General features: G+C 36.3%; 47 protein-coding genes (2 of these 47 running past the window's edge). 32 read left to right on the forward strand and 15 right to left on the reverse strand.

Going from position 1 to position 57,671, the window contains the following annotated elements; translation table 11 throughout:
• The 3 genes in view from ACL9RH_RS13600 to ACL9RH_RS13610 are tightly spaced (at most 18 nt apart) and all read left to right on the forward strand, a layout consistent with a single transcriptional unit that may run on beyond the window.
• On the forward strand, nucleotides 1-3,207 hold the 3' portion of the coding sequence (locus ACL9RH_RS13600; protein WP_422693912.1) for a DUF5977 domain-containing protein. It extends 438 nt beyond the left edge of the window; only the last 3,207 of its 3,645 coding nucleotides appear in the window; the start codon falls outside the window, past its left edge; it ends in the stop codon at nucleotides 3,205-3,207.
• Between the two features lies 1 nt (nucleotide 3,208).
• Complete coding sequence (locus tag ACL9RH_RS13605) at nucleotides 3,209-6,862, forward strand: DUF6443 domain-containing protein (RefSeq protein ID WP_422693913.1); 3,654 nt, start codon at nucleotides 3,209-3,211, stop codon at nucleotides 6,860-6,862.
• 18 nt (nucleotides 6,863-6,880) lie between these two features.
• Nucleotides 6,881-7,255 (forward strand): hypothetical protein, encoded by a 375-nt coding sequence (locus ACL9RH_RS13610; RefSeq protein WP_422693914.1) that lies wholly within the window; start codon nucleotides 6,881-6,883, stop codon nucleotides 7,253-7,255.
• Between the two features lie 621 nt (nucleotides 7,256-7,876).
• On the opposite strand, the gene ACL9RH_RS13615 is transcribed toward ACL9RH_RS13610, so the two are convergent.
• The 3 genes from ACL9RH_RS13615 to katG form a co-directional block, all read right to left on the reverse strand.
• A complete protein-coding gene (locus tag ACL9RH_RS13615; RefSeq protein WP_422693915.1) occupies nucleotides 7,877-8,998 on the reverse strand; it encodes a MutS-related protein in 1,122 nt (373 codons plus the stop codon).
• Nucleotides 8,999-9,455: 457 nt separating this feature from the next.
• Nucleotides 9,456-10,070, reverse strand: coding sequence for a hypothetical protein (locus ACL9RH_RS13620; protein ID WP_422693916.1), 615 nt, complete (start codon nucleotides 10,068-10,070; stop codon nucleotides 9,456-9,458).
• 389 nt (nucleotides 10,071-10,459) lie between these two features.
• Nucleotides 10,460-12,736, reverse strand: a complete 2,277-nt coding sequence (gene katG, locus ACL9RH_RS13625; protein WP_422693917.1) for a catalase/peroxidase HPI — start codon at nucleotides 12,734-12,736, stop codon at nucleotides 10,460-10,462.
• Between the two features lie 416 nt (nucleotides 12,737-13,152).
• On the opposite strand from katG, the gene ACL9RH_RS13630 reads away from it, so the two are divergent.
• Both ACL9RH_RS13630 and ACL9RH_RS13635 read left to right on the forward strand, forming a co-directional pair.
• On the forward strand, nucleotides 13,153-13,620 hold the full coding sequence (locus tag ACL9RH_RS13630) for a heme-binding domain-containing protein (protein ID WP_422693918.1): 468 nt from the start codon (nucleotides 13,153-13,155) through the stop codon (nucleotides 13,618-13,620).
• Nucleotides 13,621-13,624: 4 nt separating this feature from the next.
• Nucleotides 13,625-14,035 (forward strand): thiol-disulfide oxidoreductase DCC family protein, encoded by a 411-nt coding sequence (locus ACL9RH_RS13635; protein ID WP_422693919.1) that lies wholly within the window; start codon nucleotides 13,625-13,627, stop codon nucleotides 14,033-14,035.
• A gap of 110 nt (nucleotides 14,036-14,145) precedes the next feature.
• Here ACL9RH_RS13635 and ACL9RH_RS13640 read toward each other — a convergent pair whose 3' ends face one another.
• Entirely contained in the window at nucleotides 14,146-15,585 is a 1,440-nt protein-coding gene (locus ACL9RH_RS13640; protein WP_422693920.1) for an alpha-amylase, read from the reverse strand.
• Nucleotides 15,586-15,772: 187 nt separating this feature from the next.
• Between ACL9RH_RS13640 and ACL9RH_RS13645 the strand changes: the two genes are divergently transcribed.
• Together ACL9RH_RS13645 and murA are read left to right on the forward strand one after the other, a co-directional pair.
• Nucleotides 15,773-16,447, forward strand: a complete 675-nt coding sequence (locus ACL9RH_RS13645) for a DUF4290 domain-containing protein (RefSeq protein ID WP_422693921.1) — start codon at nucleotides 15,773-15,775, stop codon at nucleotides 16,445-16,447.
• Nucleotides 16,447-17,754, forward strand: a complete 1,308-nt coding sequence (gene murA, locus ACL9RH_RS13650) for a UDP-N-acetylglucosamine 1-carboxyvinyltransferase (protein WP_422693922.1) — start codon at nucleotides 16,447-16,449, stop codon at nucleotides 17,752-17,754. Before ACL9RH_RS13645 ends, murA begins: the two co-directional genes overlap by 1 nt.
• A 137-nt stretch (nucleotides 17,755-17,891) precedes the next feature.
• Here murA and ACL9RH_RS13655 read toward each other — a convergent pair whose 3' ends face one another.
• The gene (locus tag ACL9RH_RS13655) at nucleotides 17,892-18,203 is read right to left on the reverse strand and encodes an NIL domain-containing protein (protein WP_422693923.1); all 312 of its coding nucleotides are present in this window, start codon (nucleotides 18,201-18,203) and stop codon (nucleotides 17,892-17,894) included.
• A gap of 153 nt (nucleotides 18,204-18,356) precedes the next feature.
• Nucleotides 18,357-19,025, reverse strand: coding sequence for a YiiX/YebB-like N1pC/P60 family cysteine hydrolase (locus ACL9RH_RS13660; RefSeq protein WP_422693924.1), 669 nt, complete (start codon nucleotides 19,023-19,025; stop codon nucleotides 18,357-18,359).
• A 101-nt stretch (nucleotides 19,026-19,126) separates the two neighbouring features.
• Between ACL9RH_RS13660 and ACL9RH_RS13665 the strand changes: the two genes are divergently transcribed.
• Both ACL9RH_RS13665 and ACL9RH_RS13670 read left to right on the forward strand, forming a co-directional pair.
• Entirely contained in the window at nucleotides 19,127-19,828 is a 702-nt protein-coding gene (locus ACL9RH_RS13665; RefSeq protein ID WP_422693925.1) for a response regulator transcription factor, read from the forward strand.
• A 30-nt stretch (nucleotides 19,829-19,858) separates the two neighbouring features.
• Nucleotides 19,859-21,226, forward strand: a complete 1,368-nt coding sequence (locus tag ACL9RH_RS13670; protein ID WP_422693926.1) for an ATP-binding protein — start codon at nucleotides 19,859-19,861, stop codon at nucleotides 21,224-21,226.
• 33 nt (nucleotides 21,227-21,259) lie between these two features.
• Here ACL9RH_RS13670 and ACL9RH_RS13675 read toward each other — a convergent pair whose 3' ends face one another.
• Entirely contained in the window at nucleotides 21,260-22,105 is an 846-nt protein-coding gene (locus ACL9RH_RS13675; protein ID WP_422693927.1) for an EamA family transporter, read from the reverse strand.
• 327 nt (nucleotides 22,106-22,432) lie between these two features.
• Between ACL9RH_RS13675 and ACL9RH_RS13680 the strand changes: the two genes are divergently transcribed.
• From ACL9RH_RS13680 to ACL9RH_RS13700, 5 genes are all read left to right on the forward strand, one after another.
• Nucleotides 22,433-23,131: an MgtC/SapB family protein gene (locus ACL9RH_RS13680; RefSeq protein ID WP_422693928.1), complete on the forward strand. Its 699-nt coding sequence runs from the start codon at nucleotides 22,433-22,435 to the stop codon at nucleotides 23,129-23,131.
• 20 nt (nucleotides 23,132-23,151) lie between these two features.
• Complete coding sequence (gene mgtA / locus ACL9RH_RS13685; protein WP_422693929.1) at nucleotides 23,152-25,824, forward strand: magnesium-translocating P-type ATPase; 2,673 nt, start codon at nucleotides 23,152-23,154, stop codon at nucleotides 25,822-25,824.
• Between the two features lie 163 nt (nucleotides 25,825-25,987).
• A complete protein-coding gene (locus ACL9RH_RS13690; protein WP_422693930.1) occupies nucleotides 25,988-27,091 on the forward strand; it encodes an efflux RND transporter periplasmic adaptor subunit in 1,104 nt (367 codons plus the stop codon).
• 72 nt (nucleotides 27,092-27,163) lie between these two features.
• Nucleotides 27,164-30,259, forward strand: a complete 3,096-nt coding sequence (locus tag ACL9RH_RS13695) for an efflux RND transporter permease subunit (RefSeq protein WP_422693931.1) — start codon at nucleotides 27,164-27,166, stop codon at nucleotides 30,257-30,259.
• Nucleotides 30,249-31,517 (forward strand): TolC family protein, encoded by a 1,269-nt coding sequence (locus ACL9RH_RS13700; RefSeq protein WP_422693932.1) that lies wholly within the window; start codon nucleotides 30,249-30,251, stop codon nucleotides 31,515-31,517. Before ACL9RH_RS13695 ends, ACL9RH_RS13700 begins: the two co-directional genes overlap by 11 nt.
• Before the next feature lie 63 nt (nucleotides 31,518-31,580).
• On the opposite strand, the gene ACL9RH_RS13705 is transcribed toward ACL9RH_RS13700, so the two are convergent.
• From ACL9RH_RS13705 to ACL9RH_RS13720, 4 genes are all read right to left on the reverse strand, one after another.
• The gene (locus ACL9RH_RS13705) at nucleotides 31,581-32,036 is read right to left on the reverse strand and encodes a DUF1801 domain-containing protein (RefSeq protein WP_422693933.1); all 456 of its coding nucleotides are present in this window, start codon (nucleotides 32,034-32,036) and stop codon (nucleotides 31,581-31,583) included.
• Between the two features lie 24 nt (nucleotides 32,037-32,060).
• The gene (locus tag ACL9RH_RS13710; protein WP_422693934.1) at nucleotides 32,061-33,482 is read right to left on the reverse strand and encodes a hypothetical protein; all 1,422 of its coding nucleotides are present in this window, start codon (nucleotides 33,480-33,482) and stop codon (nucleotides 32,061-32,063) included.
• 7 nt (nucleotides 33,483-33,489) lie between these two features.
• A complete protein-coding gene (locus ACL9RH_RS13715; protein ID WP_422693935.1) occupies nucleotides 33,490-34,674 on the reverse strand; it encodes a hypothetical protein in 1,185 nt (394 codons plus the stop codon).
• Between the two features lie 130 nt (nucleotides 34,675-34,804).
• On the reverse strand, nucleotides 34,805-36,601 hold the full coding sequence (locus ACL9RH_RS13720) for a T9SS type A sorting domain-containing protein (protein ID WP_422693936.1): 1,797 nt from the start codon (nucleotides 36,599-36,601) through the stop codon (nucleotides 34,805-34,807).
• Nucleotides 36,602-36,815: 214 nt separating this feature from the next.
• On the opposite strand from ACL9RH_RS13720, the gene ACL9RH_RS13725 reads away from it, so the two are divergent.
• From ACL9RH_RS13725 to proC, 5 genes are read left to right on the forward strand one after another with little or no spacing between them, the layout of a single operon-like run.
• On the forward strand, nucleotides 36,816-38,021 hold the full coding sequence (locus ACL9RH_RS13725; RefSeq protein ID WP_422693937.1) for a pyridoxal phosphate-dependent aminotransferase: 1,206 nt from the start codon (nucleotides 36,816-36,818) through the stop codon (nucleotides 38,019-38,021).
• A 13-nt stretch (nucleotides 38,022-38,034) separates the two neighbouring features.
• A complete protein-coding gene (locus tag ACL9RH_RS13730) occupies nucleotides 38,035-38,520 on the forward strand; it encodes a hypothetical protein (protein WP_422693938.1) in 486 nt (161 codons plus the stop codon).
• A gap of 3 nt (nucleotides 38,521-38,523) precedes the next feature.
• A complete protein-coding gene (gene murB / locus ACL9RH_RS13735) occupies nucleotides 38,524-39,537 on the forward strand; it encodes a UDP-N-acetylmuramate dehydrogenase (protein WP_422693939.1) in 1,014 nt (337 codons plus the stop codon).
• Between the two features lie 11 nt (nucleotides 39,538-39,548).
• Complete coding sequence (locus tag ACL9RH_RS13740; protein WP_422693940.1) at nucleotides 39,549-40,103, forward strand: hypothetical protein; 555 nt, start codon at nucleotides 39,549-39,551, stop codon at nucleotides 40,101-40,103.
• 24 nt (nucleotides 40,104-40,127) lie between these two features.
• Nucleotides 40,128-40,931: a pyrroline-5-carboxylate reductase gene (proC, locus tag ACL9RH_RS13745; RefSeq protein WP_422693941.1), complete on the forward strand. Its 804-nt coding sequence runs from the start codon at nucleotides 40,128-40,130 to the stop codon at nucleotides 40,929-40,931.
• On the opposite strand, the gene ACL9RH_RS13750 is transcribed toward proC, so the two are convergent.
• A complete protein-coding gene (locus ACL9RH_RS13750; protein WP_422693942.1) occupies nucleotides 40,912-41,334 on the reverse strand; it encodes a VanZ family protein in 423 nt (140 codons plus the stop codon). The genes proC and ACL9RH_RS13750 overlap by 20 nt on opposite strands.
• Nucleotides 41,335-41,433: 99 nt before the next feature.
• Nucleotides 41,434-41,997 (reverse strand): hypothetical protein, encoded by a 564-nt coding sequence (locus ACL9RH_RS13755; RefSeq protein ID WP_422693943.1) that lies wholly within the window; start codon nucleotides 41,995-41,997, stop codon nucleotides 41,434-41,436.
• Between the two features lie 166 nt (nucleotides 41,998-42,163).
• Between ACL9RH_RS13755 and ACL9RH_RS13760 the strand changes: the two genes are divergently transcribed.
• From ACL9RH_RS13760 to ACL9RH_RS13770, 3 genes are all read left to right on the forward strand, one after another.
• Nucleotides 42,164-42,505, forward strand: a complete 342-nt coding sequence (locus ACL9RH_RS13760; protein WP_422693944.1) for a winged helix-turn-helix transcriptional regulator — start codon at nucleotides 42,164-42,166, stop codon at nucleotides 42,503-42,505.
• 69 nt (nucleotides 42,506-42,574) lie between these two features.
• The gene (gene lnt, locus ACL9RH_RS13765; protein ID WP_422693945.1) at nucleotides 42,575-44,209 is read left to right on the forward strand and encodes an apolipoprotein N-acyltransferase; all 1,635 of its coding nucleotides are present in this window, start codon (nucleotides 42,575-42,577) and stop codon (nucleotides 44,207-44,209) included.
• Between the two features lie 39 nt (nucleotides 44,210-44,248).
• Nucleotides 44,249-45,460 (forward strand): hypothetical protein, encoded by a 1,212-nt coding sequence (locus ACL9RH_RS13770; RefSeq protein WP_422693946.1) that lies wholly within the window; start codon nucleotides 44,249-44,251, stop codon nucleotides 45,458-45,460.
• A 310-nt stretch (nucleotides 45,461-45,770) separates the two neighbouring features.
• Here ACL9RH_RS13770 and ACL9RH_RS13775 read toward each other — a convergent pair whose 3' ends face one another.
• Nucleotides 45,771-47,474 carry a T9SS type A sorting domain-containing protein gene (locus ACL9RH_RS13775; protein ID WP_422693947.1) on the reverse strand — a complete coding sequence of 568 codons (1,704 nt, stop codon included), beginning with the start codon at nucleotides 47,472-47,474 and terminating at the stop codon, nucleotides 45,771-45,773.
• 242 nt (nucleotides 47,475-47,716) lie between these two features.
• Here ACL9RH_RS13775 and rpmB point away from each other — a divergent pair, with 242 nt between their 5' ends.
• The 5 genes from rpmB (at nucleotide 47,717) to ACL9RH_RS13800 (ending at nucleotide 49,915) form a co-directional block, all read left to right on the forward strand.
• Nucleotides 47,717-47,959, forward strand: coding sequence for a 50S ribosomal protein L28 (gene rpmB / locus ACL9RH_RS13780; protein ID WP_002976757.1), 243 nt, complete (start codon nucleotides 47,717-47,719; stop codon nucleotides 47,957-47,959).
• Between the two features lie 6 nt (nucleotides 47,960-47,965).
• On the forward strand, nucleotides 47,966-48,148 hold the full coding sequence (rpmG, locus tag ACL9RH_RS13785) for a 50S ribosomal protein L33 (protein ID WP_027373683.1): 183 nt from the start codon (nucleotides 47,966-47,968) through the stop codon (nucleotides 48,146-48,148).
• A 20-nt stretch (nucleotides 48,149-48,168) separates the two neighbouring features.
• A complete protein-coding gene (locus tag ACL9RH_RS13790; RefSeq protein WP_065722020.1) occupies nucleotides 48,169-48,318 on the forward strand; it encodes a DUF4295 family protein in 150 nt (49 codons plus the stop codon).
• A gap of 310 nt (nucleotides 48,319-48,628) precedes the next feature.
• The gene (gene ftsY / locus ACL9RH_RS13795) at nucleotides 48,629-49,582 is read left to right on the forward strand and encodes a signal recognition particle-docking protein FtsY (RefSeq protein WP_422693948.1); all 954 of its coding nucleotides are present in this window, start codon (nucleotides 48,629-48,631) and stop codon (nucleotides 49,580-49,582) included.
• A 72-nt stretch (nucleotides 49,583-49,654) separates the two neighbouring features.
• Entirely contained in the window at nucleotides 49,655-49,915 is a 261-nt protein-coding gene (locus ACL9RH_RS13800; protein ID WP_422693949.1) for a GlsB/YeaQ/YmgE family stress response membrane protein, read from the forward strand.
• Nucleotides 49,916-49,988: 73 nt separating this feature from the next.
• Here ACL9RH_RS13800 and sppA read toward each other — a convergent pair whose 3' ends face one another.
• On the reverse strand, nucleotides 49,989-51,746 hold the full coding sequence (gene sppA, locus ACL9RH_RS13805) for a signal peptide peptidase SppA (RefSeq protein ID WP_422693950.1): 1,758 nt from the start codon (nucleotides 51,744-51,746) through the stop codon (nucleotides 49,989-49,991).
• Between the two features lie 20 nt (nucleotides 51,747-51,766).
• On the opposite strand from sppA, the gene folK reads away from it, so the two are divergent.
• The 5 genes from folK to ACL9RH_RS13830 form a co-directional block, all read left to right on the forward strand.
• Entirely contained in the window at nucleotides 51,767-52,183 is a 417-nt protein-coding gene (gene folK, locus ACL9RH_RS13810; protein WP_422693951.1) for a 2-amino-4-hydroxy-6-hydroxymethyldihydropteridine diphosphokinase, read from the forward strand.
• Nucleotides 52,184-52,200: 17 nt separating this feature from the next.
• Complete coding sequence (locus ACL9RH_RS13815) at nucleotides 52,201-53,316, forward strand: OmpA family protein (protein WP_422693952.1); 1,116 nt, start codon at nucleotides 52,201-52,203, stop codon at nucleotides 53,314-53,316.
• A gap of 46 nt (nucleotides 53,317-53,362) precedes the next feature.
• Nucleotides 53,363-54,889, forward strand: a complete 1,527-nt coding sequence (locus ACL9RH_RS13820) for an OmpA family protein (RefSeq protein ID WP_422693953.1) — start codon at nucleotides 53,363-53,365, stop codon at nucleotides 54,887-54,889.
• 208 nt (nucleotides 54,890-55,097) lie between these two features.
• Nucleotides 55,098-56,534: an OmpA family protein gene (locus ACL9RH_RS13825; protein WP_422693954.1), complete on the forward strand. Its 1,437-nt coding sequence runs from the start codon at nucleotides 55,098-55,100 to the stop codon at nucleotides 56,532-56,534.
• 78 nt (nucleotides 56,535-56,612) lie between these two features.
• Nucleotides 56,613-57,671 carry the 5' portion of a RecQ family ATP-dependent DNA helicase gene (locus ACL9RH_RS13830; protein WP_422693955.1) on the forward strand. Its footprint extends 849 nt past the window's final position, so the window shows 1,059 of its 1,908 coding nt (coding positions 1-1,059); it begins with the start codon at nucleotides 56,613-56,615; the stop codon falls past the right edge of the window.

Here is a 57,671-nt window from a genome sequence, read left to right on the forward strand (position 1 = left end):
TTCTATGTTTATGAGCCGAATACATTCTACTTCGACTTCATGGGGTATAGCGGATACATGATTTTTGATAATGTCGGAAAATTTCTTGTATATTCAGAAAATGGAAACTTAACAGCTTCTTATAACGGAGAAAAGTGCCATAATATTTTTCAGCCAATCAACAGTTTTCCCGAGATTGTAATGAAAGATGATAAGGGTAACGAGTTCTATTTTGGAGGAGATTACAATTCAAACGACATCTACTATAGTAAATCAAAATATACCTACAGCTCATGGAGAGATGATGGTACCTTTACTTACTTTACAGACTATTACACCAACAGACAAGTAAATTATATTTCAGCATTATATTTAAAGAAGGTTAAGCTTCCCAATGGAAGAATCATAGAAGCTTTTTATAAAAATAGTAATAGAAGTATTTTAGATCCATTTACAAATGGAGGTGAATATTTAAAAGGAGATTATCCATCAGGAATTCCTTCCAATTCTATTCTATTAAATAATAATATATTCTTAGGAAGTGGAAACGGAAATGACTTTAGCAACAACAGCAGCTCTTCTACCAATAACGGTCCAAATGACACATCTTCAACAATGTCTTTGACTAATGTTAACATTTATCAGAAGTTAGCTATTTTAGATTCAATTAGAGTATCTGATTACGGATCTTTAATGTTTGATTATATTCAGGCAGGTAATTCTTTTACAAAACCTTTTCTGAAAAAAATCGAATTAAAGAGCTTTAAGAAAAATATAAAAAAAATTGCTTTTAATTATACAGGAAAATCTCTTGAATCAATCAATAACAATAATGAAATTTATAGTTTTAATTATTATGGCGGAACAAACGGATACCAGGTAGATCCATCCGGAATTCAATATTATTCAGGATTTGGAGGAATGCTAAAAAGTATAGTTTATCCAACAAGAGGTAAGGAAGAGTTCGAATATGAGCAAAACGATGTTTCTAAGATAAACTATTTTGTACGCAGCAGTTTTGGTACGGAAGGAAATTCGTTAGTAGATAAAGAGTCTCGTATTGATGGACAAAGGTTAAAGACTGTAACTACATATGACAATATGAACCAACCCATCGGTATAAAAAAGTATGATTATTTAAATGATGCTGGTAAATCTTCAGGTATATTAACCTATAAAGATCAGACAAGTGCATTTGTAGATAGCTTTAATTGGTTTGGCGAGGGAGCTACTACACTAGTAAGCACAACTCGTGGATATTATGATGACCACGTAAGGTACAGCCGGGTTACAGAAGAAATCACAGGAAAAGAAAAAAATTTATTTTATTTTACAGATCTTATTTCCAATCCTGATTCTCTGGCAACCAAAGTACATAGCAGCAATGGATTACCTAATGCAGCGCAGATTGTTCAGTCGAAGCTACCTTTGAAAATAAATAAAAATAATGAAAGGGGGAAACTGTACAAAACTATTAAACATGATGCCAATATGTTTGCTGTATCAACACAGAATATCAAGTATACCAATTTCCTAAATGGTGTAAATCCCGTTAACGAAGTTTCCAATGTATGTACCAGTTGTAAAATCTCTGATGACAAATATTATGTGGAAGCAAAAGCCAGTGTATGGGCTCCCAATTCTTCCAACCCCTCACAATTAGAATATATAGGATATTATCAGTACCAACCCGTACTCCCATATCTTCCGATCTCGATAAAAACTACGGAACAGATCCCTACACAAATTATCAATGGAAACTATGTTGGTAGTAAACTGATAGACAGTCAGAAATATATTAAATATACAAACTCATATCTGTATTGGCACCCCAATCCAATAGAGACTATTGATTATCTTCCATATGAGTGGCCATTACCGTGGAACCAGCCGGTTTACAATGGAAAAATCATCAGCAGAACTACTTATCCACAGGATTTAATAAGAAACAATTCTTCTTGTATTACCGGAAACTGCCCTCCAGATAATGATCAGGTAGGAGGAAAACTTTCTATCTATAAATATATGGCTGATAATGGTATTATTACTCCTATCATTACTAGTGTGATGAATAATAACAATAAAGTTTCACTTACTGAAAATGTATACTCAAAGGATGTTACTACAAATAATATTCTAAAAATCAGCAAACAAAGACAATCATTACTGGATTCTAATTTTACGCTAGACACTCCTTCATCTGCAGCTGTAGAAGAAACAGTAAACTATCAATTATATGATAATTTGGGAAACTTAATACAATTCAAAAATGCCAATGGTATCCCTACTACCATACTTTATGGATATAAACAATCCTTGCCTATTGCAGAAATTATAGGAGCTACTTACTCGCAGGTAATGCAGGCATATAATCTGGATCCTGCCACCAGTACATCATACCTTCAACTAGATATTGTAAAAAAATCTGATCTAGATACCAATGAATCTGCAGAATCTAACTTAGTTACAGCTCTTGATAATTTCAGACTAAAAACAGAACTCAAAGATTTTCAAATTTCAACGTATGTGTATGATCCCCTTATCGGAATTAAAACATCTACAAACCCAAACGGGAAAAAGGAATTCTACAAATATGATGCATTAAACCGTCCAAAAAAAGTCCTTGACACCCATGGAAACCCTTTAAAGGTATATGATTATAATCTTTCCCCTAAGAGATTTTATAACGCCTTTCTTTTAAAAAATTTTTACAGAACGAACTGTGGAGCAGGTTTTGAAGGAGGTGTATACGGCTATATAGTACCTGAAAATAAGTTCTTTTCAACTATAGACCAAGCGGATGCAGATCAAAAAGCTCTTGATGATGCCAATGCTAATGGACAAAATGAAGCTAATATGTATGCTACATGTTTTCCTAAAGAAAGCTGCCCATTCACAATGGCCAATAACTTTGTAGCCTTATCTACAGATGTATATACCTATTACGGGAATATTGTGGTAAAGGTAAATTTCAGAAACTACCCTATTAACGCCAGCTACTGGAATAATGAAATTAAAATCGGCCAAATGGGAGGAAATTGTAAACCTTCTGTAGAAAGAAACATTAACAACTACGTAGAACCTCCCGGAGGCTCTTTTGGTAATACACCAGCAAACAGAACATGGTCAATAAGAATTGATACTGCAGGTAATATTTATGTAAAATTATTATCTGGATCTGTTGGAAACAATTCTGCTAATCCGTTAAAATTTGATTTTGTATTTTAAAATGAGAAATTATAAACTATTATTTTTAATAACCATTATTTTGAGTAATTTTTATTATGCTCAAAATACAGGGCCTTCCCAAACTGAAAATTATATATCCATTAAAAATTATATATCAAAAGGTTCTGATACATTGGCAAAACCACCCACGCAGACCGTCCAATATTTTGATGGAATTGGAAGAATAAAACAAATCATCGGAGTAAAATCTACGTCTAAGGGCAGGGATATAGTTACTCATGTAGAATATGATCAGTTCGGAAGACAGACAAAAGAATATTTGCCCGTTCCCCAGAAAGTGACGCAAAACGGAGCCTTGTACGCTAATCCTCTTGAAAATGCTACTGACCCTAACATATACGGTAATGAGAAAATATATTCTGAGAAAATATTGGAAAGTTCACCTTTAGACAAAATTCAACAGCAAATACAAGTAGGAACAGCCTGGAGTAACAAGCCAATACAATTTGGATATGACAGAAATATTGATGGTGAGGTAAGAAAATATGTAACTTCTACAACATGGGTAGACGGAGCTACAATTTCCGTATTAAGCTTATCAGGAACTTATGGAAATAATCAATTATATAAGAATAGTAAACTTGATGAAGATAATCTTCAGGCGGTTGATTTTGTTGACGGGGAAGGTAGAATCATTTTAAGCAGAAAAATTATCAATGCCTCCGAAAAAGCAGACACTTATTATGTATATAATGAATACGGACAACTTGCTTTCGTTATTCCTCCTCTAGCCTCTGTTTCAGGAAATACTGATACAACAACTCTTAATACACTTTGCTACCAATATCGCTATGATAATAAAAACAGATTGGTAGAAAAAAGATTACCAGGAAAAGATAATTGGGAGTTAAAAGTATATGATAAGCAAAATAGAGTCATACTTACCCAAGACCCTATGCTTGGAAGCATAAATAACAATTTTAATAAAAAAGGTTGGATATTTACCAAGTACGACCAGTTTGGAAGAGTTGTTTATACAGGATTTTTCACTAATAGTGCAACAAGGGCATCAATGCAGACAGCGGTCAATAATATGAGTGCCAATCCTGGAAATAATGAATCCAGAACTACAACACCATTCAACCTCAACGGTACCGATGTTTTTTATACAAAGAATGCTTTTCCTACAGGAAGCATGACCCTATTGAGTGTTAATTATTATGACACATATCCATTGGGCGCTCCAATCCTTCCGGGGCAAATTCTTGGACAAAATGTACTGAAGGATGATCCAAATTCTTCGACCAGTACAAAAAGTCTTCCTCTTGCAACTTTCACTAAAAATATAGATGACGACAATTGGACTAAAAACTATAACAGATACGATACCAATGGAAGGTTAATAGGAACACATTCTGTGAATTATCTTGGAGGATATACCCGTAGCGAATCTCTGCTTGATTTCAGTGGGCTGCTTAAAGAAAACCATACCTACCATAAACGTTCCGCCAATGACACAGAAACTCACATTAAAAAAACCTTTGAATATGACAGCCAGAATAGGCTTTTGGCCCACAAACATCAGGTAAACAATAAACCAGAAGAGCCTATTCTTCTAAATACGTATAATGAACTTGGGCAGGTTACCAATAAAAAAATAGGACAGGATGATGACGGCAACCCACTTCAATCTATAGATTATACCTACAATATCCGTGGATGGCTAACCTCTATCAATGATCCTTCCCATTTGAGATCTGATGATATTTTTGCGATGAAGATCAAATATCAGAATCCTGAAGATATCAATTACGGAGTAGCCCGTTATAATGGAAATATCTCAGAAATTGATTGGAAAACGGCATTAGGAGACGGAAATTACCGCAGATACGCTTATCAATACGATGGATTAAACCGTTTAACACAAGGGATTTATCTTACACCTAACATCACCTCTAATAGCCAGAACCATTATTATGATGAGACGATGACTTATGATATCAATAGTAATATTAAAACCTTAAACCGTTATAAAAGTCCTCCGCCCGGACAAACTACACCTTTACAGATTGATGGACTTGTATACGATTATGATCTTGCTGGAAATTCTAACCGTCTGATTAAAGTTACTGATCAGAAAATGAATTCTTCCGGATATCCGTTGGGAGGTAATCTCATTACTTATGATGCCAATGGTAATATGTCCAATCATATGGATAAGCAGATAAAAGTAATAAAATATAATTATCTCAATCTTCCTGTTTCAGTAAATGCAATAGTAGACGGTTTTACTCCAGGAATGAATGAAGGCACCCTTCATACCTATAAATACAGGAGCGATGGATCTAAATATTACAAAAAGGTGGATAATGTAAATCCTTACAGTACAGATTATTCAGAAACTGATTATCTTGATAGTTTCCAGTATGAAAGAACCTATACTAAAATAAATACGTCACAGAATAGTTCTGACAGCGGTTATATGCTTAAATTTGTTCCAACTACTGAAGGTTTCTATAGTTTTGAAAGACAAGAGTATATTTACAATCTAAAAGATCATCTAGGAAATATCAGGTATAATATTGCCAAAGCCGATGGTGGAGGACGTATTTTGATGGAAGAAAGTAATTATTATCCTTTCGGATTAAAGCATGAGGGATATAATAATGGTTCCCACCTTTATGAATATGGAATTAAAAATAATTATAAATATAATGGTAAAGAACTCCAGGAAACAGGGATGTATGATTATGGTGCAAGAAATTACATGCCTGATCTTGGAAGATGGGGGGTAATAGATCCAATGGCAGAAAAAATGAGAAGATGGTCTCCATATAACTACGCATTTGATAATCCAATGAGATTTACTGATCCTGATGGAAGATCTCCATTGGGCTGGGGCTTAAAGGGAACACGATGGGAATGGCATGACAAAGTGACGAAAGATAATTATAAATCTATGGGATATAGTGATTATTCTGACGGATATACAAATAATGTATATGACACTGATAGAAATTCAAAAGTTACTTTAGGTCCAGGTGGACCTGGAGATTGGTCTGAAGCTAGAACCTACAATGAAGGTACAAATCATATAAACCGTACGTATTATGGTCAATGGTTCTCCCAGTTGAACGGAAATGCTTCATCATTTACAGCTACATCATTTGACTTTACGGCAGTTGATTATAATGCAGGTTTGAAAAATTTTAATTTTGAGGGCTTAGATACAAATCTTAATATAAAACTAATTAATGTAAAAGGTGGACTTTCTATGCCATATGTAATCGGTAGTAATTCAAATCTTCAAGGTTATTTAGAAGGAACAGTCGCAGAAGCAAAATTAAGTTTCACAACAAGTACGTTATCTACCTATGTATCAGCAAAAGGCCTAACTGGTTTTGTGGGTGCCAACTTTCAATCTAATAAATATGGATGGTCTGCTGATGTTGGTGCCTATGCTGCATTAGCTGAATTTGAAGGAAATTGGACAGCGACCTCTCCTGGAGGGAGATGGGGAGCAAGCTTCACAGGCTCCATTCCAGTTGGAGCATCAGGTGCAAAAGGAGGTGCATCTTATTTTTACAATCCTAAAAATGATAGTTTTTCTGTAGGGGTTTCAGGAACTGTAGCAGATGGTCTAGGTGTAGGTGGAGATGTAAAGTTTAATTTTCCAAATCCTTTCTCGTATTAATTTTTAACATTCAATATTATGAATACGACCTTACAAATAATACTTCTTATAATTATATTTTCAAATTCAGTGTTTTTGGTGTTAGGAAAAAATATATCACCCTTTAAAATATTGAAATTAAGTTGGATTATTGCGCTATTAGATATTTTAGCAATTTTATTTTTCTTTAAACTGAAGCAGTCCATTATTCTCTACATTACATTTACATCAATCATTGTTGTATTTACTTTAGGATTAAGGAGTTTCGTAAATAATTATAGCACCAATACATTAGAAAATCACGATAATAGAAAAAGATTTGTAAATTTTTTCGCTTATTTTTTACTTTTCTTTTTAATCATGCTTACCATTGGAGTTATGAAAAATCTTTTATTTGATTCTCCTTTAGAATAAGCTGTGATTTTAAAATCCATTATTATGAGAATGCTTATTATTAATAGGTAAAATAAAAAAGCCACCGCAGTTGCGGTGGTTTTTTTATACTATACACACGCTTTTTCCTTAAATCAAATTAATAATCTAAAGTTCGCATTCCTCCTTATAAAATAATCAGTTCCGGAGTAATAAAAGTCAACAACTGTGCTTTGTCAATTAATAAAGATTCCATAGAAACAGTGATTTTTTTTCAGATAATTACGGAAACCATATCCACAAAAAGTAAATAGTACAAAAAAAGGATCTCAGAAAAGCTATAATCAAAGGGAGCGGATAGAAGATAAATCAAATTTTAAAAGATGCAGAAATCATTCGAAAGTAACTCTTGAGCAATTGACATGACTATAATTTATTATTTAAGTTTAGAAAGCCTGTAAATTTAAAAGAGAGGGTTAATAAAAATCTTCATATTTTGTTTTATAGTTTCTTCACTTTTTTCTGTATTATTTAGTAGCTTTTTTGAGTAGCGAAATCTTATCATCATATAGCTTTTTATCAACTCAGCTTCATCTTCTCCAATGATAATACTTTCGTCATTTTCACTTCTCTCATTCTTTGAAATTGAAGCTTAATGAAAATTCAGGAATTTAAAAGTTCATTTAAACCATATTGATCAAATAGCAATTTTCCTATTTCAAGTCTGGACCAACCTTCTTTCAATTTATAAGTAAACAACAGCTTATTATTTTCTAAGAGGCATTCTAAATTTAGCAATAAAACGTTTTTATTTTCAGTTAAATGATTTTCAATAAGATTTAAATGTGTGGAGAAAATAAAAAAAGAATTTTTAAACTTAGATAATCCATTTACCGTATTGACCGTAATTTGGGATGCGTCATTAATATTGGTTCCACTAAAAATTTCATCAAACACAGCGAAACAGTTTTTAGATTGTAATTCTAACAAAACATTTTTCACATTCATTATTTCCTGAGCAAAATGACTATATCCCTCTTTGAGATTATCATTAACAAAAAAATATAAAAAAATACGATCATAAAACGGGATATTACAATAGGTAGCCGGAACTGCAATTCCCAAATGAGCAAGCAAAACAATGGTACTAATTGATTTCATGGTAGTAGATTTCCCCGACATATTCGCTCCTGTAAAGACAATCGTGTTTTTATCCTTCACATCTAAAGTATTCTTAACCGCCTTATTCAAATCTAAATGGTAGAAATTTTTAATAGTAAAAGTAGTATCAGCGTTAAATTCTGGAAACACCAGATTATTTACCTTAATTCCTTTCGCGATACTAGAATATACATCAAACATGTAGAAGAAATTCCAAAATAACTCAAAATTTCCGGCTTCAATTTGGGGAGTAATTTTTACAAGAATATCTTTTCGTTTTTTAAAGTCAAGTTCTTGGTTATACGATTCATTCACAGGCAAAAAATTGATGAAAGTAATCATTTTGTCAATCTCAGAAGAATATTCCAAACAGATTTCTTTCCTTTGGAAATTCCTCAGCATCAATCCAAAATGATAAAAGAAGTCAATGAGCAACGAAATATTAGTATTAATTTCTTTAAAATACTCACGATACTTAATGCTTGTAAAATAATTATATTGACTTGCATCAATTTCGTCCAGAAACTTTTGAATAGAAGAGATTCTTTGTTCTTTAATTTCATAGGAATCAATCATATGAAAATTTGCCAAAAACAGTTTCAATATTTGCTGAACATTCAGCATTTGCTGTTTGTTAAAAGATTTTTGGCTGAAAAATGACAGTAAATACTGCCTGGATTTTCTTGTTTTAGTGAAATTGAAATGCGCTAACAGATCAGAAATATTTTCCATGATTCACTTGTGTTAATGTTTTTTTATCTGTAAAGCTATTTATTTAATTCTGAATTACTTTAAAAAAATCTTAAAACCTATGAACATTGAAACCTTAATCATTATTTACAAAAAGTAGTAAAATGACTGGCTCTACCGCTACAGGTAAAACCAATCATTTTATTTTTTAATACAGGAAAATATATTTACAGAATTTGTGAATTCAAATGATATCTTATAAAATTATTTCATATGTCTTCAGGTATTAATATTTATTGATTTATACCCTTCTTAATAAATGCTTATTATCAAATTTCTTTATTATTAACTGCTTCAACTATTATAATTTTAACTGTAAATATCTCTCCAATTAAATTCCTCCTAGTATTTCAAAAAAGTAACTGAAAGCTCCAGGACCTGAAAGAGTCATTACCCCAGTTGATTGATTTAATGTAATTACGGTGTTTAAAAAACTGATGGTACTAGGTGTACTATTAGCCCATGATAAAACTGTACCTGTATTATCTAATGGTGTTTTTATAGTCCCATCGTATCCTTTTAACTGCACATCAATAATCTTGACAGGATTGGCCACACCCATTCCTACTATAGTAAAATCACCATAAGTGTATGCCGAAAAAGCGGAGTTGTTAGCTTCACTACTTCCATCTATATAACATATAAAACGTATTCTTGCCATAGTATTAGTAGCAGGAAAAGTAGCAATAACCGAAGAAGCACCAGGACGAAACCCTCCCACTACTTTTGTATAACCATTAGGAGCATATTGTACCGAACCATCTGTTTTATTCCCATACAAAGGTACATGGTTTCCTCCTGCTAAAGATGTAGGAATATTGACTACCGGGGTCTGACTAAGTCTCAATGATCCTTCTATATCTAATGTCTTTTGTGGGCTCGTAGTATTAATACCCACTTGCGAATAGGCTAATGTAGAAAATACAATAGCCGCTGATGTTATCAAATGTTTTTTCATTTCCTCTAGTATTTATAGCGATAAACAAACTTAATCAGAGATGAATGAAAAAGAACAAAACAAACATACTCATTGAGTACTCTTTTTGCTTATAAAAGAATAACTACATCTTAAGTATTTATTGAGTATATAATAAAATCAAATAATACAATATTTCAATTATGAGTATTAGCTATTCTGATAATGGATGAACAGAATGGATCCTCTTTATAGAAAATAATCAATACCAGACAATCTTTATCTTTATTTCCCTTTCAGTATTTTCAATTGTTTATTTGCATTAGTATCTTCTAAACCCAGTTATAAAATCGTTCTAAATAAAAAAGACGATACTCAATATCGCCTTTTTTAGATTATTTTTCATTTTTACTTTTATCTTAGATCAGATCAAACCTGTCCAGATTCATTACTTTCGTCCATGCAGATACAAAGTCATTTACAAATTTACCTTTCGCATCGGCACTTCCATATACTTCAGCTACCGCTCTCAGTTCGGAATTGGATCCGAAAACAAGATCAGCGCGACTGGCCGTCCATTTGGGTTGCCCGGATGAACGATCAGTTCCTATATAAAGTTCTTTATCTTCCGACATGGCTTTCCACTGTGTTCCCATATCCAAAAGATTTACAAAGAAATCGTTGGTCAGAGCTTTTGGACGGCTTGTAAATACACCATGTTTTGAACCGTCAAAATTAGTATCTAAAGCTCTCATTCCTCCTACTAAAACAGTCAGTTCCGGAGCAGTAAGAGTTAATAACTGCGCTTTATCAATCAATAAAGATTCTGTAGAAACCGTGAATTTTCTTTTCAAATAATTACGGAAACCATCAGCAGCCGGTTCAAGATACCCCATAGATTCTACATCGGTTTGTTCCTGAGAAGCATCCATTCTTCCTGGTGCAAAAGGAACTTTTACTTCATGTCCGGCATTTTTTGCAGCAGCTTCTACAGCAGCACTTCCTGCTAAAACAATTAAATCTGCTAAAGATATTTTCTTACCTCCGATTTGAGAATCATTAAATTCTTTCTGAATACCTTCCAACACATCCAATACTTTCTGTAATTGTGCTGGGTTATTCACCTCCCAGTTTCTTTGAGGTTCCAGTCTTATTCTTGCTCCATTAGCTCCACCACGTTTATCACTTCCTCTAAAAGTTGAAGCGGAAGCCCAAGCAGTAGATATAAGTTCAGAAATATTCAATCCTGAGTTCAATACTTTCGATTTCAATGCTTCTATATTGTTGGCATCCACCAATTCATGGTTTACTTCAGGAATAGGATCCTGCCAGATCAATTCTTCTTGTGGAACATCTGGCCCCAGGTAACGGGCGCGTGGTCCCATATCTCTATGGGTAAGTTTGAACCAGGCTCTTGCAAAGGCATCTGCAAAAGCGTCAGGGTTTTCATAAAAATGTCTTGAAATTTTTTCGTAAACAGGATCCAGTCTCAAAGAAAGGTCTGTTGTTAACATCGTAGGTTTATGTTTTTTGGAAGAATCGAATGCATCAGGAATAATATCTGCTCCGTCTTTTGCTACCCACTGATGAGCTCCTGCCGGGCTTTTCGTAAGTTGCCATTCGTTTTCGAAAAGGTTTTTGAAGAAATAATTACTCCACTGAGTAGGCGTTTCTGTCCAAGTCACTTCCAAGCCGCTGGAAATAGCATCTTTTCCGCTTCCTGATTTATAGCTGCTTGCCCATCCTAATCCCTGCTGCTCTATTCCAGCTCCTTCTGGTTCTTTTCCTACATGATCTGCCGGGCCTGCTCCGTGGGTTTTTCCAAAGGTATGTCCTCCCGCAATTAAAGCGACAGTTTCTTCATCGTTCATCGCCATACGTCCAAAAGTATCGCGAATATCTTTAGCAGCTGCAATTGGATCAGGGTTTCCATCCGGTCCTTCAGGATTTACATAGATCAATCCCATTTGTACTGCAGCTAATGGATTTTCAAGGTTTCTGGAATGAATATCTCCGTCTGCTTTATCATCTGCGGATAATACTCCGTGCTTTTCCACCACGCCTTCAGATCCATGTGCATAACGTACGTCTCCTCCTAACCATGTTTTTTCAGATCCCCAGTATACATCCATTTCCGGTTCCCATACATCAGGGCGTCCTCCGGCAAATCCAAATGTTTTGAAACCCATAGATTCAAGGGCGATATTTCCAGTAAGAATCAGAAGGTCTGCCCAAGATATATTTCTTCCATATTTTTGTTTAATCGGCCACAAAAGTCTTCTTGCTTTATCGAGACTTACATTATCCGGCCAGCTGTTTAGCGGTGCAAAACGCTGTTGCCCTGCTCCTGCTCCTCCCCTTCCGTCTCCTACACGATAAGTTCCGGCACTGTGCCACGCCATACGGATGAACAACGGTCCGTAATGTCCGAAATCTGCAGGCCACCAGTCTTGTGAATCTGTCATTAATGCATGAAGGTCTTGTTTTACGGCTTCAAGATCAAGGCTTTCAAAAGCTTTGGCATAATCAAAATCTTTATCCATAGGATCAGACAGCGATGAGTGCTGACGCAGAAGATCTACTCTAAGCTGATCCGGCCACCAATCAGAATTTTGGGTTCCTCCACCTGCTACGTTTTTCTTCATTGTTCCGTTGTGAAACGGGCATTTACTGATGTCATTCAAATCGTTTTCCATTTTCGTTTATTTTGTTATTGATTAATACAGTTTAAATTTTATATTGTAAGAATAAGACAAACCTACAACGTTTAAATAATAAATACAATCTATTAATTTTTATTTCAACGATAGTTAAAAACTATATAATAATATTTAAAACTCTTTAAGAGCTAAGACATAATTGTGGTATTAAGTTAGGAATTTTTTAAATTAACTTCAATAAAAACAGCATCATAATGTTCAATTTAGAATCACTCAACGTAAGAATTGATATAAAAAATAAAAGAAAAGTTGGAGGAAAAAATTCCCCCTAAGCAAAACATAGCTCAATATTATTTCCATCACCACTTTTTATTTTGGCTTAATCTGTCTCTTTTCTGTACTAAAAAATAATTTGACTATCTTTAAGTTACCAAACATGAATATTCCTACCTATGAAAAAAATAATTATTGTTATTCTCGTAGCTTTTATTATGATTCAGTTTTTCCCGATCGATAAGACCAATCCTCCTCCTACACCGGGTATGGATTTTTTAAAGATTAAACAGAGTCCGGAGAAAGTGGCTAAGATGATCAGAACATCATGTTATGACTGCCATTCCAATGAAACGGAATATCCCTGGTATGCCAGTATATCACCGGCATCATGGTTTGTAAAAAAAAATATCAGCGAAGGGCGGAAACATCTTAATTTTTCTACCTTTGCAGTGTATGAACCTAAAAGACAGCTTCATAAACTGGAAGAATGCATAGAAATGGTTGAAAAGAAAGAAATGCCGCTGGAATCTTATTATCTGGGGCATCAGAGTGCTAAACTAACTGATGAGCAAAGGGCAGAACTTGTTCATTATTTTAAAAGAGTAAAGGAAGATACTGAAAGGGGAATCATGTTTAATAAGTAAAATCATGGAAAACTGGGAGAACAAACATATTGTTTTTTTTGACGGAGATTGCGGAGTCTGCAATTTCTGGGTACAATGGATATTGGAAAGAGACAAGAAAGACCAATTCATGTTTGCCTCACTTCAATCTGAGTTCGGGCAACAATTTTTATCAGAAAGAGGATTGGAAACAAAAGTATTCAACACCTTATATCTCTGGAAACCTAAACAGTACTATCAGATAAAATCGAGAGCTGTACTTGAAATTGCCAATATATTAGGAGGGATCTATAAAATTTCTGTTATTGGAAAAATTCTTCCGGCATTTTTAAGTGATAAAGCTTACGACCTTGTTTCAAAAAACAGAATGAAGCTTGCCAACCAAAAGTGCTATTTGCCTGATCAGCATCAGAAAAAGAAGTTTATTCAGGTGTAACTGAAATTTTCAAAATCGACTCAGTATACTAAAGATTACAAAAAGACTGCTCCATTGCTGAAGCAGTCTTTTTTATGATGAAGATATTTATCTGACAAGATATTTTCAGATTACTGATTCAAAGACCATATAGAATATGAATTCGGTGGACACTGAATTTTCACCCACTTATCACCTTGTGTAGTCGGATACCAGCTTGAACTTCCTGTAAAATCTTTGATCTGCTGGTTGCTCCAATTGGTTTCTACCCATCTTTCCTGCCAGCTTGACGAAGTGTTTATGTAAACAACCAATCCTGGATTTCCGTTATATCCATTACGTCTTGCGATATATTCATCGTTGTCGGTGTACAGAATAGAAGTTGTCCCAGTTGCTTTATTGTTGTGAATCCAGATCAGATTATTGAGTTTGTCTTTATTCAGCCATTCTTCATAATCTCTGTAAAAAATGGTTGGATACCCTTCATGCGTCAAAATATAAGCATAGGCCGGCATTTTGTTATAAATAATATCAGTATCATGGTTCGCCACAAAGGTTACCGCCTTATAAGGATTTCTTTTCCACATCATATCATCATTCAGGACGTTTAGATTACCGTTATCGAAGGCTTCATCCATTTTATAATAGGCTGCAAAATCAAATACAGAACTGTTGGCATTGTTAGCCCACCATTCCAGTGTATTGACATTAGAGTCCCATAATTCTCCTACGGAAAATCCACCCACTTTAGAATTCCAGGTATTAACAACCCATGGTCCAAATCCTTTAACGTAGTCAAATCTCCATCCGTCAAACTTCATGACATTTTTATAGTACTTTGCCACAGAATCATCTCTTCCCCATAACCAATCTTGTACGTATGGATTGGCGTGGCATAAATCCGGAAAGCCTCCAAAAGCTCCTTCATCATTATTACCATAGGCGTTTTTATAAAAATCATTATAATTTCTTGGAAATTTTCCCGAAGCAATTCCTGAAAAGTTGGTCCAGGTATTGGTTCCTGTATAAGGATTGGCTTCAGACTGTCCGCCACTGTTATGATTGATCACAATATCTGCATATACCTGCATATTCTCTGCATGAGCTTTGGTAATCAAGGCTTCTAGCTCTGCCCTTGAACCAAACCGTGTTTCTACACTCCCGTTTTGGTTAAAATTTCCAAAGTCGTAATAATCGGTAGGATCATATCCCATAGAGTAAGCCCCATTCTGAGCTTTGGAAGCTGGGGGAAGCCATACGGCTCCAATTCCGGCATTGGACCAGGCCGTTATTTTATCTTTTACGGTATTCCACCAATTCCCTCCATCAGGTACATCCCAGTAGAACCCCTGCATGAGTACTCCACCTCCGGGACCAGCAACAAATTTACCCTGTACAGATCCTGATCCTGAACCGGTACTGAATGGCCGTCCATCATGATTGGTCACATTGACGGTTTTATTATGAACTTCCTGCTGCGGGGAAGTTTCCGTAAGAGATTCATCACTGCTCTGGCAAGATTGAACAACAGCTAATGCCAGTAAAGAAAGGAAAAAGTATGTTTTTTTCATCGTAAATAATAATTATGAATATAATAACTAAGTTACAATTTTATTAAAAACAAATTCAATTCAAAGGGAAATATTTTAATTTTCAACAATAAAACAAAACAATTATCATTTGAAATTTTCATTAAAAAATCATAAATTTTTAATATTCTCGAAACAATTTTTCTTTTAATCCATATATTTGCATACTATGGAATACAATACCCAAAAAACTCAGCTTCATATGCCGGAATACGGCAGAATTATACAACAGTTGGTTGAGCGCTGTAAAGAACTTCCTTCCAAAGAAGAAAGGAATGAAATGGCTATGGCAATCATCGATTTTATGGGTCAGAGAAACCCACAACTTCGCGACGAGGAAAATTATAAACATAAACTTTGGGATCATCTTTTTATCTTGGCAGAATATGATCTGGATGTAGAATCACCTTACCCATTCCCTACCAGAGAACAGCTGGCAGAAAAACCAAAAAGAATGGAATATCCAAAACTTCAGGGTGATTTTAAATTTTACGGAAAAAGTATTCTTCAACTCATTGAAAAAGCCATTGAACTTCAGCAAGGTGATGAAAAAGAGGCCCTGATTGAGGTAATTGCCAACAATATGAAGAAGTCTTATAATGTATATAACAAGGAACACGTAACTGATGATGTCATCTTCCGCCACCTGAAGGAATTGTCTGAAAACAGGTTAGATCTTACTGGAATAGATTCTCTTGAGAAAAGTAAAATCTATTATACAAGTAATAACAACAACCGAAATAACAATAACAGCAATAACAACAGGAACAACAACAATAATAAAAATAATAATAACCAGCCTAACAAAAGAAGGCACAATAACAATCATAAAAACAGAAAATAATGAGTGGAACATTTCAGATAAGAGGAGGAAAAAGACTGCAGGGGGAAATTACTCCACAAGGGGCTAAAAACGAGGCTCTACAGATTTTATGTGCGGTTTTGCTAACGGACGAGGAAGTAAGAATTAAAAATATTCCGGATATTCATGATGTTAACCGACTGATTGAAATTTTGGGTGACTTCGGAGTTAAAGTAACTAAAAATGGCCAGGGAGATTATACTTTCAAGGCTGATCAGGTTAACTTCGATTATATAAAATCCAACGAATTCAAAAAAGACGGCGCCAAGCTACGTGGGTCAATTATGTTGATGGGTCCTATGCTTGCTCGTTACGGAGAAGCTTATATGCCTACTCCGGGAGGTGATAAAATAGGAAGAAGAAGACTGGATACTCACTTCCAGGGCTTAGTAGAACTGGGTGCAGAGTTCAATTATGACGAAGAAGAATATTTTTATTCTTTAAAAGCTAAGGAACTAAGAGGAAAATTCATTCTTTTAGAAGAAGCTTCTGTAACCGGAACAGCCAATATCGTAATGGCAGCTGCCCTGGCTAAAGGAAAAACCAGAATTTATAACGCAGCGTGTGAGCCTTATCTTCAGCAATTGTGTAAAATGCTGAACAGAATGGGTGCTAATATTTCAGGAATCGGTTCTAACCTTCTGACCATTGAAGGAGTAGATTATCTTAGAGGAACTGAACACACCATGCTTCCGGATATGGTGGAAATCGGTTCTTGGATTGGTCTTGCCGCAATGACAAAATCTGAAATTACCATCAAAAACGTAAACTGGAACCAATTGGGAGTGATCCCGAATACTTTCAGAAAACTGGGTATTCAGCTTGAGCAAAGTGGAGACGACATCTATATTCCGGCTCAGGAACATTATAAAATTCAGAAATTTATTGATGGTTCTATCCTTACCATTTCAGATGCACCGTGGCCAGGATTTACTCCCGATCTACTTTCCATTATTCTGGTAGTAGCTACTCAGGCCAAAGGAAGTATTCTGGTTCATCAGAAAATGTTTGAGTCCCGATTATTCTTTGTGGATAAATTAATTGATATGGGTGCACAGATTATTTTATGTGACCCGCACAGAGCAACAGTAATCGGATTAAACCAGGAAGCTCCACTAAGAGGAACAACCATGGTTTCTCCTGATATCAGAGCAGGAAATGCTCTTCTGATTGCAGCCCTTTCTGCTGAAGGAAAATCAATTATCCACAATATCGAGCAAATCGACAGAGGATACGAAAATATCGATGGAAGACTAAAAGCCATTGGTGCTGATATCGAGAGAATTTAAAATTATTTTTATTGAAATAGAGCGTTCAGACTATTCTGAACGCTTTTTTTGTATTCTCTTTTCCAGAAATCAAGACAGAAAAAAAGCGCCTGATAGAAATCAGACACTTTGAGTAATTAAAACTATATGAATCTCTCTTAAGAATACTTTCTGCAGATATACTCCACGGTTGTACTCAAAAGTTTATTTTTATTCAGATAAAACTCCAGTTGCTGATAGTCCTCTGAATTTACATTAATATATAACTGTACTGTACCAAAACTGTAGCCGTTCACATATTCCACATTAGCAGACAACACTCTATGACATATTCCCAATTGATTGTAGATGGTATTCATCAAATGCTCAAATTTCATTTTGCCATTCAATTCTATTTCCAGGATCAATTCTTTTTTAGACAGGTTCAATTTATTTTGCAAAACCTGCAGGCCGGGATTAGTTGTAATCATTGCTAAACATTTTTGGTTAAACATTACCAGATCGTCATGCATTCTGCATTAAATCTGTGACAAAAATATAAAAAAATATTAGTCCACCAAATTAGTAGACTAGTATTTTTTAAATTTTAACAAAAAAAGAAGCTTTTCAGCTTCTCTTGAGTTTTAAAGTTCTTTTATTCTTTCCAGTTTATCAGATCCTGCCAGTCCGTTGGGATTACATCCTGGCTCTCCTTCAGGTACTTTTATATTTTTCTTTTGATAAAATTCTTCCCAGAATGTATTGGTTTTTCCTGTTTTAGGATCAATGAACGTCATAGGTTCCAACTTAAAGATATGTTCTTCGCGGAATGCTCTTTCTATAAAATCTGAGCAGTAATAGGAATGGTCATCCAAAATATAATTGAAATTATAAGGTTTCCCGAGCATTGTATTGGCCTTTTCAAGTGCTTTTGGAATCCCTTGCTGATATTCCGGTTTCAAACGGTAAACAACAACTTTCTGTCCATCGTTTTGCTGATCTTTAACAAAATCCTTTAAACTTTGCTTTTGAGAACCTCCTTTTGGGGCGGCATGCAGTACAAACATTTTGTTTCCTTCTTTTTCTACTATGCCAATATGATCAAAAGACGCTGTTTTCTGCTTTTGAGTGACATTATTAATGGCTCCGGAAAGTCCTGTCTCTTTTGCCGTTACAAAGAGAAGATCTCCGTTTTTAAGAGATGAATTGTGATAGGCACTGCAACTTATTATGCTGATAACCCAAAAGAAAAGAAGTCCTGCAACAAAAGCTTTTTTTGTTGTTTGATGAGAAAGTATTTTAAATTCTGACATTCGATTATTATTTCGGTGCCAAAATTACAAAATAGAAATCATTACATTTGTGTAACCTATTGAACGATTCTTCTTATCAACCTAAACATTCCAACATTCTTATGCCACATATTTTATTAGTTGAAGACGATGACAGGCTTTCCAAACTTATAGCAAAAGGACTTCAGGAATCTGAATTCAATGTTACGACAGCCTATGATGGAATGACAGGATTGAAACTGGCCTTGCAGAATAATTTTGACCTGGTAGTCACCGATATTGTGCTTCCGAAAAAAAGCGGTCTCGAATTCTGTAATGAAATAAAAGCCTTAAAACCCAATCTTCCCGTTGTCATGCTTACCGCACTCGGAACGACAGATGACAAACTGGAAGGATTTGATGCCGGAGCCGATGATTATATGACCAAACCTTTTGAGATGCGTGAACTGGCAGCCAGAATTAAGGTATTGCTCAAACGCTTTTCAAACCAAAAACAGCAAAAGGTCTTTATTTTAAAATATGAAGGAATAGAAATGAATCTTGAGCAGAAAACAGTAAGCCGAGATCATCATCCTATTAAATTAACCCCCAAAGAATTCAACCTGCTGAAATTTATGATGGAAAATTCCGAGAGAGTTCTTTCCCGAAGTGAAATTGCCGAAAAGGTATGGGAAACCCACTTTGACACAGGAACCAATTTCATCGATGTTTACATAAATTATCTCAGAAAAAAAATTGATAAGGATTTCGAAAGTAAACTTATTCATACCAAAGCCGGAATGGGATTTATCCTAAAAAAAGATTACGAAACAGGTTTAGCTTAAAGATCATCAGTACTCAATAAAAATAAACGGATGAAAATAAGAACCAGACTTACGCTGCTTTTTACTTTAATTACGGCAATGCTTTTAAGTGTTTACAGTATTTCCATTTATTATTCTTCAAAAGAAGCCAGGGAAAAATCTTTTTACAGTGAACTTCAAAATGAAGCCATAGCCAAGGCGGATCTGTATTTTCAAAGTTCTCTGCCGGAACAGGAAATGCATAAACTGTATCAGAATAACAACAGAACCCTTAATGAAGTTCAAGTTGCCATTTATGATACTAACAATCAGTTGATTTATCACGATGATGCTAAAGTGGATTACGTAAAAGAAACTCCGGAGATGCTTTCCGATGTTTATCAACAGAAAAAGATAAGTTTTTTCCTGAATAAGTTACAGGTTATTGGAATGGTGTATCATCACAATGGAAAATCTTATGCTGTAACTGCCGCTGCTTATGACAAATACGGCTATGATTACCTTTCTCATCTTCTTACCATTAGTATTGCATCTTTCATCAGTATTCTGGTTCTGATTTATCTGGCTGGAATTTTTCTTTCCAAAAAAGCATTAAGCCCCCTGAGTGAAATGGTAGTTCAGATCAAGAGAATTACCGCCGGAAAGCTACAGTTAAGATTAAAAACAACAGCAGAAAAGGATGAACTTAATGAGCTGGCACAAAATTTCAACGGAATGCTGGAACGCCTGGAAAATTCTTTTGATTCTCAGAAACATTTTGTCTCCAATATTTCACATGAACTCAGAACGCCTTTGTCTGCCATTATTACAGAGCTGGAACTTGCTTCTGAAAAAGATTTGACTAAAGAGCAGTATCAGCAAACAATTCGTTATGCTCTGGATGATGCCCGCAATATGGTAAAACTTTCCAACAGCCTGATGGATCTTGCCAAAGCGAGCTATGATCCCAACGAAATCAGCTTTACAGAAGTACGCCTCGATGAAGTTCTTTTGGAATCTTATACTAAAATTATCAGAGAAAATTCTGTGTATAAAGTTTCTTTAAATATTGAAAGTACGATAGATGAGCATCAGCTTGTTATTCAGGGAAATGAATATCTGCTGCATGTGGCATTTAATAATCTTATAGACAATGCCTGTAAATATTCTCCTGAACATATGTGTTCTATAGATGTAAAAGTAGATTTCCAAAAACTCTACATCAGCTTTTCGAATACAGGAATTACCATATCACCGGAAGACCTGGAACATATTTTTGAACCATTTTACAGAAGCGAAACTTCCAGAAAGGAAAAAGGGTACGGAATCGGTTTATATCTTACCGAAAAAATCATTCATCTTCATCATGCTCAATTAAAGGTGGCTTCGGAGGATCATAAAACTGTTTTTACAGCGATTTTCCATCACAAAGAAGTTTAAATCTTCTATACCTGATGAAAAATATTTTTAACCTTATCCTTTCAACCCTTTATTAAAAACGGTTGTCCCAATACTGGCACCAATCACGCAGAGAATAGAAATCCACTGCAGAAAAGACAATTCCTCTGCAAGAAAAATCAATCCGGAAAGCGCAGCAAATGCGGGTTCCAGACTCATCAGAATACTGAAGGTTTTGGCAGGAATTTTCTTCAAAGCCATCATTTCCAACGAAAATGGTAAAGCACTGGACAGAATGGCAACACCAAGACCTTTTACAAAAATGGCAGGCGTAAGACTGAAAACAGCCCCGTCCCAAATGGCAAAAGGAATAATCACTAAACTGGCAAACAGCATTCCTGTTGTAACGGCATCTTTTCCGTCCATCATTTTGGAAACTTTTCCACCCATCACAATATAAACGGCCCAAAATAATCCGGCCAGAAAAGCCAGCCCAAGCCCGACCAAATCGACATGATCGCTTTTCCATGGGACAATAAGAAGAATTCCTGCACAGGCCAACAATGCCCAAACGACATCCAACACTTTACGGGAAAGCACAAGTGCCAGAAATAAAGGTCCTGCAAATTCTACTGTAACTGCCAATCCCAAAGGAATTCTCTGGATCGCCATATAAAAGATAAGATTCATCGCAGACAACCCTACTCCATATAAAGCGCAGTACAACCAATTCTGTTTTGTAAACTGTAGAAACTTAGGTCGGTTAATTACCGTCAGCAAAATAGCTGAGAGTACAATTCTTAAAGTAACTGTACCAATGGCGCCAATAGCAGGGAAAAGCTGCTTGGCAATGGAAGCACCTCCCTGCACACATATAATGGCGAGAAGTGTAGCGGGTATTGCAATGTTTGACTTCTTCATCTATAAAATTTATCGTTCACTAAACAACCAAAAACCTAAGTTCATCACTATAAAAGGGGATAACTTACAAAGTTATCGATTTTATGTCTTAAAAAACAGATCCTTATATAATATCCTGAAAATCGCTTCATTTTCGAAGGTCCGAATCTCTAATCATTTTCTAATAATATTCTAAAGTTTCTCTAACAGCTTTCCTCTAAAAAGAGGAATACCTTTGCAGCAGACAAAAACCCCTATGGATACAGACTCATCCCATTATTGCAACAACTAAGCATTCACCCTTATACCTTTTTGTATATCAGCTGAATGCTATAAAACAGAAAGGTTATGACCACATTAGAATTTACACTCCGTCTTTTCACAGCATTTGCCCTGGGCGCAAGTATAGGCTTCGAGCGCCAATGGCGGCAAAAAAGTGCTGGCCTTCGTACCAATACTCTGGTATGCCTGGGCTCAGCAGCATTCGTACTTCTTTCCATTAGAATTGGAGGGGATGCCACCGGAAGAATTGCTTCCTATATTGTAAGCGGCATCGGCTTTTTGGGAGGTGGCGTCATCATGAAAGACGGGCTTACTGTACGAGGCCTTAATACTGCCGCTACCATTTGGTGCTCTGCATCTGTAGGTGCGCTCAGTGCAATGGGATACCCACTTGAAGCCGCCATCACCAGTGGATTTATCATACTTACACACGTTATTCTCCGCCCTTTGGGACTCAGACTTAGCAATACAATCAGCAGCAGAAATCATTATACAGAATATTTAATCAGCATTAAATGTAAAAGTGAGGTAGAAAATCACGTCCGTGTACAGCTGATGCAGTCTTTAAGTGGGAATGATAAAGTATTATTAAAATCTCTTACCAGCGATGATAACGGTGTCCCTGAAAATGCCATCATCACTGCAGAAGTTCATGCTTCCACACCACAGGATAGCTTTATGGAAAAAACAGCCAGCAGATTGACAATCGAAGATAAAGTCATCAAAGTAAGCTGGGAAATTATAGGAACAGAAAACGATTTATAACATTTGAAATAATTGAAGCGATGTTAAAAAAATCTTCAAACAAAAATCTCAACTCAGCAGCTCTCGTAAAATTGAAAGAAGCCGCTGCAGAGAACGAAAAAATGGTATACGCCATGCTTGAAACTTCAGAAGAAGGACTCAGCGAAAATACGGTAAAAGACCGATTGAAAATTTATGGAAAGAATGAGATTGCCACTCAGAAAGCACCTTCATGGCTGAAGCAGTTTGCCCATTCTTTCTTTAACCCTTTCAATTATATTCTGGCCTGTATAGCCGTGATCTCTCTTTTTATAGATGTGATCCTTGTCCCTGCAGAAGAAAAGGACCTCAGCACCAGTATTATCATTTCAGTGATGCTGCTTTTCAGTACCACCTTACGTTTTATACAGGAGTTCAGAAGCAATAAGGCTGCCGAGGCTTTAAAAAAAATGGTTAAAACCAGCTGCCTTACCAAAAGAAAATTCAAAGAAAGCGAAGAAATAGAAATTACAGAAATTGTACCCGGAGATATTATTATTCTTTCTGCCGGAGATATGGTTCCTGCAGATTGCCGGATTCTGAAAAGCAAGGACCTATTTATAAGCGAATCTATTCTTACAGGAGAAGCTCTTCCCGTAGAAAAAAATGCTTTCCCCATTCATGATGCACAACACAAAAACCCTCTTAGTCTGCAAAACATCTGCTATATGGGAACCAATGTTGTAAGCGGATCCGCAATGGTAGCCGTTGCAAACACCGGTATTTTCACCTATTTCGGAAGTATCAGCAGAAGTCTTGTTTCTAAAAGACCTGAGACGGCCTTCGATATTGGAGTCAACAAAGTAAGCTTCCTGCTTATCCGTTTCATGTTGGTGATGACTCCCGTTATTTTTCTTATCAACGGACTTGTAAAAGGAGACTGGCTGCAGGCTTTATTATTTGCCATCGCTGTCGCTGTAGGTCTTACTCCTGAGATGCTTCCCATGATCGTTACTGCAAATCTTGCCAAAGGTGCCGTTAACATGAGTAAGAAAAAAGTGATCGTTAAACGTCTGAATGCTATTCAGAATATTGGAGCCATGGACGTTCTCTGTACCGATAAAACAGGAACTCTTACTCTTGATAAAATTGTATTGGAAACTCACCTCAACGTTCGCGGAATTGAAGATGATGAAGTATTGAAATGGGCCTACCTCAACAGTTTCCACCAGACTGGCCTTAAAAATCTTCTCGATCAGGCAGTTTTGGACCACGCTGAAGTTCATAACCTCTTAAAAGCAGATGAACTTTATCTGAAAGTGGACGAAATTCCTTTTGATTTTGAAAGAAGAAGAATGTCTGTTATTCTAAATACTTCACAAGGAAAACATCTGATGATTTCAAAAGGTGCTGTGGAAGAAATGCTTTCTCTTTGTCAGTATGCCTTAGATCCTGGAGAAGATCACAGTCTGCATATTGAAAATGACAATATTGTTCCATTGAATGATGCCATGAAGCAGCAGATTATCAAAATGTCTGAAAAACTTAATGCAGAAGGATTACGCGTGCTGTTGGTTGCCATCCGTGAATTTGATGGAAACCATCCGCTGAACTATTCGGTTGCTGATGAAAATAATCTTACTCTGACTGGTTTCATAGGATTTCTTGATCCTGCCAAACCTTCTGCAGAACCAAGTATCAAAGCTTTGCATAAGCTAGGCATAGAAGTAAAAGTCATCACAGGAGACAATGATATTGTGGCTAAAAAAATATGCCATGATGTGGGAATTCCCATCAATACCATTATGCTGGGTGATGAATTGGAAAATATAAGTGATGAAGAGCTCAGCAAGGATATGGATCTTTACTCCGTTTTTGCCAAAGTAAGTCCCTTACAAAAGCAGCGTATTGTAAAAATATTACGATCTAAAGGGCATACCGTAGGATTTATGGGAGACGGAATTAATGATGCCGCTGCCATTAAAGAAGCGGATGTTGGAATTTCCGTAGATACCGGTGCAGACATTGCCAAAGAAAGTGCAGATATCATCCTTCTGGAAAAAGATCTTATGGTCCTAAGAAGCGGAGTTATTTATGGAAGAAGAACCTTCGGAAATATCATCAAGTATATAAAAATGACAGCCAGCAGTAATTTTGGAAATATGTTCAGCATGATTGGGGCCAGTGCTCTCCTTCCATTTCTACCCATGCTTCCCTTGCAGATTCTTACTCAGAATTTACTCTACGATGTATCTCAATCTTCCATTCCCTGGGATACGATGGATAAAGATTTTCTGGAAAAACCAAAAAAATGGGAAGCAGGCAGCATCAAGAAGTTCATGCTTTTTATAGGGCCTTTAAGTTCCATTTTTGACTATATGACTTTTGCAGTAATGTTCTTTATCTTCAAAGCTAATACTCCTGAGCAGCAAACTTTATTTCAAACAGGTTGGTTTGTAGAAGGTTTGCTTTCTCAAACACTTATTGTACATATTATCAGAACGAAAAAAATTCCTTTTATACAAAGTTGGGCAGCCGCTCCTGTAGTTGCGCTAACCAGTCTCATTATCTTGATTGGAATTTTGATTCCTTTTACTCCGCTAGCCGTGTATCTCAAAATGCAGCCACTTCCTTTAAGCTATTTCCCTTATCTGGTTGCTATTTTAACAGGATACTGTATTCTTACCCAATTTGTAAAACAGTGGTTTATCAAAAAATTCGGACAGTGGTTGTAATTAAAAAACACTTTTTCTGCAGACGTTTGAAGCAATTCGGATATCTGTAGAAAAAAAGAAATATTATAGACGAAAAAAACCTTTCAAGTTTACAATAAATTTTCACTCAGCATTGAAATAAAACGAAAAATTAAAATTAAATTAGTGGTTATAAACATCTTATATGAGAAAAACAGTAGTAACGATAGTACTTTTGGCCTTTGCTATCTCTTGCAAAAACCCTAAAAGTGAAGCTCCCCAGGACCAGGATCTGTTGGTAAAAGGAGACAATGTCATTGTTCCCGAAAGCAATCCTGTTTTCAAAAAAATTAAAACCGAAATGGTTACCGAACAGGATCACAGTGATGGAGTGGTTTCCGCAGGAACTATTCAGGCAATCCCTAATCATTATGCAGAAATTGCCAGTCCTTTTTCAGGAAGAATTACTAAGTCATTTATAAGTCTGGGGCAAAATGTATCTGCCAACAGTCCTCTTTTCGAAATCCTTTCTTCCGATTATTTTTCAGTACAGAAAGATTACACGGATGCTCTGAATGATGTACAGCTTGCAGAAAAAAATTACAGACGCCAGCAGGATCTTGTAAAACATGGTGTAGGAATCCAGAAAGAACTGGACGAAGCAGAAACAGATTTTAAAAACAAAAAAACATCATTATCCAATGCTTCTTCTGCATTGAAGGTATACAATAGCAAAGGAGGTGGGATCGGCAGCCCGCTTATCGTAAGAGCTCCTATCAGTGGTGAAATCATTTCTAATAAAATTGTCAATGGCCAATATCTGAAAAGCGATTCTGATCCTGTTATTATTATTGCAGAACTGTCCAAAGTGTGGATTTCAGGAGATGTAAAAGAAAAAGATATCCGTTTCGTCAATACCGGAGATCATGTTTCTGTAAAAGTAAGTGCTTATCCCGATAAAAATATCACTGGAAAAGTATATCACATCAATGAAGTTGTTGACGAAAGTACCCGCAGCATAAAAGTTCTTATCGAATGTGATAATCCTGACAGAAGGCTGAAGCCTGGAATGTATGCCACTGTTAATTTCTCAACAACTCCTGAGAAAACCGTGATGATCCCTGTTACCGCTTTAATGCAAAACGACAGTTCACAATATGTATGGGTGAAAACAGGTAAGAATCAGTTTGCGAAACGTTCCGTCACTACAGGAGAAACAGATCAGAAAACAACCAGAGTTATATCAGGATTAAAAGCCGGAGAAACCATCATGACTGAAGGCGGCATCTATATGCTGGATGCGAAATAATGTAAAATGTACAATTAAATGTTGGGGTATCTGATCTAAGCAGAACTTTCATTTGTACAAAAATTAACAACTATGAAGCAATTACTTACACTCTCTATACAGAAGAGATGGCTGATGCTCGCCCTCTTCGTTTTACTCGGATTTTTCGGTTACTATTCCTGGACAAAACTATCGGTAGAAGCTTATCCCGATATTGCCGACGTTACCTCACAGGTCGTAACACAGGTTCCAGGGCTGGCTGCTGAAGAAGTAGAACAGCAAATCACAATTCCTTTGGAGCGATCTCTGAATGGACTTCCCGGAATGCATGTGATGCGTAGTAAAAGTACCTTCGGGCTTTCCATTATCACAATGGTCTTTGAAGATGGAATTGATGATTACTGGGCAAGACAACGTATTCAGGAAAGACTTTCAGACGTTACTCTTCCCTATGGCGCACAACCCGGACTTGATCCACTCACCTCTCCTATTGGCGAAGTATACCGATATATCATCGAAAGTAACAACCACAGCCTTCGGGAGCTTACAGATTTACAGAAATTTGTCATTATTCCACGTATCAAACAGGTTTCCGGCATTGCCGATGTAACCAATTTTGGAGGAATTACCACTCAGTTTCAGATTGAGCTGGATCCACACAAACTTGAACAATACGGACTTTCCCTTTCCGAAGTTACTGAAACGATTTCCAAAAATAACGTCAGCGCAGGAGGAAGTATGCTTCCCAGAGGAAACCTGGCCTATGTTATCCGTGGAATTGGTCTGGTAAAAGATTTAAATGATCTTGGAAAAATTGTAGTAAAAACCGAAAACGGAGTTCCTGTTTTCCTGAATGATGTAGGAACATTAAAATATGGAAACCTGGAGCGAAAAGGAATTCTTGGCTATACGGACAGAAAGCGAAATTATCCTGAAAGCGTGGAAGGCATTGTTCTTTTACTAAGAGGCCAAAACCCGTCTCAGGTGCTGGAAGGTGTTCACGAAGCCATCGAAGAACTGAATAATGAAACGCTCCCTCCCGGAGTAAAGATCCATCCTTTTATGGACAGAACAGATCTTGTTAATACAACCTTGCATACCGTTTCCCATACGCTTACCGAAGGAATTGTTCTGGTCATCATCGTTCTGATTGTATTTCTGGGCAGCTGGAGAGGTGCGTTACTGGTTGCCATAACAATTCCGCTTTCTCTGCTATTTGCATTTATCCTGATGCATTTTACCAGTATTCCGGCCAATCTTCTTTCTTTGGGAGCTATTGACTTCGGAATCATTGTGGATGGAGCCATCGTTATGCTGGAAACCATTCTGAAGAAAAGAGAAGAAAAACCGGAAGAAGCTCTGGAAGAGAAAAATATTACCCAAAGGGTGATTGAAGTGGCCAAGCCTATTTTCTTTTCCACCATCATTATTATTACAGCTTATCTTCCTTTATTCGCTTTTGAAAGAGTGGAGAAGAAACTGTTTACCCCAATGGCTTTTACCGTAGGATACGCCTTATTCGGTGCACTTGCCGTTGCTTTGCTCCTGATTCCTGGCCTTGCTTATGTCATCTATCGTAAGCCTCAGAAAATATATCACAACAAATGGCTGGAAAAAATAAGTCATGCCTATGGACGAAGAATTGATAAAATAATGGAAGTTCCGAAAAGAGTGATTCTACCCATAAGTATTGTATTACTTTCCGCCGGGATTCTGTCTTATACTGTAGGAAAAGATTTCCTTCCTGAATTGGATGAAGGTTCTATATGGCTTCAGGTACAACTTCCACCGGGAATATCTCTCGCCAAAGCTAAAGAAATGAGTGATACGTTAAGAGCCCGAACTTTGAAACATTCAGAAATCACTTATATGATGGTTCAGGCAGGACGTAATGACGACGGAACCGATCCATGGACTGCCTCTCACTTTGAAGTTTCTGTAGGAATAAAACCTTACGACCAATGGCCTTCCGGAAAAACTAAAGCTGATCTCATTAAAGAACTTGCTGCAGATTATAAAGAAATGCCCGGCTTCACTGTAGGCTTTTCACAACCGATGATTGACGGCGTAATGGATAAAATTTCAGGAGCACACAGTGAGCTGGTAGTAAAAGTATATGGTGAGGACTTTAAGGAAACAAGAAGAATTGCTGAAAATGTCCTATCAACTTTAAACAAAATTCCGGGATCAGCAGATCTTGCGATTGATCAGGAACCGCCATTGCCTCAACTTCAGATCATTGCCGACCGAGACAAAATTGCCCAATATGGATTAAATGTTGCTGACGTGGCAGATCTTATTGAAGTTGCTTTAGGAGGAAAAGCCATTTCCCAGATTTTTATCGGCAACAAAGTCTATGATATTTCATGCCGCTATACGGAAGATAGTCGCGACACCCCTGATAAGATCGGAAATTTGATGCTCACCTCAGCTACAGGAGCAAAAATTCCTTTGTCACAGGTCGCTCAGGTAAAGTTAAGTACTGGAGAAAGTACAATTACCCGCGAAATGAATAAAAGACACCTTACCGTAAAGTTAAATTTAAGAGGAACCGACCTTTCTTCTTTCCTGAAGATAGCACAGAATAAAATTGAAAAAGACATCAAATATGATCACGAAAAATACCAGATCAGATGGGGTGGCCAGTTTGAGAACCAAAACAGGGCATATTCCCGCCTTGCATTTATTGTTCCGTTGGCTTTAGCTATTATGTTTCTTCTGTTATATGGTGCATTCGGTAACTTTAAGCAAGCCTTGGTTCTTATGTCTATTGTTCCGCTGGCATTATTTGGAGGAATGCTAGCACTCAACGTCCGTGGCATGTCTCTGAATGTCTCTTCGGCAGTAGGTTTTATTGCTTTATTCGGGGTTGCCATTCAAAATGGTGTGATTATGATTTCTCACATCAATGATCTCAGAAAAAAAGGATATGAGCTCAAACCGGCAGTCACTAAAGGAGCTAAAGACCGTTTCAGACCGGTACTGATGACCGCAACCGTGGCTGTGATTGGATTATTCCCTGCCTCCTTAGCCACAGGAATTGGCTCTGATGTACAACGGCCACTGGCTACAGTAATTGTGTACGGACTGATGTTCTCTACTATTTTAACCCTGTTTGTTCTCCCTGCCATCTATTATACAGCGGAGCGTGGTAACAAAAAACAAAATTTACAACCAGATGAAAATTAGAGCTTATTTGATCATCATCACTGCCGCATTCTTCAGCATGACGGGCATGATAAAATCTCAGGAAAAGGAAGTTTTAAGCTTTGAGGAATATTTAAGCATAGTCGGGAAAAATAATCTCGGTTATGCTTCTCAAAAGTACAATGTGAGTATGGCTCAAGCCGCAATTCAGACTGCAAGCATGTTTCCGGACCCTCAACTGGATGTAGAAACAACCAATAACGGTGTGAATCAGAGTATGGGTTATGTGTACGGAACCTCCATTGGCTGGACTTTGGAACTGGGAGGAAAAAGAAAGGCAAGAATCAATCTGGCTAAAAACCAGTCGGAATTGAGCAAAATACAACTTCAGGATTTTTTCAGAAACCTTCGGGCAGATGCTAGTTTAGGATATATTGATGCTTTAAAGTCTAAAGCTCTTCTTGAAGTTCAGCACGATTCTTATAAAAACATTCTGCAACTGGCAAAATCTGACAGTATCCGATATCGCCTTGGAACGATATCATTAGTCACATCAAAACAGAGTAAACTGGAGGCTGCTTCACTTCTAAACGAGGTATACCAGGCCGAAAGTGCGGAACAGCAATCTCTTACCGGTCTTTCCGTTTTTCTGAGTGACAAGAAAATAACAGGCAGAGATGTTACAGGAGATTTCAATGCTTTCAACAGAGATTTTAATATTGACGAACTTATTCTTCAGGCATTGAATGAACGTGCTGATCTATTAGCAGCCAAACAAAATACACAGGTTGCCAAAAGTCAGATTACTTTGGAAAAAGCCAATCGAATAATCGATTTAGGCATCAATGCAGGTGCAGAGCGTCATACCGAAGCCACCAACGAAATTGCGCCTTCTCCTACTGTAAATGCTGTAAAGTTGGGAATCAGTATTCCGCTTAAATTTTCCAACCGAAGAAATTCAGGACTGAAAATAGCTGAAATGGCCCATTCTCAGGCGGAGGTAGACTATCAACAGATAGAACAAGGCATAAGAGCGGAGGTAATGCAGGCTTATCAACAATATGTTGCCACTCAAAAACAAGTGAAGCAATTCCATAACGGAATGCTTACAGAAGCGAAAAGTATTCTTGAAGGAATTACCTACAGCTACAAAAGAGGAGAAAGTTCGATTCTGGAAGTTCTGAATGCACAAAGAACCTACAACGGAATCAGAAAGGATTATTATCAGGCTCTTGCAGACAATGCCGCTGCTCTTATTGAACTTGAACGTAAAGCAGGAATCTGGGATATTAATTTTTAAACTAAAACACAATCACTTTCAACATAAAAAAGCTCTGAAATCCAATTGATTTCAGAGCTTTTTTTATTTCTTATATTGAGATTCATAAATCCCGATCCAATCTTCAACCGTCATTTTCCGGCTGAGTTCCGCAATCAGTTCAAAAGGAATATCTTCCACTTTTTTGAAACGAACACAGGATTTACCCATATCCAGTTTTTTCTTGGAATATTTCGGATATTCCGCTACAAACCAATCGAGAATTTCCGGTTTAGAATACAGTCCCATATGATACAGAGCTATAAAATTTTTCTGAGAAGCCAGATTGATAAACGGCAATGCTGTTCCTTGCGTACAATGATATCCTGCAGGATATGTTGACAAGGGAACCACCCAACCTATCATTCCGTAATTAGTTGCTTCTTCGAAACCTTTGGGAAGATTGTCATTCACCGCATCAAAAAGTTTTTTAAAAGCTTCCTGTCTTTCTTCTGGAATCTTTGAGATGTAATCTTCTATGGAAACTGACTGAATCTGCATATTTTATTTTTTTCTAAAATACAATTATTTTATAAAATTGTACACGCTGTACATCTGAACATCTTTACTGCTCTTTTGCAAGAACATGATTTTGTTGACATTAGGTACATATTGAATCATATTACCATCTGCAAACCCATAATTTTGAAAAAAGTTTCTTCCTTTATAATCCAGACTTACTTCCTGTCCCTTCAAATTTGCGAAATCAAAAGTCTTCATAGAGAAGCCTGTATTTCCAAATGCTCCTTTCGGGTAAAATGCAGAAATATAAAGTTTGTCTCCTGCCTCCACAATATGAATTCTTTTTCCTGTAGAAGATCCAGCCGCCACAAACTGTTTTACTTCGCCTTCTTTGTTAAACTTTATCAACATTCCTGCATCTAATGAATACACAGGATCAGGGAAACGGTTCATTGCAGTCGGCATCGGTCTTGTTACAGTTTCCTGCTGAACGGCCATTAAAACCTCATCACCTTTTACAATTGTTTTGATGACTTTCACATCGTTCATATCTTTACTTCCGGCAAGATTGGTATTGCTGATTACAGCTTTTCCAGATTTCATGTCATAGAACATTACTGTCCCAAAGGTACTTGAACCCATCGAAACAGTAGAATTTTTTCTTCCAAATGTCACCAAATAATCATTATCATTTTTGCTGATGGCATATAATTTTTCCGGAATATATTTATCATCAAAAGGAAGGTCTTTATCTTCGTTATTGGAAACCAGTTCCATTTTGTAAGATTCTTTCCAACCTGATGCTTTACGCAATAGAACTATTTTTCCGGAGTTGGTTAACGTCAGAGATTTTTCAACATAATCGTTACTCAATGTAATTTCTTTGTTCCAAAGCGGAGAAAGTGTTCTCAGATCAATCACCAAAGCATCGTTGATATTATCTGTTTTTTTGTTTGAATAACGGTCATTGAAAACGGCAGCATATTTTCCATTCTCAGAAAATACGACATACGTTGTTCCTGATTTGTTGGTAGATTCTATATTATATTTTGCAATACTTTTTGTTGTAAATGCTCCTTCTTTCCTGCTGAAAACGTGCTGAAATACTTCTTTTCTGTTTTCTTTTCCGAAATATTCTTCGGTAAAGGCTACAAATTTGTCATCATCAATCTGTTGTGAACCTAAATAATTGTGAAGAACTCCGTTCGTTTTATTAGCATAATCTTTAGTATAAGTATCTACAAGACTTCCGTTCTGATCCAGTTTTCTCATCAACAATTTCTTGTGAGGATAAACATTTCTCATCAACCCATCAATATTGATCACACTGAACATATAAGAATTGTAATCGTCTGCCAATACCAGTTTATTGTCTGTTTCAAGATTGGCATCAACGGTAAATTTGGTACCTTCCGTTACTTTTGTCTGCGCATAGGAATATACCGAAGTGGTCAGTAATACCGAAGCAATAATTTGTTTAATCATAGTTTTTTTAGTTGTTATAAATTTTTTCTTCTAATTTCTTCAATTCAAGATTGGCATCGTAAGAGAGTTTAATATCTACCAGATGCTCTTGTAATTCATTTAAGTATTTTTCTGCTTCCTGATAATTTCCGAGAGCAATATTCAGTCTGATAAGGTTAAAATAAATGTATTCTCCGATTTTCTGATTATAAAGTGCTTTTTTGTCGTTGTAATTTATCTTCGTCAAAGCATTCTTCCAAAGATCAATTCCTTTCTGCATGTTTTCAAAAGCGACTTTATTGGGAGGATAGTCCGATTTTGCCTGAAGTTTTTTCAGATTGGTCGTAACGTAGATGTATGCTTTTTCCAAATCATCATAATCTCCTTTATTTTTTACACTTGCCAATGTAACTGTGGAATTATACGTTGCATATCCAAAATTTTCGTTGATCACATTCCTTGTACGATCCATGATCCTCTGTAAATATCTTTTTTCCTGGGCATTCAGATTGATTTCGTTGGAAGGGACACTTGCAATTTCAACAAAATCAGAAAAATAGGTCTTATCCAGTTTTACCACACCGTTTTGTTTAGCCGTAATTTTTGTTGGCTGATTGGCAAACGTTTTCCCCTGGTTATCCTGAAAATTAGTTCTTTCCATTTCAATGATGATATCAAGATCATTTCCCCCTTTTGAAAAGCCAGACACATCTATTTGTGAAGCCAGAATTTTATTATCTACAATTAAAGCATCTCTTAAATCCGGCTGTTGGTAAACAGGTGTTGGCGGAATATGAAGAACAGGTCTTGCAGGCAGCCTTAAAACGGGAGCTCCATTGGCTGCAGCTATTTTTTCAACAGCAGACAATTTGCTGTATTCTACCGATTCCAGCCTGTATTTTTCCTGAAGTTTTTTGACTTCGGCATCGTAATCTTTCAGTCGTTCGCTGTGTTCAATTTTCGCAGCGTCCACATTGGCCTGATAATTATCTACCTGTCTTTGAAAATCTTCTCTTGAAATTCTTATCACATCATCTTTTGTGATATTATAAGGTGATTTTACAGTGATGGTATAGGTTCTATGGCTAAGATCTGTAGGAAAAACGGGTTCCTTTAAAAGCTGAAAACTGATAATTTCTTTATCAATTCGCTGAGCATTGGAATGTTGAAAATAAAATATGGGGATTAAAAAGAGTAGTTTTATTCGATTCATAGCTTAGTAGTTTCGGCGCAAATTTATAACAATTTTGGAAACATTCCGAACAAATCATCTTTCAGAATATTTCAATAAAAAAGGCAGCTATAAAAGTATAGCCACCTTCGGAAATTATTAACTCAAAAAATTATTTTTTGATCGCTTTTACAGTAGACTGCGATCCGTCTTTAAAATATAAGGTTACAAAATACAATCCTGAATTCAGTTCACTCAGATTAATTTCAGTAACAGAACCTTCCACTGTTTTCACAATTCTGCCGGAAGTATCTCCTACGGTAACTTTTTTCAAATCTTTTACATCTGAAAAATACAGAATATCTTTAAAAGGATTAGGATGAACGGCTACGGTTTTTACCTGACGGTTGACTTCTGAAGTACTCAACAAAGCATTTTCCACGGTAAAATCGTCTACATAGAAGTTGTAATCCTGGCTATCATTTGTAGTTCCTGAACTTCCGTAAAAAGCAAAAATAGTATTGGCTCCTGTATTGGATAAATTATACGTAAAATCATTTGAAGTATTGGATGGACCATTATTCGCATTCCAGGTTTGTAGTATTGTCCATGTGCTTCCTCCATTGTCGGAAACCATAAAGTGAACCACATCATCACTACCCATCACAGAAGCTGCTGTACCGGAATAAGTAGTGACTCCATATCTGAACTTCACTCTGTATCCTCCCGCAGAAAGATTAAAAGGGACTGTTTTGAACCAACCTGTTCTTCCTGAAGAATAAATGTTCATATGAGCAGAAGGACCATTAGCAGATGTATTTAAGAAATTACGCTGTGCCCAGTACGTACTAGTTCCCGTAGGATTGGTGTCAGGAGTTCCTCCCGAAAGATTAGCCGCCCAGCAATTTCCTGGGAAAGTACTAAAATCATTCGTATAAGAAGGGATTACAGAACCACATAAGGTAGTAAATGACTTTGAAAATGACCACGAACTTTTACTTGTTGCTCCAAAACAGTTGGTTCTTACCCAGCAATAATATGTTGTACTTGGTAATAAATTATTAAGAGTATAAGATGATCCCTGTACGTCAAAATAACTCGGTGTGGTATTCGCTGTAGGAATTGTCGGGCTAGTGCTGTAATAAATATCATGGCTAGCAGCCTGTGTTCCTGTTGGAACAGTCCATGTCATCTGAGCCGAGTTAGCAGTCATTCCTGTCGGATCCTGCAATACAGGGGCTGCACAGGTTGAAAAAGCATCTACAGAGAAAGCAAATACATTCATTACACCAGAGCTGTTTGTTTTAGTAACGGTTACACTCTGGATAGGTTTAGTTTGATTCGCTGCATCAATAGCAAACGCAGTCTGATAGAGTCTGGGATTGGTAGTACTGGACTCTAGTCCGTTTGAAGTTCTGAGAATTCTTCCGATGCCCTGAATGGCAAAACTACCTCCGTCATACCAGTCTGAAATACTCTGACCGGTAAAAACCTGTGTTGTATTGTCTGTAAAAGTAATTGTTACATCTACGACGGAAGCACCACTTCCACTGGTGGAAAGCATATACAGTTTAAAAGCAGGAACCGGAGTAGAAAAAACAATAGTTCCGGAATTATTCCCAGCAGCATTACTATTGATTCGTAAAGAATTATTGCCATAATAATCTGCCAACTGAAAACTTAATCCCGGTGTGGAAGCAACCACTGAATTGATCACTCCATTAACGGGAAGACCATACGTAATAGGATTGCTTGTAGCAGTAAGCTTGAAATCTCTTGATACAAAAGCATAGGAAACCCCGTCTACATCAGTAGTGGTTGTGACCATTGCAGAGCCTACATCATTGGCGATCACATCCGCATTGTATCCAGAAGCAATATAAAGGTTTTGAAAATTTTGAGCCGTCAAAACAGAGGCTGAAAGCAGAGCAATAGCAGGGACTACTCTAGAAAATAAATTTATTGCCATTTTATTCACATTTGAGCCGAAATTTATGAAAAATTTCAATACAAAAAGATTATTTTTAATAAAAATTTAACATATTTTGAAAATATATTTAATATCAACATCCAGTTCGTTATTTTTTTTTGAATTGATGAAATAAATGAAGTGCTTCTTATTGATCCTTAATTTTATTATTGAGAAATTAAATCCTATTTTTGTCATACAAATTTTTTGAACAATGCCGAATATTTCAAACAGAGCACTGCATATGCCGCCATCGCCGGTAAGAAAACTGGTTCCCTTTGCATTACAAGCAAAACAGAAAGGAATAAAAGTATATCACCTTAATATCGGACAGCCTGATATTGAAACTCCGGAAACCGCTTTAAATGCTTTAAAAAACATCGATTTAAAAGTATTGGAATATGCACTTTCTGAAGGTAATATAGAATATAGAAAAGCCCTTACAGAGTATTATCAATCGTTAGGTTTTTCAGACCTTACTCCAGATAATTTCATTGTTACCAATGGAGGTTCTGAGGCGCTGAACTTTGCCATTTCTACTCTATGTGATGAAGGTGACGAAGTAATCATTCCTGAACCTTATTATGCTAACTATAATGGTTTTACCAGCACATTTGATGTGAATGTAGTGGCAGTTCCTTCTACGATTGATACTGGGTTTGCATTACCTCCGATTGAAGAATTTGAGAAAAAAATCACTGAAAAAACAAGAGCCATTATCATCTGTAACCCAGGAAACCCAACAGGTTACCTGTATACACGTGAAGAACTTCAAAAGCTTGCCGAAATTGCTTTAAAATATGATATCGTTATCATTTCCGATGAAGTATACAGAGAATATGTATATGATGGAAAGCAGCAAATTTCAATGTTGGAATTCCCTGAGCTAAGTGAAAACTGCATCATTATTGATTCTGAATCTAAGCGTTATTCTATGTGCGGAGTAAGAATTGGTTGTATGGTGACCCGTTCCAACAAAATCCGTAATGCCGCTATGCTTTTTGCACAGGCGAGATTGAGCCCGGTTCTTTTAGGACAGATTGCAGCAACAGCAGCTCACCAGAACGACGGACCTTACATCAGAGCAGTAAGAGAAGAATATACCCACAGAAGAAATGTATTGGTAGATCTTTTAAATGCGATTCCTGGAGTAATCTGCCCTAAGCCAAGAGGAGCTTTCTATTGTGTAGCTGAGCTTCCGGTAGACGACACTGAAAAATTTGCACAGTGGTTACTTGAAAAATATGCTCTAAACAACGAAACCATTATGGTTGCCCCTGCAGGTGGATTCTACAGCAACCCGGAATTGGGTAAAAAACAGGTAAGAATTGCTTACGTATTAAAAGAAGAAGATTTAAAAAGAAGTGCTGAAATTCTGAAAGAAGCTTTAAAAAAGTACAGAGAAGAATTTAGCCTGTAAATAAATATACACCATGCCGACAACAAAAAATATATATCTGAAAATCCTGTTTTCGATCTTTTTGCTGTCGGCATTTTTTTCTTGTGATACAAAGAAACAGAAGCAGACTGTTCATCATAAAGATCCCAACGAAATAACCTTCATCAGTGTTTCTCATATTGGAGGTACACTTGGTGAATACAAAATTATTAAAGCAAAACGAGATTCCATTTTTGCAGAAGTAGGTGCCACAGCGAATCACAGCCATAAAGAATGGTCTTCAGCGATTGACAACAATACCTGGATACAATTGGTTTCACACCTCAACAGTAAAGAGCTTGATCAGATAAAAAGCTCTCCAAGTCAGCAGTCGGTGGATGGAATAGATGAGACTTTTCAGATTCGTACTCCCAAAAAGTCGCACATCTACGTCAACTCTTTTGCAGACACCACACATTATAAGCAATTGCAACAGCTTAAAGAACATTTAGATCTACTTCTTCCAAAAGAATACCAATAAAATATGCAAGAAAATTTTTCCTTAAAGCCTTATAACACATTCGGCGTTGAAGCCAAAGCTCAATACTTCACTGAAATACACAGCACTGAAGAGTTAAAAGATGCTCTTACCTTTTCTAAAAACCAGAATCTTCCCATTTTATTTCTTGGGGGAGGAAGTAATATTCTTCTGACAAAAGATTTTCAAGGTTTGGCTATTAAGCTTAATCTAAAGGGAATTTCAGAAGAATCTACAGACAATCATGAAGTACTTGTAACGGCAAAAGCAGGAGAAAACTGGCATGAGTTTGTAATGTACTGCTTAGCGAAAAACTATGGCGGACTGGAAAATCTTTCTTTAATTCCCGGAAATGTAGGAACTTCTCCTATGCAGAATATTGGAGCTTACGGTACTGAAATTAAAGATATTTTCGTCAACTGTCTGGTTCTCGATCTGGAAAACCTTGAACTTCAAAACTTCGATCTGGAAAAATGCAGATTTGGGTACAGAGACTCTATTTTTAAACAGAAAGGAAAAGGAAAGTATGTTATCCTGGAAGTTACCTTTAAACTGACAACTCAGGATCATCACATCAAAACTGAATACGGAGCGATTACAACTGAACTTGAAAATCTGGGCATCACCTATCCAACGATTCAGGATGTTTCTAAAGCGGTTATTAACATCAGACAAAGCAAACTTCCTGATCCTAAAGAAATTGGAAATGCCGGAAGTTTTTTCAAAAATCCAACAATTCCTTTAGCTCAGTTTGAAGCGTTACAGCAACAGTTTGAAAACATTCAGGGATATCCCAATGGAAATGTTGTAAAAGTTCCTGCAGGATGGCTGATTGAGCAATGCGGATGGAAAGGGAAACAGGTAGGAAATGTTGCGTCTCACAAACTACAATCCCTTGTCATTGTAAATGCAACAGGAGATGCCACCGGAAAAGAAATTTTTGATTTTTCTACAGCAATCATAGATTCTGTCAAAGAAAAGTTTGGAATAGAACTTGAACGGGAAGTGAATATTATTTAAACCTCATCAAAATGGCAAAAGATTTAACAGAAAAAGACTTTAAAAAGCTTGTTCAAAAACATATTAAGAAAACTAATTTTGTTAAAGTAAATCTTAAGGATGGTTCTGCCATATTTGGATTTATCGTGAAGTTTTCTGATCATTTTATGATGATTGAAGAAACATACGACTTTAGTATGGCGGGTATAAAGATTGTTCCTTATGACAAGGTAACAGGTATACGCCACAACGAATATGATAAAGTTTCACAGTATATTTATGTACAAGAAAATATTCTGCATCTTAACCGGGATATTATTGATAAAACAGATTTAGAAAACGGAGAAACTCTTTTTAAATCTATCAAAAAACAAAATTTCCATTGTAGTATTGAGACTAAAAAGAATAAAGAATTTGTATTTACCATTGGCGAAATCTTAGAAGTAGATTCTAAATCAGTAACAATTAAGAACTACAATCCAGCAGGAAAATTCAGTAAAAAGCCACACAAGATATCTTTTAAAAGTATAGATCTCATTAACTTCAATGACAACTATACTAAGGTTTTCAGAAAATATTTGAAATAAAATCACTTACCAATACAACACAATATGAAAATAGCTATTTTAGGAGCCGGGAATATGGGCCTTTCTTTTTCAAAATCATTCTTAAAGTACGAGTTGATCAAACCTGAAAACCTTCACCTGATCATCAGAAATCCCTCTAAAATTTCTAAAATAGCAGAAGAATTCCCGAAATCTGAAATATCTACCTTTGAGGAAGTCAGAGAACTGGATGCAGACCTTATTATCATTGCTGTAAAACCTCAGGATTTCCAGTCCGTTGCCCAAAATATACAGTTTACCCTTAAAGAAAACCAGATGATCCTGTCTATTATGGCAGGGATCAATATTGAGAAAATCCAGAAACTTCTGAATCATCCGCTTGTAGTGAGAGCAATGCCCAACTCCCCTACTCTTTTAGGAATGGGAATTACAGGATATACTGCCGCTCAGGGAATTTCCTTCAGCCAGCTCATCAATATAGAAAGATTATTGAACAGTACCGGCCGCTCTGTTTATCTGGAAAATGAAGAACTGCTGGATGGTGTAACTGCACTTTCAGGAAGTGGTCCTGCCTATTTTTATTACATCATTGATGCTATGATTAAAGCAGGAATAGAAATGGGAATCGAAGAAAACCTTTCCAAGCTTTTTGTGAAGCAAACCATGTTGGGAGCTTATCACCTGATCAATAATTCCGACAAGAATCTTGAAGAACTCATCAAGGATGTAGCTTCCAAAGGAGGAACTACTGAAGCTGCCTTAAAAACATTTGAAGAGAATCACTTCAAGGAAATTTTAAAACAGGGAATTCTAAATGCCGAACAAAGGGCTAAAGAACTAAATAGCTAAATCTTTTTTCAATAAATCTACACATCAGCCAACCTAAATAGACACCCAATGTATTCAGGATGATATCATCTACCTCAAATATTCCCATTCTGGTAAAATACTGAAGTCCTTCCACAATTGTAATAGCGGGAATGAAATTAAAAAGTAATGGCTTTAATTCTTTCAATTTCGGAAAGACCCAACCTAAAAAACCAAAGGGAATGAACATGATGATATTGCCAAGAACAATCATCGTAATATCTTTCCAGTTTCCAATTCCCTGTATGAATTTGATCGTGGAAACGATAGGTGCTACAGTAATCATATTGTCTTCATACTGAAATCTCCCCATCCCAAAAAACATAAGGTAAAGTAAAACCAGTGTAAAGGGAAGAATCAGAATCTTGTATATTCTTTTTAACATTTGTGCTAATAAATTTATTTCAAAAATAGGTTCAATATTCTTTAAAACAAATTCCTAATGTATAAAAAAAGAGAGCTTACACCACTCTCTTCTATTATATTATTTCCTTTTCATCGGAATCTGCAGATTTGTCGGTCGGTTTGCTTCAGTATCAAAGCCTCTTCCATCTACATTTCGTGCTCCCCAGAACATCAGATCATTAGAAACATATATCAGATCATATTCTTTAAAAACCTGTCCTTCTTCCAGGCCAAAAGGCAAAAATTTCTTTCTTAAAATACTTTGAGGTTTTCCGGTTTCCCAGACGTCGAAATTTTCTTTAGCAAGAGTATTTAAAACATCGGTAAAGTTGTGAATCAAAGGAGTTACTTCATAAGCCTCATCAGCAGAAAAATCTACTTTTTGTGCGCCCTCAGCGATAGGATGATTTCCCTGCCATTCTACATGTCCTTTCAATGAGATTTTAGCCAAAGGAATTGTTCCGTACGGATCAGCATAATTCAGAATTTCCAGTGAAAATTGATCATCGGGAAGAAGCGAAAAATATCTTTTCAGGTAAAAAGGCTTCAAGCTTCCGTCTTCATTTTTGGATGCACTTGGTCGAACTTCCGTTGAGATACTTTCCCATTCTCCTATTGCCTTGTTTTTTATTTGTTCTATCATTTTATTATTTTTATTCTGTTATGTTAATAATATGGGCAGTAATGGCTTTTAATATTAATTCTTTATTATCCATACTTTGTTATTTTTATAACAACGAAGTTATTACCTTTGTCATGTTTATTACTACTAGTCTTCATTATTATTCATAGTACATTTTTTTAGACCAATGGAAAATAAAAGAAAAAATAAAGATTTCAATCCCAACAATTGTCCCGTAACCCATTTCTATAATAAAGTAGGTGGCAAATGGAAAACTGTCATCATGTATGGAATCAGTATGAATGTGAACCGTTTCAGCATGCTTCAGAAAGCAATTCCTATGATCAGTAAGCAGATGTTGGTGAATCAGCTCAGAGAGTTGGAAGAGGACGATATTCTTGAAAGAACAATTTACCCGGAGATCCCACCCAGAGTAGAATATAAGCTTACCGAATATGGTAAAACCTTTATGCCTATACTGATGACCATCCAGGATTGGGGAATTAAAGATATGTCTTTAAAAAATTAACCTTTTATCATTTGTTTTGGTTTTGAGTTTCTTTTTACAAACCTTATTTTTGCATTATATTTTATCTCAATGAAATACGTTTTACTTACCCTTATTTCAGCAATGCTGCTATCGGTTTCATGGCCAACTTACGGGGTCCCGTTTTTTATATTTTTTGCCTTGGTTCCTCTTCTGATGATGGAACATGGAATTTCAAAATTTTCAGATTACAAAAGGAAAGGATGGGTTATTTTCGGACTTTCTTATCTGTGTTTTATCATCTGGAATATTGTGACTACAGGTTGGCTGTATGGCGCAAAAAATCCCGACGGAAGCCACTCTCTGATGGCCGTTGTATTTCCTGTACTGGTCAATTCTCTTTTATACTCTCTGGTATTCCAGTGTTATCACTGGTACAAAAATGCACAGGGTACTTATTGGGGATTAGGCTTCTTTATTGCTATCTGGATGAGCTTTGAAAAATTCCATTTGGGGTGGGAGCTTACATGGCCATGGCTGAATCTGGGAAATGTATTTTCAGAATATCCTAAACTTATACAATGGTATGATACTTTAGGTGCAACGGGTGGAAGTTTCTGGATCCTGCTGATCAATGTTCTGATATTCTATACGGTAAGAACCTGGGAAGCCGGAAGAAAGAAAAAAGATTTGATCAGAAATTCATCTATTATAGTTGCTTTAATAGCACTTCCTATGATTATTTCGGTAATCAAGTATAATAATTTCAATGAAAAACCATCAGGACAGGTAAATGTACTGATGTTACAACCGGATCTTGACCCTTATAATGAAAAGTATTCGAAAGACAGTTTAGCTATTGAACAAGATCTTTTATCTCTTGCTGAAAAAAATTCAACAGGAAAAATTGATTATTATATTGCTCCGGAAACGGCACTTCCGGGAAGAGGTTCTATTTCTGAGACAGCTTTTGAAAAGAGTTTACTTTTAAATAATATCAAAGGCTTTCTATCTCAACATCCGGGTTCTGTTTTTGCTACAGGAATCTCCTCACACCGTTTTTATTTTAATGCGGCACAGGCTCCTGCTGAAGCTTACCAGATCAATAATGGAGTTTGGGTTACCAGCTACAATACAGCCGTTCAGCTTGCTCCTAACCAAACCGTTCAGGTTTACCACAAAGGAAAACTTGTACCGGGAGTTGAGATATTTCCTTACATGACTGTTTTAAAACCTATCCTTGGCGATGCGATGCTTAACCTGGGGGGAACAGTGGCTTCTTTAAGTATAGATAAGGAAAGAAAATCGTTCTCTAATCCTTACAATAAAGGTAAAATGGCTCCTGTTATCTGCTACGAAAGTATCTATGGTGAATTTGTTACCGATTATGTAAAAAAAGGAGCCAACTTTCTTGCCATTATGACCAATGACTCATGGTGGGGGGTTACAGAAGGGCACAGACAGCTTTTATCCTATGCTAAGCTAAGAGCGATTGAAACCAGAAGAGAAATTGCACGTGCCGCCAACAGTGGAATTTCTGCTCACATCAACGCTAAGGGAGAAGTAACGGAGGATACATTCTATGGGGACACCACCGCATTATTTGCGAAAGTAAATCTGTATGACACCATGACTTTTTATACAAGGACAGGTGATCTGCTTTCAAGATTTTCCATGTTTGCTCTGGGATTTTTATTGTGCTACTTCTTAATTGAATGGTTCAAAAGAAAGACAAAAAAAGCATAGTTTTTATCAATTAATTGAATGTATTAGGCTTCAGCGAAAATGAAGGAAAAAATTGTACGATATAAATATTCTATCATTTTTCTGCTTTACGGTATAGCGGTATTGTATCTAAGCAAAAATGCAGAACTCGTTTTCGAGTGGAAAGTCATTATGCAGGATTTTGCCACGTACCATGATTATTATTACGAGGGTAAACCTACAGCCTATATGCCTCCTCTGTATCCTTATTATTTACTTTTGATAGAAAGTATATGTAAGGTTCCGCAATGGGTAATGATTTCATGCATTTTGCAGTCGGTCATTTTCTTTTTTTCGGTTCTGTTATTGGTTCGAAGTTTTGAAGAGGTTGACAGAAATAAAAAAAGTTATTTCCCGGCTTTTGTATGTATTATTTTTTGTCCGCCAATTCTACTGGGAGTCGCAAAGATCAGTTCGTTTGCCCTTACCGTTTCTTTGTTCTGTGCGTTCTTTGCTTTAGTGTTAAAACTGTCAAAAAAAATAACCACTCAGAATATTATTCTGATTGCCATAGTGTCCATAATGGGATTATACATCCGATATGAATTTCTATTCTTAATGATCATCTCAGCAGTTATTCTTTTCCTATTTAAAAAAATAAAATATTACAGTTTTATATTTTTATTGGCCTTTATATTCATTACCTATCTTCCGTGGTGCATCAGAAATTATGAAAAAATAGGAACTTTTCATTATTCAACATCTTTAAGCTATAATTTTGCCAAAGGAAATCATGAAAAATATGATATTTTTTCAACCTCCAATTTTCCTTATGATCCTTCCAAAAAGTTAGTTTTATTTGATGATTATCTTCGAAGTCATTACGACAATGAAAAACAAATAGACCATTATCTCAACCAGCTGAATAAAGATTTTGTTTCCCAACATCCCAAGCTGTTTATTGAGAATAGTTTTAAAAAGATAGGAATCAATTTTCTGAATTATTACCCCGGAAACTATAATTTTTCCAGTAATATTATTACCTACCTCTATTCTATTGTCCTGGTCGCCTTTAATCTGATCTTTCTCTACATCATATATAAGAAACTAAGGTCTTCGTTTACTTTTGAGACTGTATTTCTTGGAATATTGTTTCTATTTTACTTATTCTTTTACTCGGTAGCTCCGTTGCCACGATATTTTCTGTTTTATTTTCCTTTGTTCTTTCTTTTCACTTATCAACATTTAGGAGATAAAATACCATTGGACTTCCTGAAGCAGAACAAGAGATAAATAATACAATTGATATACTTTTCAGAAAGGATGCCTTAACTGTTTAAGCTTTTTATTAAACCACAAAAGTTTTTATTTTTAACACTTTAGTACACTTTAGAAAGTATAAGAGAATATCGCACAATGAAGTTCACATAAGATGAGAATCTTTGATTTTCAATACAACCTCAGTGTATTACTTTTACACAAAGTGTATAACTTAAATATTGTGAGTGTTTAAAAATCTTTTGTGACTAAGTTTACGTAAACTCCTTATAAAAAAAGAAAAGCCAGCTGGACGTCTGGCTTTTCTCAAGATAGAATGATTCAGTTACTTAACAGTAAGCTTTCTCGTGGTTATTTCGTTTTTTATCTTCAGTTTTAATAGATAAACTCCTTTTGGCAGATGGGAAACATCTACAGACTGATCTCCATTGAAGTTGATATTCAGTTTCTTCCCATCCATTGAATACATTTCAGCTTCCGAAACTTTCTCTCCTTTTATATATACTCTATCTGATGTTGGATTTGGGTAAATAGCAAGACTGATTCTTGCTTTATGCTCTTTTATTCCTAATGTATTCTGTACAGAAGCATCAGAATATACCTTGGAAGCATCAATAGATTTCACGCTCCAAAATACATTCTCGATAGCCGGATCAAGATCCAGGAACCAAGAAGGTGTTGTAACCACATATTTGGCAATGTCTTGACCGCCTTGTGTGGTCCCTACTGTAATTTCATATCGTAAGGCATTAACCGGTGTTTTGTCATCGGTGGCTCCACTCCATGAAAAATTAAAGCGGTTTCCGTTTTTAGTAAGATTTAAATTGATTGGAGGTGTCGGCTTAGCATTGGCATCTGTTGCAGTATTAGTGAAAACTTTTGTCAGAGATAACATATCCGGATCGTTCCAATCGAAGCCGCTTAATAAAATATCAGGATGATTGTCGTTATTAAAATCAAATAAATGAACAATTCCTGCCAAAGGTGTAACACCGTTTAATATCCCTTCCGAAAATTGCTGGTTGGAAGGATTGTAAATATAAGTCTTTACTACTCCGTTATAATTTTCATTTCCTGAAACAATAAAGTCATAATATCCGTCATTATTCAAATCACCAATATTTAAAGAAGCATCAGAAATATCTGCCACGGGAATCTGTTGTGGTGTAAGTGTTCCCGTTCCATCGTTCATCAGAACAGCGAAATAGCCATCATCATTTCCTTCTCTTCCTATTACAACAATATCCTGAAAACCATCAGCATTAAAATCTGCGAAATCTATTTTCCCTACACCTACCGGACCGAAATCCTGAGTAGGAGTTAATACTCCGGCCTGATTCATATACACTTTGGAAACCGCATTACCATTAATGTCCGAACCTATTACTACCACATCAAGAAGGTTATCGTTATTCAGATCCACTACTTTAAAGCTCCCGTTTTGGGTTCCTTCAAGCCAGTTCCCCATCATATTGAAACCGGAACCTGTATTTTTATAATAATCTAATGTATTTCTAAAACCAATCCCATCGATATATTGAGTTCCATTGATTGCATAATCCTGTTTTCCATCATGATTAAAATCAAAAACCTCCAACGATCCGTAAATTTTGCCCGGAAGATCTTCTTCTTTCAAAAAACCAGACCCTGTATTTTTGAATCGGTAATGTTTGTAATTCACAACATCCATATAACTTAGTCCTGTAGCAATAATATCCATCAGGCCATCATTATTATAATCAATGAATCTTATATCACCCAAATGCGTCACATCTGTTCCAAAACCGGCAAAAGGCAATAAAGAACTTCCGTTATTCTTATATACTTCATTAAAAGTACTGTCTACATTTCCGTCTCCGTCAGAATCTATGGCTCCATTCATTACAATATCCAGTTTCCCGTCATTATCTATATCGGCAATATCGGCAGCTGAATAATAGAAATTCCTCATCCCGGTTTGTATTTCCGAAAAGTTCTGTGCAGAGAGTGAAATAGGCAGCATCGACAATAAAATATAAATTTTCTTCACGTTGTTTTTATTTAGATTAATTAAAAACAAAGATAGAATATTAAAATCTTTGGGTAAAAAAAAGCCTGTATGAAATATATCAGCACTGATTTTCTGCTATATCCCGGAAATTCGGGTATTTTAAAAATTCAATATTATTAATCAGCCACTTATTTACAAATATTTTCTAAAAGATTTGTCTATCTAAAAAATTCTTCGTTATTTTGCACTCTCAAATATTATACAAATAAGAACATCGAGATATGTCAAGAATTTGCCAAATAACAGGAAAGCGTGCAATGGTTGGTAACAACGTTTCTCACGCTAATAACAAAACGAAGCGTCGTTTTGAAATTAACTTATTAGAGAAGAAGTTTTACCTTCCAGAGCAAGATAAGCACGTAACACTGAAAGTATCAGCTCATGGATTGAGAGTGATTAACAAGATTGGAATCGAGGAAGCTATTGAAAGAGCTACTAGAAACGGATTGATTAAAAAGAATTAATAAATCATGGCAAAAAAAGGAAACAGAGTTCAAGTAATCCTTGAATGTACAGAGCACAAAGAAAGTGGTATGCCAGGAATGTCTAGATACATTTCTACAAAAAATAAAAAGAACACTACAGAGAGATTGGAATTGAAAAAATACAATCCTGTTCTTAAGAGATCTACCCTTCACAAAGAAATTAAGTAATTTATAAATAATAACTTACCATGGCAAAGAAAGTAGTAGCAACCCTACAAACTGGGTCTAAGAAAATGACTAAAGTGGTGAAAATGGTTAAGTCTTCTAAATCAGGAGCTTACGTTTTCGAAGAAAAAGTAATGAATGCTGACGAAGTTGATGGTTATTTGAAAAAATAATCCGTACTTTGTTTACAATATAAAAACTACTCATATTTTGGGTAGTTTTTTTGTTATCTTTGTACACCAGATTATCAATCAGCAAAGTATGAAAAAGTACTTGTTCTGGCGTGTACAGTAACTTTTCTATTTTCATTACAGCCATCTCAAGAACTCCTGATTTAAGAAAAGTAAGAGATACATGTTAATCTTCAGAATCCTCCTGTAAGCAGCCATGTAGTGATAAGCAGTCTTTTTTCAGAGAGATGATGTATTGGTAGAAGTAGAAGCCACAGCAGTGGTTAAAAATAAATAAGTATAAACTAAAACTATGAGTTGGTTTAAAAATATTTTCAAAAAGGAAGAAAAAGAAACCCTAGATAAAGGATTGGAAAAATCCAGCCAGGGATTCTTTGAAAAAATGACGAAAGCCGTAGTCGGTAAAAGCAAAGTAGATGATGAAGTACTGGATGATCTTGAAGAAGTACTGATCGCCTCCGACGTAGGTGCCTCTACCACTATCAAAATCATAGAAAGAATAGAAGAACGTGTTGCCAAAGACAAATATGTTGGGGTAAACGAACTCGATAAAATTCTTCGTGAAGAAATTTCAGGCCTATTGCTTGAAAATCCTCATGCAGGTACAGGAAATATCGATACTTCCAAAAAACCATACGTCATCATGGTGGTAGGAGTAAACGGAGTAGGAAAAACAACCACGATCGGAAAACTGGCTCACCAGTTCAAATCGGAAGGGAAGAAAGTTGTTCTTGGAGCAGCAGATACCTTCAGAGCTGCGGCGGTAGATCAGCTTGTTATCTGGAGTGAAAGAGTGGGTGTTCCTATTGTAAAGCAAGAGATGGGATCAGATCCTGCTTCCGTAGCATTTGATACCGTACAGAGTGCTGTAGCACAGAATGCAGATGTTGTGATCATTGATACGGCTGGAAGACTTCACAATAAGATCAATCTGATGAACGAGCTTTCCAAAATCAAAAGAGTGATGCAAAAGGTTATTCCTGATGCTCCACACGAAATCCTTTTGGTTCTTGACGGATCTACAGGACAGAATGCTTTTGAACAGGCAAAACAATTTACTGCCGCAACAGAAGTGAATGCTTTAGCAGTAACCAAGCTGGATGGAACCGCCAAAGGAGGTGTTGTTATAGGAATCTCCGACCAATTCCAGATTCCGGTAAAATATATTGGAGTTGGCGAAAAAATGCAGGATCTTCAACTTTTTAATGGTACGGAATTTGTAGACTCATTCTTCAAGAAAAGATGATTTACATCATGTTTTCCCTTACATTAGTAAACAAATCATTTTTAAATATTAACAATTAAAAAATTTGCAACTATGGGAATTTTAACATGGATCTTATTCGGTCTTATTGCAGGTGCAATCGCTAAGATGATTATGCCGGGAACCCAGGGAGGGGGATGGCTAATTACTATTATCCTGGGAATTCTGGGAGCATTTGTAGGAGGAGCTATAGGAGTTTACATTTTACACTGGGGAGATGTTGATTCATTCTGGAATCCTAGAAGCTGGATTCTCTCTATCGGAGGAGCTTTAATCATACTCTGGATTTACGGAATGGCAACGAAGAAAAGCTGAAGTAAATACAATAAAAAATAAAATCCCGGATCTGAAATTCAGATCCGGGATTTTTGTGTACAATATAATTTAGTTAGTCGTTGATTCTAATCTGGTAAGGCATTTCCATTTTCACTTCAGATTGTAGCTTTTTGTCTGTGATCTGTTGTAAGATCTCGTAGTTGGATTTTCCTATTTTGTTTTTGATAATTCTTGCAGAAACATCTTCTTCGTTCAGATCTTTGAACAGTTGCTCGAAAGGCGACATTTTCTTAGGGAAACCTTCAACATGGTAAGATTTCAATCCTGCCTTCTGTGCCGCAAATTTCACAGCATCATTTAAAGTACCCAAATCATCTACCAGGCCGATATTCTTAGCACGGGCACCGCTCCATACTCTACCTCCTCCAATATTATCAATCTGTTCAAATGTTTTCTTTCTGTTTTGAGTAACAAAGTGTACGAATCTTTTATAAGTTCCTTCTACACTTCTTGTCATCATATTCACTCCATAAGGGGTAACTCCATTCAATCCTGAATAGAACATAGAGTTTGCATTGGTAGCCACAACATCGGCACGAATTCCGTTTTTGTTAGCGATATCCTTATAATAAGGCATTACACCAAACACTCCGATAGATCCGGTAAGGGTATTAGGCTCTGAATAAATCTTATCCGCTGCCATTGCCACATAATAACCTCCTGAAGCAGCATAGTCTCCAAAAGAAACCACCAAAGGCTTTTTCTTTTTCAATTTCTGCAATTCAAATAAAATCTCATCAGAAGCATTCGCGCTTCCTCCAGGAGAATTGATTCTGAAAACAACCGCTTTCACTTTATCATCATCCTGAAGTTTTTTAATATACTTTACATATTTTTCAGAATAGATATCATTGTATCCGTCTCCATTATTTATAGATCCAGAAGCATATAAAACTGCTACTTTCTCTCCGGATTCATCATCACCAGCATAAGAATTGATATAGCTGCTTAAAGAGATTTTATTCAGTTTGTCATCTTCTTTCAGACTCAATTTAGATTTAAGCAGATCATCATATTCCGATTTCTGAATAAGTTTGTCTGCAAGTTTATATTTTAATCCCTGCTCAGGAATCATTCCATATAAACTGTCTACAATTGTTCTGAACTGAAGAGTATCAATTTTTCTTGATGCCGCCATTTTATTGGAAGTATTTTTCCAAAGATCGTTCAAAAGAGTACTCAGCTGCTCTTTATTCTCCGGAGAAATATCATTTCTTAAGAAAGGTTCTACTGCAGACTTGAATTTTCCGTGGCGGATTACTTCAATTCCGATTCCGTATTTATCTGCAAAATCTTTGAAGAATGTTACCTCCGTAGCAAGTCCTTTCAACTCTATTCCTCCTGCAGGATGAAGATAGTACTGATCTGCTACTGATCCCAGATAATAAGCTGACTGTGAAACTCCATTTCCATAAGCATATACAAATTTTCCGCTTTTTTTGAAATCTTCAATTGCATTTCTCAAATCATCAATCTGCGTAAGACCGGCATGAAGCTCGTCTGCTTCAATACTTATCCCTTTAATGTTATCATCCGTTTTAGCTTTATTAATCGCTTCCAATGCGTCGTAAAGAAGAACGCTTTTATTCTGGTTGCTTATTCCAAACAATCCTGCCTGCTCTTCAGTAGGGCTGTCTATGATATTTGTTTTTAAATTAATCGTAAGAACAGAGTTCTTTTTTACCGCCACCGACTTATCATTCCCCATGGAACTGAACACAAGCATCATAATGAAAAAGAAGAAAAATACAGCGCAAAGTAGGATTATTGCTACTATATTTGCCAAAACATTTTTAAAGAAACTTCTCATAAATCAATCAATTTTCTAATATGTCGCAGCATAAGGTCATTTTGTTACTCGGAAGTAACCTCGGAGAGCAAAAAAAAAATATAGAGCTTGCTTTGCAGAAAATAAATGAAGCAGGAAATCACATTTCACAAACCAGCGATTTTTTAATGTCAGATCCTGTAGAATTTGCCAGTTCCAATATTTTTTGTAATATTGCAGCAATAATATTCACGCATCTTTCACCAATTCAATTGCTTGATTGTATTAAGGATATAGAAATTGAGATGGGAAGAATTAATGATTCAAGAGTAACCGGAGGTTATACCGACAGGCTTATAGACATTGATATCATTAAGTATAATGAATTAAACTTTATATCAGAAAGATTAGAAATCCCTCATAAAAAACATCTTTTTGAAAGGGATTTTTCCAGAGTATTATTAAAAGATTTTATTTAAAACATAAAACATATTGTATGAAATTAGGTTTATTATTATTGGCCTCTGCATTGCCAATTGCAGCTTTCGCTCAGAACAGCGGCACTACAGTAAACTCTTCTACTGAGTATCCTAATACATTTTCCTCAGGCTCAGCTAATGTAAAACCTTTCGACAACAAATCCAGACGCTTCAGAGACTGGTCTATTTCTGTCGGAGGAGGTTCAGCATTCATGGTACACTCAGATATTAAATCTATCCGCAAAGACAAAATCAATTGGGGATATAATGCTTATGTAAGTGTAGATAAACAAATCACACACGCATTTGGATTAAGCTTGATGTACATGAGAGGAGAGACGAAACAAACGGCACAACTTCCCGGTGCTGTTGGTCAATTAGCAGGCGTTGGTACAGCGACTACACAATTTGACAACATCTCTTTATTAGGAGATATTAATTTCTCAAACTTATTCAGAAGAGTTGATAACCATTCCCCTTACAGATGGGCTTTCCACGGGTATATGGGAATTGGAGTTCAGGGATTCAGAACGTCACTTCATGACAACAATGAATTCAGATGGAGTGATTCTCCAAGAAGGACTCCCCTATTCATCAAACAAGATATTGATATCAATTCCATCTTCTATCAAGGAGGTATAGGAGTAAAGTATAATGTTTCCAAACTTATTGATATCGAAGCAAGAACCATGTATATCATCAGTGGTGATGACGAGTTTGATGGTGGTGGCTGGGCAGGTCCTAACGACTATGACCCTTCTACACCGGGTGAGAAATATAATATGCTTAACGCTAGAAGATCAGATAATGCCTGGACAGTAAGTTTAGGGGTATCTTTCAAACTAGGAAAGCAAGAATCTCACCTAGCATGGCATGACCCTCTACAAGAAGCTTATTACAGAACGAACGTCTTAGAAAATGCATCCACAGACTTTGTAGTTTGTGAAAAAGGAGATGCTGATAATGATGGTGTATGTGATGATTGGGACAGACAGCTTGATACTCCTGCAGGTGCAAGAGTAGATGGTGCCGGAGTGGCTTTAGATATGGATCTTGACGGTGTTATTGATCTATATGACAAATGTGTAACGGTTCCGGGACCTGTTGAAAACAACGGATGTCCAATCAAATAATCTATATAACCAGCTTTTTCAAAAAAAATCAAATAATAAATACACGATGAAATTAAGTTTAGCAATTGTTGCTTTAGCTTTGGCTGTCCCTGCCGTAAGCTATGCACAAGACTCTACAGCAGTTTCAAATGGAAAGTATCCCAATACTTTTTCTTCAGGATCTGCTAATGTTTCCCCATTCACCAACCAATCAAAAAGATTTAATGACTGGTCTATTTCTGCAGGGGTTGGAGTTCCACTTCTTCAGTCTGCCGATTTAACCTCCATTAAAAACGGTAACGGTAAAAACCTTTTTGGGTATTCCGCATATGTAAGTATTGATAAAGCAATTACCCATGCTTTCGGTATCAATTTACAATATGACAGAGGTGAAACCAGACAAGGATGGTTCAATACCAAAGATTCTGCACCGGATGCTTCTGCAGTAGCGGGTAGAACTCAGTATGATGCGATCTCAATATTAGGAGATGTGAATTTCTCTAACTTATTAAGAAGAGTTGACAATCATTCTCCATACAGATGGGCACTTCACGGATACGCTGGTATTGGTACAATTGCCTACAGAGCATATCAGAAAGACTATAAAGGACAAAACCTGATGACCGAAGTGAAACCTTTCGAATTAGGTTCTATGTTCATGCAGGCTGGTGCAGGTTTGAAGTTTAAAGTAAACAGAAGAATCGATATTGAAGGTAGATTAATGTACGTTGTTACCGGAGATGATGAATTTGACGGAGGCGGCGATGCATACAGTGCCATCAACAAACGTTCTGAGCAGGTTTCTGACAACTTCTTCAACGCAACTTTAGGGGTTTCTTTAAAGCTTGGAAAACATGAATCTCACTTAATGTGGCATGACCCGCTTCAGGAAATCTATTACAAACTGGATGTTTTGGCTAATAGAAAACAAGATATCGAAGTTTGTAAAAAAGGAGATGGAGACAACGATGGTGTTTGCGACGATTGGGACAGACAGCTTGATACTCCAGCAGGAGCGAGAGTGGACGGTGCCGGAGTTGCTCTTGACACGGACTTAGACGGTGTAATTGACCTTTACGATAAGTGTGTAACCGTTCCTGGTCCTGTTGAAAACAACGGATGTCCTATTCCAAAAAAAGATAACAACCAGACTGCTATAGAAGTAGAGAAAACCTTAAAAGATATCTACTTCAATTTCAACAAGGCCACCATTAGACCAGAATCTAATGAAAAATTAGACCTTGCGGCTTCAATTATTAAAGAAAATGGAGGTAATTACTTGTTAACAGGTCATACCGATATCAAAGGTAATGCAGCTTACAACCTAAGACTGTCTAAAGAAAGAGCCGCTGCTGTAGTGGGAGCTTTAGAAAGCAGAGGAATCAATGAAAATGTTCTGAAATCAAGAGGAGTAGGTTCTGCAGAAGCAAGAATTCCTGCTTCAGCTTCAGATGCTGAAAGATTGGCAGACAGAAAAGTTACAGTAAGATTTATAGAAACTTCAGAATGGGATGCAATCAAAAAGAAAGATTATGAAGATGCTCCTGTAAAGAAACCGGTAAAAAAAGTATCGGCAAAGAAAAGTAAAAAATAATCTCTTATTATACCTAAAAACCGGAAAGAATTTTCTTTTCGGTTTATTTTTTTTCTACTACGAATTTTTTTACATACCTTTATATCATTTTCAGGACCAGACTTATGAATTTGTTAAAAATCAATGAGTTTGTTTTGGAAAAATTTAAAAAAAATCACTTTCAACGTAAAAAATCATTTCAAATAACTTAACTTAAAAAAATAACACTATGAAATTAAGTTTAGCAATTGTTGCATTAGCTTTGGCTGTTCCTACTGCCATTTATGCACAAGACTCGACGGCAGTTTCAAATGGAAAGTACCCAAATACTTTTTCTTCTGGGTCTGCCAATGTTTCCCCATTCACCAACCAATCGAAAAGATTTAATGACTGGTCTATTTCTGCAGGGGTTGGAGTTCCACTTCTTCAGTCTGCCGATTTAACCTCTATTAAAAACGGTAATGGTAAAAACCTTTTCGGATATTCAGCATATGTAAGTATTGATAAAGCAATTACCCATGCTTTTGGTATCAATTTACAATATGACAGAGGTGAAACAAGACAAGGATGGTTCAATACCAAAGATTCTGCACCGGATGCTTTCGCAGTAGCGGGTAGAACTCAGTATGACGCGATCTCATTATTAGGAGATGTGAATTTCTCTAACTTATTAAGAAGAGTTGATAATCATTCTCCATACAGATGGGCACTTCACGGATACGCTGGTATTGGGACAATTGCCTACAGAGCATATCAGAAAGATTACAAAGGACAAACCCTAATGACTGAAGTGAAACCTTTCCAACTAGGTTCTATGTTCATGCAGGCTGGTGCAGGTTTGAAGTTTAAAGTAAACAGAAGAATTGATATTGAAGGTAGATTAATGTACGTCGTTACCGGAGATGATGAATTTGATGGAGGTGGTGATGCATACAGTGCTATCAACAAACGTTCTGAGCAGGTTTCTGATAACTTCTTCAACGCAACTTTAGGGGTTTCTTTAAAGCTTGGAAAACATGAATCTCACTTAATGTGGCATGACCCACTTCAGGAAATCTATTACAAACTGGATGTTTTGGCTAACAAAAACCAAGATATTGAAGTTTGTAAAAAAGGAGATGCTGATAACGATGGTGTTTGCGACGATTGGGACAGACAGCTTGATACTCCAGCAGGAGCGAGAGTGGATGGTGCCGGAGTTGCTCTTGACACGGACTTAGATGGTGTAATTGACCTTTACGATAAGTGTGTAACGGTTCCAGGACCTGTTGAAAACAACGGATGTCCAATAGCCACTACAGGACCGGTAGTAGAAACAGAAACAAAATTAGACGGAATTGAGTTCGATTTAAATTCAGACAGAATTTTACCTTCAAACACTCCAATTCTAAACAATGCTGTTAACTACATCAATTCCTCAAACGGATCATACAACGTAATCGGAGCTACCGATACAAGAGGTACTGATGCTTACAACCAGAAGCTTTCTGAAAGAAGAGCAAACAACGTTAAGAACTATCTGATCAAAAACGGTGTTCAATCTGGAAAAATTCAGGCAATTGGTAAAGGTGAGAAAGACCTTAAATATCCTGAATGTGAACCTGCAACTAAATGCCCTGAATGGAAAAACAGAGCAAACAGAAGAGTTTACTTCGAAGCTAAATAATAAACATATTAATTTATTATATAAAAGTCACGCATTGCGTGGCTTTTTTTGTTACCTTACTTTCCTTATTTTTACATCATGATTTCTCCACAGGATTTTCAAAAGCTAAAATATGATACTCTTAAGTATTTCTGGGGCTATACCGACTTCAGAGATGCTCAGGAAGAGATTATCAATGCTGTCATCAACGAAAAAGATACACTGGTTCTGTTACCCACAGGAGCTGGAAAGTCTTTATGTTATCAGCTGCCCGCTTTATTGAAAGAAGGAACCTGTCTTGTAGTTTCTCCCCTATTGGCTTTGATGAAAGATCAGGTCAATCAGCTTAAATTTCGTGGTATAGAAGCCGAATATCTTTCTTCCGAGCTGGATGAGTATGATGCTGAAGCAATCTATGACCGATGCAAAGAAGGACTTACAAAGCTTCTTTATATTTCTCCAGAAAGATTAACCAATACGCAGTTTCTTCAAAATATAGAAGAAATTCAGCTTTCATTCATTGCTGTGGATGAAGCACACTGTATTTCAGAATGGGGACAGGATTTTCGGCCTAGCTATCAGAATATAAAAGGATTCAGAAGCAATAACCCTGAAATCCCATGCTTGGCATTAACTGCGACTGCAACACCAAAAGTTCTTGAAGAAATCAAAACAAAACTGGAACTTAAAAAGCCAGCGGTTTTTCAAAAAAGCTTCAAAAGAAATAATATCAGAATATTCACCGAAGAAGTTGCGGATAAATTTCAACGTGTTTTTGATATTTTAAAATACAATAATGACTCTGGAATTGTTTATGTAAGAACCAGAAAAGAAGCTGAATTACTTACTGAATTTTTGAAAAAGAATCAACTGAAAAATGTAGATTACTTCCACGCAGGTCTTACCACAAAAGAAAAAAATACTAAACAAAACCTTTGGAATAATAGTGACAATCATGTTCTGATCTCAACGAATGCTTTCGGAATGGGTATTGACAAAGATAATGTAAGATTTGTTATTCACTATTCTCCCGCGGCCTCACTGGAAAATTACTATCAGGAAATCGGAAGATCCGGAAGAGATGGTAAAGAAAGTTTTGCTTTTATGCTTTGGAATCAGCAGGAGCTTTTAAATTTTGATCAAATCTTAAAGAACCAG

Source organism: Chryseobacterium sp. Mn2064 (assembly GCF_049319685.1).
GTDB lineage: Bacteria > Bacteroidota > Bacteroidia > Flavobacteriales > Weeksellaceae > Chryseobacterium.

Excerpts from the sequence above, each read along its gene's own strand:
- ACL9RH_RS13820 (WP_422693953.1), top strand. The coding sequence starts at position 53,363 with ATGAAATTAAGTTTAGCAATTGTTGCTTTAGCTTTGGCTGTCCCTGCC.
- ACL9RH_RS13730 (WP_422693938.1), top strand. The coding sequence starts at position 38,035 with ATGCCGACAACAAAAAATATATATCTGAAAATCCTGTTTTCGATCTTT.
- ACL9RH_RS13700 (WP_422693932.1), top strand. The coding sequence starts at position 30,249 with ATGAAAATTAGAGCTTATTTGATCATCATCACTGCCGCATTCTTCAGC.
- ACL9RH_RS13665 (WP_422693925.1), top strand. The coding sequence starts at position 19,127 with ATGCCACATATTTTATTAGTTGAAGACGATGACAGGCTTTCCAAACTT.
- rpmG (WP_027373683.1), top strand. The coding sequence starts at position 47,966 with ATGGCAAAAAAAGGAAACAGAGTTCAAGTAATCCTTGAATGTACAGAG.
- murA (WP_422693922.1), top strand. The coding sequence starts at position 16,447 with ATGAGTGGAACATTTCAGATAAGAGGAGGAAAAAGACTGCAGGGGGAA.
- ACL9RH_RS13660 (WP_422693924.1), bottom strand. The coding sequence starts at position 19,025 with ATGTCAGAATTTAAAATACTTTCTCATCAAACAACAAAAAAAGCTTTT.
- ACL9RH_RS13640 (WP_422693920.1), bottom strand. The coding sequence starts at position 15,585 with ATGAAAAAAACATACTTTTTCCTTTCTTTACTGGCATTAGCTGTTGTT.
- ftsY (WP_422693948.1), top strand. The coding sequence starts at position 48,629 with ATGAGTTGGTTTAAAAATATTTTCAAAAAGGAAGAAAAAGAAACCCTA.
- ACL9RH_RS13755 (WP_422693943.1), bottom strand. The coding sequence starts at position 41,997 with ATGATAGAACAAATAAAAAACAAGGCAATAGGAGAATGGGAAAGTATC.
- ACL9RH_RS13680 (WP_422693928.1), top strand. The coding sequence starts at position 22,433 with ATGACCACATTAGAATTTACACTCCGTCTTTTCACAGCATTTGCCCTG.
- ACL9RH_RS13615 (WP_422693915.1), bottom strand. The coding sequence starts at position 8,998 with ATGCTGAATGTTCAGCAAATATTGAAACTGTTTTTGGCAAATTTTCAT.
- ACL9RH_RS13690 (WP_422693930.1), top strand. The coding sequence starts at position 25,988 with ATGAGAAAAACAGTAGTAACGATAGTACTTTTGGCCTTTGCTATCTCT.
- ACL9RH_RS13710 (WP_422693934.1), bottom strand. The coding sequence starts at position 33,482 with ATGATTAAACAAATTATTGCTTCGGTATTACTGACCACTTCGGTATAT.
- katG (WP_422693917.1), bottom strand. The coding sequence starts at position 12,736 with ATGGAAAACGATTTGAATGACATCAGTAAATGCCCGTTTCACAACGGA.
- ACL9RH_RS13740 (WP_422693940.1), top strand. The coding sequence starts at position 39,549 with ATGGCAAAAGATTTAACAGAAAAAGACTTTAAAAAGCTTGTTCAAAAA.
- murB (WP_422693939.1), top strand. The coding sequence starts at position 38,524 with ATGCAAGAAAATTTTTCCTTAAAGCCTTATAACACATTCGGCGTTGAA.
- mgtA (WP_422693929.1), top strand. The coding sequence starts at position 23,152 with ATGTTAAAAAAATCTTCAAACAAAAATCTCAACTCAGCAGCTCTCGTA.
- proC (WP_422693941.1), top strand. The coding sequence starts at position 40,128 with ATGAAAATAGCTATTTTAGGAGCCGGGAATATGGGCCTTTCTTTTTCA.
- ACL9RH_RS13790 (WP_065722020.1), top strand. The coding sequence starts at position 48,169 with ATGGCAAAGAAAGTAGTAGCAACCCTACAAACTGGGTCTAAGAAAATG.
- ACL9RH_RS13670 (WP_422693926.1), top strand. The coding sequence starts at position 19,859 with ATGAAAATAAGAACCAGACTTACGCTGCTTTTTACTTTAATTACGGCA.
- ACL9RH_RS13630 (WP_422693918.1), top strand. The coding sequence starts at position 13,153 with ATGAAAAAAATAATTATTGTTATTCTCGTAGCTTTTATTATGATTCAG.
- ACL9RH_RS13825 (WP_422693954.1), top strand. The coding sequence starts at position 55,098 with ATGAAATTAAGTTTAGCAATTGTTGCATTAGCTTTGGCTGTTCCTACT.
- ACL9RH_RS13655 (WP_422693923.1), bottom strand. The coding sequence starts at position 18,203 with ATGATTACAACTAATCCCGGCCTGCAGGTTTTGCAAAATAAATTGAAC.
- lnt (WP_422693945.1), top strand. The coding sequence starts at position 42,575 with ATGAAATACGTTTTACTTACCCTTATTTCAGCAATGCTGCTATCGGTT.
- ACL9RH_RS13750 (WP_422693942.1), bottom strand. The coding sequence starts at position 41,334 with ATGTTAAAAAGAATATACAAGATTCTGATTCTTCCCTTTACACTGGTT.
- ACL9RH_RS13705 (WP_422693933.1), bottom strand. The coding sequence starts at position 32,036 with ATGCAGATTCAGTCAGTTTCCATAGAAGATTACATCTCAAAGATTCCA.
- ACL9RH_RS13800 (WP_422693949.1), top strand. The coding sequence starts at position 49,655 with ATGGGAATTTTAACATGGATCTTATTCGGTCTTATTGCAGGTGCAATC.
- ACL9RH_RS13635 (WP_422693919.1), top strand. The coding sequence starts at position 13,625 with ATGGAAAACTGGGAGAACAAACATATTGTTTTTTTTGACGGAGATTGC.
- ACL9RH_RS13610 (WP_422693914.1), top strand. The coding sequence starts at position 6,881 with ATGAATACGACCTTACAAATAATACTTCTTATAATTATATTTTCAAAT.
- ACL9RH_RS13725 (WP_422693937.1), top strand. The coding sequence starts at position 36,816 with ATGCCGAATATTTCAAACAGAGCACTGCATATGCCGCCATCGCCGGTA.
- ACL9RH_RS13760 (WP_422693944.1), top strand. The coding sequence starts at position 42,164 with ATGGAAAATAAAAGAAAAAATAAAGATTTCAATCCCAACAATTGTCCC.
- folK (WP_422693951.1), top strand. The coding sequence starts at position 51,767 with ATGTCGCAGCATAAGGTCATTTTGTTACTCGGAAGTAACCTCGGAGAG.
- ACL9RH_RS13720 (WP_422693936.1), bottom strand. The coding sequence starts at position 36,601 with ATGGCAATAAATTTATTTTCTAGAGTAGTCCCTGCTATTGCTCTGCTT.
- ACL9RH_RS13605 (WP_422693913.1), top strand. The coding sequence starts at position 3,209 with ATGAGAAATTATAAACTATTATTTTTAATAACCATTATTTTGAGTAAT.
- rpmB (WP_002976757.1), top strand. The coding sequence starts at position 47,717 with ATGTCAAGAATTTGCCAAATAACAGGAAAGCGTGCAATGGTTGGTAAC.
- ACL9RH_RS13645 (WP_422693921.1), top strand. The coding sequence starts at position 15,773 with ATGGAATACAATACCCAAAAAACTCAGCTTCATATGCCGGAATACGGC.
- ACL9RH_RS13675 (WP_422693927.1), bottom strand. The coding sequence starts at position 22,105 with ATGAAGAAGTCAAACATTGCAATACCCGCTACACTTCTCGCCATTATA.
- ACL9RH_RS13770 (WP_422693946.1), top strand. The coding sequence starts at position 44,249 with ATGAAGGAAAAAATTGTACGATATAAATATTCTATCATTTTTCTGCTT.
- ACL9RH_RS13715 (WP_422693935.1), bottom strand. The coding sequence starts at position 34,674 with ATGAATCGAATAAAACTACTCTTTTTAATCCCCATATTTTATTTTCAA.
- ACL9RH_RS13695 (WP_422693931.1), top strand. The coding sequence starts at position 27,164 with ATGAAGCAATTACTTACACTCTCTATACAGAAGAGATGGCTGATGCTC.
- ACL9RH_RS13815 (WP_422693952.1), top strand. The coding sequence starts at position 52,201 with ATGAAATTAGGTTTATTATTATTGGCCTCTGCATTGCCAATTGCAGCT.
- sppA (WP_422693950.1), bottom strand. The coding sequence starts at position 51,746 with ATGAGAAGTTTCTTTAAAAATGTTTTGGCAAATATAGTAGCAATAATC.